The 56,005-nt window shown below is 69.9% G+C and carries 54 protein-coding genes, 1 tRNA gene and 1 pseudogene (1 of these 56 cut by a window edge); 23 read left to right on the forward strand and 33 right to left on the reverse strand.

Annotated elements, in window-relative coordinates:
* Positions 1-54: 54 nt before the first annotated feature.
* From FNH09_RS09755 to FNH09_RS09775, 5 genes and pseudogenes are all read right to left on the reverse strand, one after another.
* Entirely contained in the window at positions 55-1,329 is a 1,275-nt protein-coding gene (locus tag FNH09_RS09755) for an ATP-grasp domain-containing protein (protein ID WP_152886354.1), read from the reverse strand.
* Positions 1,326-2,648: a pyridoxal-phosphate dependent enzyme gene (locus tag FNH09_RS48365; RefSeq protein ID WP_420802748.1), complete on the reverse strand. Its 1,323-nt coding sequence runs from the start codon at positions 2,646-2,648 to the stop codon at positions 1,326-1,328. Before FNH09_RS48365 ends, FNH09_RS09755 begins: the two co-directional genes overlap by 4 nt.
* A pseudogene (locus tag FNH09_RS48370) lies at positions 2,637-3,590 on the reverse strand (ATP-grasp domain-containing protein); the annotation flags it as partial. The pseudogene FNH09_RS48370 and the gene FNH09_RS48365, both read right to left, overlap by 12 nt.
* A 78-nt stretch (positions 3,591-3,668) precedes the next feature.
* Positions 3,669-4,313: a serine O-acetyltransferase EpsC gene (gene epsC / locus FNH09_RS09770; RefSeq protein ID WP_152886355.1), complete on the reverse strand. Its 645-nt coding sequence runs from the start codon at positions 4,311-4,313 to the stop codon at positions 3,669-3,671.
* Between the two features lie 61 nt (positions 4,314-4,374).
* Positions 4,375-8,406, reverse strand: a complete 4,032-nt coding sequence (locus tag FNH09_RS09775) for an amino acid adenylation domain-containing protein (protein WP_238426583.1) — start codon at positions 8,404-8,406, stop codon at positions 4,375-4,377.
* A 1,117-nt stretch (positions 8,407-9,523) separates the two neighbouring features.
* On the opposite strand from FNH09_RS09775, the gene FNH09_RS09780 reads away from it, so the two are divergent.
* A complete protein-coding gene (locus tag FNH09_RS09780) occupies positions 9,524-9,850 on the forward strand; it encodes a WhiB family transcriptional regulator (RefSeq protein ID WP_152886357.1) in 327 nt (108 codons plus the stop codon).
* Positions 9,851-9,982: 132 nt separating this feature from the next.
* Here FNH09_RS09780 and FNH09_RS09785 read toward each other — a convergent pair whose 3' ends face one another.
* The 8 genes from FNH09_RS09785 to FNH09_RS09825 form a co-directional block, all read right to left on the reverse strand.
* Positions 9,983-10,405, reverse strand: a complete 423-nt coding sequence (locus tag FNH09_RS09785) for a hypothetical protein (RefSeq protein WP_338017522.1) — start codon at positions 10,403-10,405, stop codon at positions 9,983-9,985.
* Between the two features lie 200 nt (positions 10,406-10,605).
* Positions 10,606-10,899: a hypothetical protein gene (locus FNH09_RS09790; protein ID WP_238426584.1), complete on the reverse strand. Its 294-nt coding sequence runs from the start codon at positions 10,897-10,899 to the stop codon at positions 10,606-10,608.
* Positions 10,900-11,091: 192 nt separating this feature from the next.
* Positions 11,092-12,387, reverse strand: coding sequence for a protein-L-isoaspartate O-methyltransferase family protein (locus tag FNH09_RS09800; RefSeq protein WP_152886359.1), 1,296 nt, complete (start codon positions 12,385-12,387; stop codon positions 11,092-11,094).
* A complete protein-coding gene (locus tag FNH09_RS09805; protein ID WP_162468331.1) occupies positions 12,384-13,868 on the reverse strand; it encodes an NUDIX domain-containing protein in 1,485 nt (494 codons plus the stop codon). Before FNH09_RS09805 ends, FNH09_RS09800 begins: the two co-directional genes overlap by 4 nt.
* Positions 13,869-14,277: 409 nt before the next feature.
* Positions 14,278-14,664, reverse strand: coding sequence for a DUF6221 family protein (locus FNH09_RS09810; protein ID WP_152886361.1), 387 nt, complete (start codon positions 14,662-14,664; stop codon positions 14,278-14,280).
* 199 nt (positions 14,665-14,863) lie between these two features.
* Positions 14,864-15,178 (reverse strand): S1 domain-containing protein, encoded by a 315-nt coding sequence (locus FNH09_RS47595; RefSeq protein WP_152886362.1) that lies wholly within the window; start codon positions 15,176-15,178, stop codon positions 14,864-14,866.
* A gap of 150 nt (positions 15,179-15,328) precedes the next feature.
* Entirely contained in the window at positions 15,329-15,607 is a 279-nt protein-coding gene (locus FNH09_RS09820) for a hypothetical protein (protein WP_152886363.1), read from the reverse strand.
* Positions 15,608-15,840: 233 nt separating this feature from the next.
* A complete protein-coding gene (locus FNH09_RS09825; protein ID WP_152886364.1) occupies positions 15,841-16,371 on the reverse strand; it encodes a hypothetical protein in 531 nt (176 codons plus the stop codon).
* Positions 16,372-16,730: 359 nt separating this feature from the next.
* On the opposite strand from FNH09_RS09825, the gene FNH09_RS09830 reads away from it, so the two are divergent.
* Positions 16,731-17,303 (forward strand): GNAT family N-acetyltransferase, encoded by a 573-nt coding sequence (locus tag FNH09_RS09830; protein WP_152886400.1) that lies wholly within the window; start codon positions 16,731-16,733, stop codon positions 17,301-17,303.
* A gap of 685 nt (positions 17,304-17,988) precedes the next feature.
* On the opposite strand, the gene FNH09_RS09835 is transcribed toward FNH09_RS09830, so the two are convergent.
* Positions 17,989-18,061, reverse strand: a tRNA-OTHER gene (locus FNH09_RS09835).
* A gap of 219 nt (positions 18,062-18,280) precedes the next feature.
* Between FNH09_RS09835 and FNH09_RS09840 the strand changes: the two genes are divergently transcribed.
* From FNH09_RS09840 to FNH09_RS09865, 6 genes are all read left to right on the forward strand, one after another.
* Positions 18,281-18,577: a hypothetical protein gene (locus tag FNH09_RS09840; protein ID WP_152886365.1), complete on the forward strand. Its 297-nt coding sequence runs from the start codon at positions 18,281-18,283 to the stop codon at positions 18,575-18,577.
* Positions 18,578-18,774: 197 nt separating this feature from the next.
* Entirely contained in the window at positions 18,775-19,269 is a 495-nt protein-coding gene (locus tag FNH09_RS09845; RefSeq protein WP_152886401.1) for a YfbM family protein, read from the forward strand.
* A gap of 197 nt (positions 19,270-19,466) precedes the next feature.
* Entirely contained in the window at positions 19,467-20,093 is a 627-nt protein-coding gene (locus FNH09_RS09850) for a hypothetical protein (RefSeq protein ID WP_152886366.1), read from the forward strand.
* Positions 20,094-20,261: 168 nt separating this feature from the next.
* Positions 20,262-20,876, forward strand: coding sequence for a class I SAM-dependent methyltransferase (locus tag FNH09_RS09855; protein WP_152886367.1), 615 nt, complete (start codon positions 20,262-20,264; stop codon positions 20,874-20,876).
* A gap of 172 nt (positions 20,877-21,048) precedes the next feature.
* Positions 21,049-21,279 (forward strand): hypothetical protein, encoded by a 231-nt coding sequence (locus FNH09_RS09860; protein ID WP_338017526.1) that lies wholly within the window; start codon positions 21,049-21,051, stop codon positions 21,277-21,279.
* Entirely contained in the window at positions 21,276-21,686 is a 411-nt protein-coding gene (locus FNH09_RS09865; RefSeq protein ID WP_152886369.1) for a hypothetical protein, read from the forward strand. The genes FNH09_RS09860 and FNH09_RS09865 overlap by 4 nt, the downstream gene beginning before the upstream one ends.
* 96 nt (positions 21,687-21,782) lie before the next feature.
* Here FNH09_RS09865 and FNH09_RS09870 read toward each other — a convergent pair whose 3' ends face one another.
* Entirely contained in the window at positions 21,783-22,220 is a 438-nt protein-coding gene (locus FNH09_RS09870; protein WP_152886370.1) for a cytidine/deoxycytidylate deaminase family protein, read from the reverse strand.
* 363 nt (positions 22,221-22,583) lie between these two features.
* Between FNH09_RS09870 and FNH09_RS09875 the strand changes: the two genes are divergently transcribed.
* A complete protein-coding gene (locus tag FNH09_RS09875; protein ID WP_152886371.1) occupies positions 22,584-23,366 on the forward strand; it encodes an alpha/beta fold hydrolase in 783 nt (260 codons plus the stop codon).
* Positions 23,367-23,393: 27 nt separating this feature from the next.
* Here the strand turns inward: FNH09_RS09875 and FNH09_RS09880 are convergent, their stop codons facing one another.
* The 5 genes from FNH09_RS09880 to FNH09_RS09900 form a co-directional block, all read right to left on the reverse strand.
* Positions 23,394-24,158, reverse strand: coding sequence for an MBL fold metallo-hydrolase (locus FNH09_RS09880; RefSeq protein WP_152886402.1), 765 nt, complete (start codon positions 24,156-24,158; stop codon positions 23,394-23,396).
* Positions 24,159-24,367: 209 nt separating this feature from the next.
* Positions 24,368-24,856 (reverse strand): DinB family protein, encoded by a 489-nt coding sequence (locus tag FNH09_RS09885; protein WP_152886372.1) that lies wholly within the window; start codon positions 24,854-24,856, stop codon positions 24,368-24,370.
* Between the two features lie 174 nt (positions 24,857-25,030).
* Positions 25,031-25,420 (reverse strand): hypothetical protein, encoded by a 390-nt coding sequence (locus FNH09_RS09890; protein WP_152886373.1) that lies wholly within the window; start codon positions 25,418-25,420, stop codon positions 25,031-25,033.
* A gap of 119 nt (positions 25,421-25,539) precedes the next feature.
* A complete protein-coding gene (locus tag FNH09_RS09895) occupies positions 25,540-26,568 on the reverse strand; it encodes a helix-turn-helix domain-containing protein (RefSeq protein WP_338017523.1) in 1,029 nt (342 codons plus the stop codon).
* A 417-nt stretch (positions 26,569-26,985) separates the two neighbouring features.
* Entirely contained in the window at positions 26,986-27,453 is a 468-nt protein-coding gene (locus FNH09_RS09900; RefSeq protein WP_152886374.1) for a MarR family winged helix-turn-helix transcriptional regulator, read from the reverse strand.
* A gap of 321 nt (positions 27,454-27,774) precedes the next feature.
* On the opposite strand from FNH09_RS09900, the gene FNH09_RS09905 reads away from it, so the two are divergent.
* From FNH09_RS09905 to FNH09_RS09930, 6 genes are all read left to right on the forward strand, one after another.
* Positions 27,775-28,977 (forward strand): MFS transporter, encoded by a 1,203-nt coding sequence (locus FNH09_RS09905; protein WP_152886375.1) that lies wholly within the window; start codon positions 27,775-27,777, stop codon positions 28,975-28,977.
* 52 nt (positions 28,978-29,029) lie between these two features.
* Positions 29,030-29,461 (forward strand): GlcG/HbpS family heme-binding protein, encoded by a 432-nt coding sequence (locus FNH09_RS09910; protein WP_152886376.1) that lies wholly within the window; start codon positions 29,030-29,032, stop codon positions 29,459-29,461.
* Positions 29,458-29,805: a nuclear transport factor 2 family protein gene (locus FNH09_RS09915; RefSeq protein WP_162468332.1), complete on the forward strand. Its 348-nt coding sequence runs from the start codon at positions 29,458-29,460 to the stop codon at positions 29,803-29,805. The genes FNH09_RS09910 and FNH09_RS09915 overlap by 4 nt, the downstream gene beginning before the upstream one ends.
* A 17-nt stretch (positions 29,806-29,822) precedes the next feature.
* Positions 29,823-30,653, forward strand: coding sequence for an aldo/keto reductase (locus tag FNH09_RS09920; RefSeq protein ID WP_152886377.1), 831 nt, complete (start codon positions 29,823-29,825; stop codon positions 30,651-30,653).
* A gap of 276 nt (positions 30,654-30,929) precedes the next feature.
* Positions 30,930-31,940: an aldo/keto reductase gene (locus FNH09_RS09925; RefSeq protein ID WP_152886378.1), complete on the forward strand. Its 1,011-nt coding sequence runs from the start codon at positions 30,930-30,932 to the stop codon at positions 31,938-31,940.
* Between the two features lie 38 nt (positions 31,941-31,978).
* Positions 31,979-32,398 (forward strand): SRPBCC family protein, encoded by a 420-nt coding sequence (locus tag FNH09_RS09930; protein WP_152886379.1) that lies wholly within the window; start codon positions 31,979-31,981, stop codon positions 32,396-32,398.
* Positions 32,399-32,939: 541 nt separating this feature from the next.
* On the opposite strand, the gene FNH09_RS09935 is transcribed toward FNH09_RS09930, so the two are convergent.
* The 4 genes from FNH09_RS09935 to FNH09_RS09950 all read right to left on the reverse strand — a co-directional run bounded on the left by FNH09_RS09935 (position 32,940) and on the right by FNH09_RS09950 (position 35,862).
* A complete protein-coding gene (locus FNH09_RS09935) occupies positions 32,940-33,812 on the reverse strand; it encodes an alpha/beta fold hydrolase (RefSeq protein ID WP_162468333.1) in 873 nt (290 codons plus the stop codon).
* A gap of 128 nt (positions 33,813-33,940) precedes the next feature.
* Positions 33,941-34,261 carry a PfkB family carbohydrate kinase gene (locus tag FNH09_RS09940; RefSeq protein ID WP_152886381.1) on the reverse strand — a complete coding sequence of 107 codons (321 nt, stop codon included), beginning with the start codon at positions 34,259-34,261 and terminating at the stop codon, positions 33,941-33,943.
* A gap of 81 nt (positions 34,262-34,342) precedes the next feature.
* Positions 34,343-35,155 carry a MerR family transcriptional regulator gene (locus FNH09_RS09945; protein WP_152886382.1) on the reverse strand — a complete coding sequence of 271 codons (813 nt, stop codon included), beginning with the start codon at positions 35,153-35,155 and terminating at the stop codon, positions 34,343-34,345.
* Positions 35,156-35,280: 125 nt separating this feature from the next.
* The gene (locus FNH09_RS09950) at positions 35,281-35,862 is read right to left on the reverse strand and encodes a TetR/AcrR family transcriptional regulator (protein ID WP_152886383.1); all 582 of its coding nucleotides are present in this window, start codon (positions 35,860-35,862) and stop codon (positions 35,281-35,283) included.
* A gap of 125 nt (positions 35,863-35,987) precedes the next feature.
* Here FNH09_RS09950 and FNH09_RS09955 point away from each other — a divergent pair, with 125 nt between their 5' ends.
* Entirely contained in the window at positions 35,988-36,866 is an 879-nt protein-coding gene (locus FNH09_RS09955) for an SCO6745 family protein (protein ID WP_152886384.1), read from the forward strand.
* A 209-nt stretch (positions 36,867-37,075) separates the two neighbouring features.
* On the opposite strand, the gene FNH09_RS09960 is transcribed toward FNH09_RS09955, so the two are convergent.
* Entirely contained in the window at positions 37,076-37,837 is a 762-nt protein-coding gene (locus tag FNH09_RS09960; RefSeq protein ID WP_152886385.1) for a pirin family protein, read from the reverse strand.
* 114 nt (positions 37,838-37,951) lie between these two features.
* Here FNH09_RS09960 and FNH09_RS48375 point away from each other — a divergent pair, with 114 nt between their 5' ends.
* The 3 genes from FNH09_RS48375 to FNH09_RS09975 all read left to right on the forward strand — a co-directional run bounded on the left by FNH09_RS48375 (position 37,952) and on the right by FNH09_RS09975 (position 39,993).
* Positions 37,952-38,128: a hypothetical protein gene (locus FNH09_RS48375; protein WP_238426585.1), complete on the forward strand. Its 177-nt coding sequence runs from the start codon at positions 37,952-37,954 to the stop codon at positions 38,126-38,128.
* Between the two features lie 202 nt (positions 38,129-38,330).
* A complete protein-coding gene (locus tag FNH09_RS09970) occupies positions 38,331-38,948 on the forward strand; it encodes a YceI family protein (RefSeq protein WP_152886386.1) in 618 nt (205 codons plus the stop codon).
* Positions 38,949-39,063: 115 nt separating this feature from the next.
* Complete coding sequence (locus FNH09_RS09975) at positions 39,064-39,993, forward strand: AraC family transcriptional regulator (RefSeq protein ID WP_162468334.1); 930 nt, start codon at positions 39,064-39,066, stop codon at positions 39,991-39,993.
* A gap of 38 nt (positions 39,994-40,031) precedes the next feature.
* Here the strand turns inward: FNH09_RS09975 and FNH09_RS09980 are convergent, their stop codons facing one another.
* The 3 genes from FNH09_RS09980 to FNH09_RS09990 are packed head-to-tail and all read right to left on the reverse strand — an operon-like array spanning position 40,032 to position 43,785.
* A complete protein-coding gene (locus tag FNH09_RS09980) occupies positions 40,032-40,934 on the reverse strand; it encodes a dioxygenase family protein (protein ID WP_152886388.1) in 903 nt (300 codons plus the stop codon).
* The gene (locus FNH09_RS09985; RefSeq protein WP_152886389.1) at positions 40,931-41,986 is read right to left on the reverse strand and encodes a maleylacetate reductase; all 1,056 of its coding nucleotides are present in this window, start codon (positions 41,984-41,986) and stop codon (positions 40,931-40,933) included. Before FNH09_RS09985 ends, FNH09_RS09980 begins: the two co-directional genes overlap by 4 nt.
* Complete coding sequence (locus FNH09_RS09990; RefSeq protein WP_152886390.1) at positions 41,986-43,785, reverse strand: FAD-dependent oxidoreductase; 1,800 nt, start codon at positions 43,783-43,785, stop codon at positions 41,986-41,988. Before FNH09_RS09990 ends, FNH09_RS09985 begins: the two co-directional genes overlap by 1 nt.
* Before the next feature lie 232 nt (positions 43,786-44,017).
* Between FNH09_RS09990 and FNH09_RS09995 the strand changes: the two genes are divergently transcribed.
* Positions 44,018-45,361, forward strand: a complete 1,344-nt coding sequence (locus FNH09_RS09995; protein ID WP_152886391.1) for an endonuclease domain-containing protein — start codon at positions 44,018-44,020, stop codon at positions 45,359-45,361.
* Positions 45,362-45,516: 155 nt separating this feature from the next.
* The gene (locus FNH09_RS10000) at positions 45,517-46,740 is read left to right on the forward strand and encodes an RNA-guided endonuclease InsQ/TnpB family protein (RefSeq protein ID WP_152886392.1); all 1,224 of its coding nucleotides are present in this window, start codon (positions 45,517-45,519) and stop codon (positions 46,738-46,740) included.
* Between the two features lie 42 nt (positions 46,741-46,782).
* On the opposite strand, the gene FNH09_RS10005 is transcribed toward FNH09_RS10000, so the two are convergent.
* Complete coding sequence (locus FNH09_RS10005) at positions 46,783-47,802, reverse strand: aldo/keto reductase (protein WP_152886393.1); 1,020 nt, start codon at positions 47,800-47,802, stop codon at positions 46,783-46,785.
* Positions 47,803-47,867: 65 nt separating this feature from the next.
* The gene (locus FNH09_RS10010; protein WP_152886394.1) at positions 47,868-48,764 is read right to left on the reverse strand and encodes a helix-turn-helix transcriptional regulator; all 897 of its coding nucleotides are present in this window, start codon (positions 48,762-48,764) and stop codon (positions 47,868-47,870) included.
* Between the two features lie 266 nt (positions 48,765-49,030).
* On the opposite strand from FNH09_RS10010, the gene FNH09_RS10015 reads away from it, so the two are divergent.
* Complete coding sequence (locus FNH09_RS10015) at positions 49,031-50,065, forward strand: alcohol dehydrogenase catalytic domain-containing protein (RefSeq protein WP_162468335.1); 1,035 nt, start codon at positions 49,031-49,033, stop codon at positions 50,063-50,065.
* A gap of 91 nt (positions 50,066-50,156) precedes the next feature.
* Positions 50,157-51,617, forward strand: a complete 1,461-nt coding sequence (locus tag FNH09_RS10020) for an MFS transporter (RefSeq protein ID WP_152886395.1) — start codon at positions 50,157-50,159, stop codon at positions 51,615-51,617.
* Positions 51,618-51,804: 187 nt separating this feature from the next.
* Here the strand turns inward: FNH09_RS10020 and rph are convergent, their stop codons facing one another.
* From rph to FNH09_RS10035, 3 genes are all read right to left on the reverse strand, one after another.
* Positions 51,805-54,426 carry a rifamycin-inactivating phosphotransferase gene (gene rph, locus FNH09_RS10025; RefSeq protein ID WP_338017524.1) on the reverse strand — a complete coding sequence of 874 codons (2,622 nt, stop codon included), beginning with the start codon at positions 54,424-54,426 and terminating at the stop codon, positions 51,805-51,807.
* A 535-nt stretch (positions 54,427-54,961) separates the two neighbouring features.
* Complete coding sequence (locus tag FNH09_RS10030; protein ID WP_152886396.1) at positions 54,962-55,678, reverse strand: hypothetical protein; 717 nt, start codon at positions 55,676-55,678, stop codon at positions 54,962-54,964.
* 244 nt (positions 55,679-55,922) lie between these two features.
* Positions 55,923-56,005, reverse strand: partial view of a hypothetical protein gene (locus FNH09_RS10035; protein WP_152886397.1) — the 3' portion only. 223 nt of this gene lie beyond the right edge of the window; 83 of the gene's 306 nt are visible here — the last part of the coding sequence; the start codon falls outside the window, past its right edge; it ends in the stop codon at positions 55,923-55,925.

The raw sequence follows: 56,005 nt of genomic DNA on the forward strand, positions 1-56,005 counted from the left end.
CAGGCGCATGGGCGGTGCCTTTCTTCGGGGTGGGGGAGTGGTGACGGGCGGTGCTCATACGGGCGTTCCGAGGACCCCGGTGCGGCCGTCCGCTCGTACGGGCGTGCCGTCGACGACGACCTCGATGGCGGCGAGCACCTGCGCACAGCGGGTCCGCGCCTCCTCGGCTGTGACGCCGGAGACGATGACGTGACCGTGGCGGCTCTTGGAGTCGCGGACCGCCGGTACGGTGTCGCCCGGGCTCAGCCGAAGGCTCAGCTCGTCGACGTGGGTGAGCCGGGCGGCTGTCTCCAGGCCGCGGATCTCGTCCACGCGGCCCGGCGGGAAGGTGAAGAACCGCACGATGGCCGTCGCCGTCGGCGCGACGGGCTCGGCGGGCCGGCCCGCCAGGGCGGCGAAGACGGCCTGCTCGATGTCGAGTCCGGTGGCCAGCTCGACCAGGCGCGGGATGCGGTCGCCGCCGAGCCGGGCCTGCGACTCGACGATGCGCGGACCGCGCTCGGTCCAGATCACTTCGGTGTGCGCGGGGCCGAACCGGTAGTCGCACGCAGTGAGGAACCGTGTGGTGAGTTCCTCGACGGCACGCCGACGCTGCGCCGGCAGCGGCGCCGGGTGGACGTGCCCCACCTCCACGAACAGCGGCGGGGGTCCCAGCAGTTTCTCGGTGATGCCGACGATCTGGTGGCGGCCGTCCCTGCTCAGTGTCTCCACGCTGTACTCGGGACCGCGCAGATACTCCTCGACCAGGAACGGGCCGTCGTAGCCGTACTGGTCGACGAGCGCGGTCCAGGCCGTCAGGTCCTGCGGCTGCTGCCACAGGAACACGCCCCGGCTGCCGGCGAGCGCGGACGGTTTGACGACGGCCGGGTAGCCGATGCGCTCGACGGCGTCCGCCACCTCCTGCCGGGTCGGTGCGGCCTCGAAGGCCACCGGTGACAGCCCGCGCCGGGCGAGCAGGTCCCGCATGGCGTGCTTGTCGGCCAGCAGTTGGATCGCCGCGGCCGGGTTGAGTTCGCCGCCCAGGTCCTCGGCCGCCTCGTAGGCGGCGACCATCGTCTCCTCCCGGCCTATGTGGTAGATCAACGTCGCCCGGTGCTCTCGGGCCACCTCGTGCAGCGTGCGGCGCAGCACCCGCGGATCCCGGAAGTCGGCTGTCACGAACAGGTCCGCCCGTGCGCGTACGTCGTCGAGGTACTCCGGTGTCTCCAGGCGGGGGTCCCAGATCGCGCCGACCCAGAATCCCTCGGCCTGTGCCTTGCTCACGAACTGGCGGTAGGGCATCACCATCAGCAGGCGGGGCCGGTCGTCGGCCGGCGCGGGCGTCGTCACCGGGCGCCGCCCTCGGATGCGGATCCGGCCGCGACCGGCTCCGCGACCGGATCCGTCACCGGCTCGGCCTCACGGCCGAGGAGGCTCAGGTAGCGTTCGCCGGTGTCGGGCAGCAGGGTCACGATGCGCCGGCCCCGGTACTCCGGCCGGGAGGCCAGGACGCCGGAGGCGTGCACGACGGCGCCGGCGGACACACCGACCAACAGGCCGATGCGCTGCGCGAGGCGGCGGGTGGCGTCGAGAGCGTCCGCGTCGGAGACCGCGATCACCTCGTCGATGAGGTTGCGTTCCGTGGTCGGGGCGATGAAGCCGCCGTTGAAGCCGGGGATGGTGTGCGTGCCGGGTTCGCCGCCGGACAGCAGGGGCGAGCCCGCCGGTTCCACCGCCACGATCCGGACCGCGGGGTGGCTCTCGCGCAGGTAGCGTCCGGCCCCGCTGAGGGTGCCGCCGGTGCCCACTCCGCACACGAACACGTCGATCCGCCCGTCGGCGTCGCTCCAGATCTCCGGGCCGGTCGTCTCGTAGTGCGCCTGGGTGTTGTCCGGGTTCTCGTGCTGGCAGCAGAACCACGACCCGGGGGTCAGGCTGTGGAGTTCGGCGGCCCTGTCGACGGCTGCCTGGTAGCCACCGGTGTGCGGAGTGCGTACGACCTCGGCGCCGAGCGACCGCAGGATGGCCACTCGCTCCGGGGTGGCGTTGTCGGGGAGCACGATGACGCAGCGGTAGCCGCGGGCGGCGGCGAGGGCGGCCAGCGAGATGCCGGTATTGCCCGAGGTCGCCTCGATCACGGTGCCTTCACCGGGCGTGAGCAGCCCCTGCTTCTCGGCGCCGCGCAGCATCGACAGCGCGGCCCGGTCCTTGCTGCTGGACCAGGGGTTGAACAGCTCCAGCTTCGCCAGTACCTCGGCGTCGGCCGGGGCACCGGCCACGATGCGGTCCACCGGCAGCCGCAGCAGCGGCGTGCCGCCGATCAGTTCGACCAAGGAGTCCGCGACGGGGCGCCGGGTGACCGGCTCGGTGCGGATGCGGATCTCCTGTACGGCGGCCTCCGCGGTCCGTGCCGCGAGTTCGGCGCTCTCGGCCACCACGAGGACATGTCCGGCGCGGTCGCCGTTGCGGCGCAAATCCCGGATCACGGAGCCCGGTTCGGGCTTGACTACGACCTCCTCGACACCGGGCAGGGCGGCGGCCCGCTCGCGGCCGCCGACCGACACGACGCGGCCGGGCTGCGCGGTCAGATAGCGGATGGCCGCGCCGCCGACCGGCCGCTCGGGCAGCACCCGGGCCGGCAGCGGCTGCCCGAGGTACTGCCGGGCCACCAACTCCAGGGACTTGATGCCCAGAGCGCGGTCGACGAGGTGGGTGATCTTGCCGCCGGCGGGCCGGGGATTGATCTCGATGAGCTTGGGCCCGGACTCGGTCACCTTGATCTCGACATGGGCCATGCCCAGGTCGAAGCCGACCGCCCGCAGTGCTTCCACGGCCAGGTCGCCGCAGGCGCGCACCACCGGCTCGGGCAGGCTGGAGGGGAAGGTGTGGGCCAGCTCGACGAAGTAGCCCTGCCCGGTGAGCGACTTGTCGGTCACCCCGAGCACCTCGTACCGGTCCTTGTCGGCCAGCACCTCCACACTGACCTCGGGGCCGCTCAGATACTCCTCGACCAGCAGCTCGTGGTAGCGGGCCTGGCCGCGGGTGTTCTCCACCCGGGACCGGATCAGAGCGACGTGCTCGGCGGCCTGCGCCGAGGTCTCCACCAGCCGTACGTCGGCGCTGCTGGTCTCGTCGGCCGGCTTCACCACACACGGCAGGCCGATCTCCGTCGCGGCCGCCGCCGCCTCGGCCGGGGTCTGCACGGTGCGGAACGCCGGTATGGCGACGCCGAGTTCGGCGCAGCGGCGGCGCATCAGCGCCTTGTTGCGCGCGGTGGCGACGCCGTCGACGCTGACCGTGGGCAGTCCGAGGTGGACGGCCACCTGGGCGGCCACCACCACGTCGTACTCCGCCAGGGTCAGGAAGGCGTCGAAGGGATGCGCGGCCGCGGCCGCGTGCACGTGCGGCAGAAGCTCCTCGTAGATGTTCGTCTCGCAGTGGACGATCTCGTCGACGTAGGTGTCGAAGTAGGCGGGCCCACCCGGTACGGCCAGGTACCGGTCCAGGTCGCGGGTGAAGAAGGTGACGCGGCAGTCGAGTTCCTTGATGATTTGCAGGCCCTCGAAGCCGGAGCCGGAGAGGTTGCTCTCCACGACACCGACGTGAGTCATCTGTGCCTCCGATGGCGTGCCGGTACGGTGGCCGGCTGGAACGAGAACGATGGACGGGCGGCGGGGTGCGGTGAGCGGTCACCAGCAGCCGGAGGTGGCCAGTGCGCGCAGCAGCCGGTCGGCCTCCTCACGGTCCGCGGGTGACAGTGGTCGGTCTGCCTCCTCGCGGTCCGCCGGTGACAGAGGCCGCACGATCTCGGCCGTGGGGGCCATGACGCGGGCGCCGGACGGGACATCGCCCAGGACGAGCGAGCCTGCGCCGACCAGCGCGTCGTCGCCGATGGTGACCGGACCCAGCACGATGGCGTTGGTGCCGAGGACGACCCGGTCGCCGACGACCGGATGCCTGCGGGCACCGGGGTCGCGGTGCCCGTCCCGCCACCAGCCGACGGCGCCCAGGGTGACCTGGTGGAAGATCGTGACGTCCTCGCCGACCCGGGCGGTCTCCCCGATGACCACCGCGGCCCCGTGGTCGATGAACACGCGCCGGCCCAGGGTGGCGCCCGGATGGATCTCGATGCCGCCGGTCACCGCGCGGGCCAGGTAGGCCAGGATCCGGGCGAGCTGGCGGTGTCCGCGGGTGTACAGGGCATGTGCCAGCCGGTGGGTCCACAGCGCGGGCAGCGCGGGATGCAGCAGCGCCTCCGCACGGGTGCGGATCGAGGGGTCCCGCTCGACGATCACGGAGAGGTCTTCCCTCGCCCTGGTGATCACCTTGCGCATGCGGTCCTCCGTGAAGTCATGTCCTGGTCCTTCGTCGGCACGTCGAACTCGGACGCGGCTGTCAGTAGTTCGGGGATTTGACGAGGGTTCCGGCGCTGTTCGTGATCTCGGGTATGTAGACCCGCTCGGTCCAGACGTCCTGGGCCACCGGTTCGAGGGCGATCGACACGGCGCCCTCGTCGACCGAGAACGCGGTCCGTACCGCGCTGGTGATCGCGTCGACGAGGGCCGAGATCTGGTCGGCTTCGAGGACGTTCGGGAAATGCTTGATGCTGACGTGGGGCACTCCGATGGCCTTTCTGGGCAGTCGTGCGGCCTGGATCGCGGCGACGAGTTCGGCGATGCCGTTCGCGCGCAGCAGTTCGTAGTGGTCGGCCTTGAGCCGGTTGACGGTGGGGGGAGTGGCCGACAGCGGGGGCCCGGAGTCGAGGTAGGAGTCCAGGTCACCCTCGGCCCGCAACACCGTGATCGGCGCCGCGACGCTGCGTTCGGCCAGTTCGTGGGGGGCGTACTCGAAGAGGAAGGTCTGGCGCACCACGCCGACGATCCTGCGCACCAGGTCACGCTCCAGGTGCTCGAACCGGCCGCAGACGAACGCGATGAAGGACTCTTCGTCGTGGGTGGCGGCCAGACACGCCTCGACGGCCGACCTCTCGAGGTTTCCGGCGAAGACCGAATAGAGGATCGCGACGAAGGTGCTGTCGGTGAAGCTGACGGCGGCCCCGGCGGGCGTCGCGTCACGGCCTTCGACGGGCGGCTTGCCCGGCGCGATCAGGATCACCTCGTCGACCCGCTCGCCCGCGCGCTCCAGCCGATGGGCCGCCTCGAACGCCACCCGGGCCCCGAAGGAGTACCCCCACAGCGTGTACGGGCCGACCGGCTGGACCTGCCGCAGGAGTTCGATGTCCTTGGCGACCATCTCGTCGAACGTCGGATACGCGCTCTCGCCCGGGTTGATGCCGTACGCCTGCACCCCGAGGAACGGCCGCTCCAGTGCCAGCCGGCCGGCCAGCAACCGCAGGCTCATCGGATAGCCGCCCAGGCCGGGCCAGCAGAAGACCGGCCGCCCGCCGTCCCCGGCCCGCAGGCGCACCAGCCGGGGCAGTTCGGTCGCGGGCTCGCGGTCGACGCGCCGGGCCAGCTCCGCGATGGTCGGCGAGTCGAACAGCACCTGCAACGGCAGGGAACTGCCGAGCTCCCGGTTGATCCGGCCGACCAGGTTGACCGCGGTCAGTGAATGGCCCCCGGCGGCGAAGAAGTTGTCCCTGATCGAGACCCGCTCCTGGCGCAGCACGGTGCGCCACAGCGCGGCGATGGCCTCCTCGGTGGGCGTACGCGGTGGGACGACGGGTGCCTCGCCGTCGTCCACGGCGGCCTTGTCCAGCTCGCGCAGCGCCTGGTGGTCGATCTTGCCGTTCGGCGTGAGCGGGAAGGAGTCCAGCACGGTGACCCGGTTGGGCACCATGTACGGAGGCAGCGCCGCGGCGAGGTGGTCCTTGAGGATCTCGGCCGGCCCGCGCATGTGGACGGAGTCCTCCTTCATGCCTTCGCTGAGCCGCTGTTCGGCGCTGATGCGACCGCCGACGGCGAAGTAGGACGCCGCGTCCCGGCCGTGGCCGGCGATGTCCGCGATGCGCCGGGCGGACGGCAGCGGGTTGCCGGTCTCGGAGCTGTAGCCGGAGGACATCAGCCCCAGGTGGCGGCTGTTCATCTGAAGTCGTTGCAGTTCCCGGCCGAGGTCGACATACCGCTGCCAGGGCTGCGCCGCCCGACCGATGATGCTGACCCCGAAGCTCGCGCGGTCGTACACCTCCTGGTTGATGGCGATGACGTCGCGCTTGCGGACCAACTCAGCCGACACACGCACCAGTTCGCCGTCGTCATAGAGGTACTGGCCGCCCTCCAGGTCGGCGATCCGGTCGGGGTGGGCCTGCACATACAGGTCGACCGGGCTGTCGACGGCAGGGGCGGCAGCCGTCTCCACCTCGTAGGTGGCCAGGTAGTAGTCCTCGTCCGGGCAGCGCAGCACGTCCTTGACCCCGGGCACTCCCGGGCGGGCGTTGATGCGCAGTCCGTACCGGGGCAGGACGTGGTCGAACAGGCCGACCATGTGGCCGGCTTCGAACTGGAGGACTTCCTGGATGTTGTTGCGGTAGACCGGCTCGATGGCCGACCGGCGCCCGATGAAGTGGACGCGCAGCCTCGGCCGGCCGACGGGAGCGGGGCTGATCAGCACGAGTCGGTGGCTGATGGGGTGGTGGTAGTAGTAGCCCGGTTCCAGTCCCGCGATGCCGGACAGCTCCAGGTACAGCTGGGTGGCGTACAGCGAACCGGGGGAGGCGTACCCGTACTTGGCCAGCAGCCGTTCGCTGCTGGGGAACTGCCCGAAGTAGCGCAGCAGGGAGCCGAGTTCGGGCAGCGTCAGGGTGTCCGGGGTCCGGGGCGAGACCGGCGCCCTGTTCGGGCGGGCGAGCAGGTCCAGGACGTCGGTCCGGGTGACCGCGCCGCCTTCGTAGAAGCGGTACGTCTTGCGGGCGAACACCGTGCGTCGCTGCCGGGCCGTCGCCGAACGTCCGGGCAGCTCGACGACGGCTGCCCCCTCCTCGGCACGAACCCCCAGATTCGCCAACTGCGCCTTGAGCTGCACCCTGCTCTGCTTCGACTGGTGGTGGGCGCCGTGGTTGCCCTGGTCCATCAGCGCGGCCCGCTGGGGGTCGAGCTCGATGAAGGCGATGAGGTTGGCGCCGACCCGGGGGTCCTCCCGGACCAGCACGGCGGCGCGCTTGACCCAGTCGTGCTTCTCGACGGACACCTTGATCTCGTCCAGCTCGACCCGGAAACCGCGCAGCTTGACCTGGCTGTCGGTACGGCCGAGGAACTGTACGGTGCCGTCGTCGTTCCACCGGGCCAGATCGCCGGTGCGGTACAGGCGCGCGGAATCGGGATCGGTGGAGAACGGGTTGGCGATGAAGCGTTCGACGGTCAGCTCGGGATTGTTCAGGTACCCGCGGGCGAGTTGGCGTCCCGCGATGTGCAGTTCACCCGATGCGCCGGGCGCGACGGGCCGGCGTGCGGCGTCGAGGATGTGGAAGCTCATCCCGTGCACGGGCCGGCCGATGGAGATGTGGTCGGGGCCGCGGTGGACGGTGGCGCGGTCCACGGTGTGGGCCGACGCGTTGATCGTGCACTCGCTCGGGCCGTACAGGTTGACCAGTTCCAAGTCCGGCAGCGCGTCGAGCAGTTCGATGGCCAGGGTCCTGGTGAGCGCCTCGCCGCCGCTGAAGACGTGGGTGAGCGAAGTACAGTCGGCCAGCCGCCCCGTGTCGACGAGCGCCTGGAGAAGCGTCGGCACCCCCTGAAGGGTGGTGACCTCGTTCGCGACGATCAGGTCGATGAGCCCGCCGGGATCGGCGTAACGGCCCGGTTCGCTCACCACCACGCTGCTGCCGCAGGCCGGAGCGAGGATCTCCCACTGGGCGGCGTCGAAACTCAGCGGCGTCTTCTGCAACACCGTCCTGCGCTCGTCCAGACCCTGCTCGTCGGCCAGCCAGCGCATCTGACTGACGATGCTGCGGTGTTCGATGCCGATGCCTTTGGGCTTGCCCGTGCTCCCCGAGGTGTAGATGACGTAGGCGAGATCGTGGCCCCGCGTGGCCGTGGGGGCGTACGGGGGCCCAAATATCCTGCCTGGTCCGGCTTTTGCCGAGGATTGGGTGAGGGTCTGGGTCTGGGCGACGGTGACGATCCGCGTTCCCGGTGGCGTCATCGCGGCCAGTCGGGAGGCTAAGGACTCCTCCGTCACAATGACCTCGGTCCGCGAATCCGCGATCATGTAGCGGATCCGTTCGTCCGGGTACTCCGGTGACAGCGGCAGGTAGGGGGCACCCGAGTGCAGGACGCCCCAGACGCTCACCACGAGGTCGACGGACGGCTCCACAAAGATGCCGACGGGGACATCTGCCGGCACCCCGAGTCGCCGCAGGTGGCTGGCAACGTTCTCGCTGCGCTCACTGAGCTGCTGAAACGTCAGCCGCTGAGTGCCGCAGGAGACGGCCGTCCGGTCGGGCTGGGCGACGGTGGCCGCGCGCAGCATGTCTGACAGGGAAAATTCCTCGGACCCCGTTAGTTTCGCCATCATCCTTCGAACCTAGAATTCGTCAAGTTGAGTCGACGCGCGTAACTGGCCAGCGAAATCAGGCATGAGAAAAGCGCGATCGATGATGGGCTTCATCAAGGCTGGAAGCAGCCGGAAGACCTGAGTCTTCCGTACGAGCGGCCACCGAAAGACGTGCCGAAACCGTGCGGTTCCAGGCCGGCGCTCAGGGCCTTTCCGGACATCGGAGCCACGGGGTCAGCGCTCGCTCAAAGGACCGTACCGACATGCCTTTTACGCCTCCCCCGAATCCATCCGTACGGCTGCGACGACCCTGCACCTTCCCCCCTGGGAGGTGTTGCTCTGGTCGGAACAAGTCAATCGTCTGCGTGGTGAATCGGAACGTACACGACGGAGATGACCGACGCGACATCGAGAAATGGGTCGCCCTGCCCCCTGTGGGCGCATTTGTCTCCGCCGCACTCTCGGCCATCCCGGCCCGGCTGATGCGTTGCGAGATGCAAATAGGGAGACGGCGCTCCGGTTTTCTGCTACTAACGTGGCGCTGGCGCAGAAGGTAGGGCACTTCATTCCGTCGATATCGCAGCAGCCTGATCCGGGGAGGCCGAAGAGAATCGGCCAGGAGGCTCGGGGGAGCGTGCATGGTTCCGGCCGTCTGCGGCAGTGAATGCGCCGTACAGCTATTTCTGAGTGGCTGTCGGCGGACGACGGCGGGGCCGTAAAAGAGCGTTCACGAAGCTGCAACGGATGGCGCTACCGGATTACTTGGCACCGTTTCATCGGGGGCTTCGGCGTATCCGTGGGACGTCGAGCTCGCGGCTGCGCGGGCTCCAGGCGTACTGGCTGCCGGCGACGGCCGCACTCGCGCCGGTCCTGGCAACCGCGAGGCTGACCGCCGTGCCTGCGCGCCCCTTTCCGCCCTGCCGGCGGCCTCTGAAAATGGGCGTACTGAGCCACGTGATGTCAACGGGACTGTCAGTCAACGGGATTGTCCAGGCCCCCGGCGGTGCACCGCTGCTGTGCGGTTGGCGTACCGTCAACGCATTGCATGTGTAGGCGGGTCGGCTGCGCGAGCCGGGGGAGGACGGTACCGGAGATGACTACGAGCGAGGTCGACTGGACAGCACGGGCAGTGTGCCGCTCCGCCGATCCCGACGAGCTCTTCGTCGAAGGCGCAGCGCAGAACAGGGCGAAGGCGGTCTGCAGCGCTTGCCCGGTACGCACGGAGTGTCTTGCTCACGCCCTGGACAACCGTATCGAGCACGGTGTCTGGGGAGGCATGACGGAACGTGAGAGGCGCAGCCTCCTGCGGCGACGTCCGACCGTGACCTCCTGGCGAGGCCTGCTGGAGGCCGCACGCGCGGAACACAGGCGCAACAGCGGACAGTGCGAAACCGAACACCGGCTCGACGAGACCGGGTAGTCGTCGTCATCCGTGCCGCCGGTCCAGGCGGCGCGGATGGCGTCCACTGGCCTGCGGATCTCCGCCATGCGGCCCTTCGCGGCGGTGGCCGTCGCGCGCCCTTACTTGCAGAAGGCGAGCCCTCCGGCCCGGTCAGGCGGGGGTGAAAGCCTCCTCGGGGGCGTCGTCGAGGACGAATCCGTTGTCGAGGCGGACACGGACCGTGACGCGGAGCATCTGTCGCTGGTAGGCGACCCATGGCTCTTCCAGGGCCTCCACCTGCTCCTCCAATTGCTTTCTGCTCGCCGGCGGCATCTGGTGGCCGAAGTCTTCGAGGAGCGACTTGAGGCGCAGGTACTCACGCACCTCCTGGCTCTGCTGCCGGTGATGCTCGTCCACACGCTCGACAGTGCCCTCGATGCCGGCAGCCAGGGCCACGGAAGCGGCGAAGACACCCGCCTCCTCCGGGAGTTCCCCGGCCGGCGTCACCGACCCGGCCAACCGCAGATCCATCGCCAGCCGCACCCGTTCGCCCACGTTCAGCGTCATCGATCCTTCGTCCTCCTCGTCGGTCACCGGCGATCCGGTACGTGGGGCATGGACAGGCGTACCGGAGAGGGCAAGATCATCCCACCCTCGACGGCACGATCTCCCGGACGGCCCGCGATTTCGCCCCGCAGCCGACGCCTTCACCCGGTTGACCGGCGCCCGGGACCGGGGCCTCGGACGTCGACAAGATCCTCGCCGCAGTTCCGCAGAGGGGGACGGCGGTGGTCTCAGGTCCCTCCTGTCGACGAGAGGGCTGTGTGGTGCCCGGCACGCAGCCGGGTCGGCGTCCGTCGGCCGCGCTCGATCAGCTCGGGATCGCTGTGGGCGGTGCCGTAGGCGATCCCGCTCACCGCGTCGAGGGCCATGTCGATGGTCATCCGGGCCTCCTCGGTTGCGGTCAGACGTCTGCCGTATCCGGACAGGAATGCTTCGAACAGGTCGGGGCGGCCGTCCCAGGCGTCGGAGAGGCGGACCAGATCGCGCACGGCAGGCCCCGGCTCACCGCGTTCGAAGTCGATCACGACCAGGACGTCTTCGGCCCCGTGGCGGTCTCGCGGCGCAGGATCAGATGGACGTCCACCGGCTCGGTGTGCCGCTGTCCGCCGCTCATCGTGCACCGCCCGGACGCCCGGCGAGCAGGACCGTGCACAGGGCCTCCGCTGCCCGCGGTCCGTCGACCGCGGGCGGATCCGGGACGGACGTGGGTGGGCAGGTCACGTGGATGCTCCCTCGTGGAGTGGGCGGGGGAGGGGAAGGTGCCAGGACAGACGACCGCACGCCGATACGGCCCGCTGGCGACCGTCCGGCTCGAAGAGGAGACGGTAGCGGCCGGGACTGCCGGCCGCCCGCCATCGGATGGCCAGGTCCTGGAGTTCCTTCCAGATGTCGCGCGGACCGTGGACGGTGACGTCCCAGCGAGAGCGCCCGACCGGCTCCACCCGGAGCCACGACCCGCAGCCGGGGGCGCCGATGGAGAGGGGCTCGGCGCCGAAGTCGCGCACCAGCCCGCCGAGGAGGTGGTCCGCTGCCAGCCACAGGCCGCGGTCGGTGTCCGCGGGCGGCGCCAGCATGCTTCGCTGGGTCCAGCTGCCCTGCTCGTCGGCGATGCGCTGCCTGAACTCCTCGTCGAGCCGGATCCGTTGCATGCCGTGCCCCGCCCGGTGGGCGAACTCCACAGCCCGCAGCTCCGCCGTGACCTGCCCGTCGGCGGTGCGCTCGACGACGGCGAGGGCGGGCCACGACGGGGACGCGCTGGTGATGTGCGCCAGCAGCCGGCCCCCGGGGGCAAGCTGCTCGACGAGCGCCGCCGGCACGCGCTGCATCGCGTACGACACGAAGATGCGGTCGAACGGCGCCCGCGCCGGACACCCCTCGTCCCCGGACCCGCACACCACGCCCGGCCGCAGGCCCAGGTCGGCCAGCCGGACGGCGGCCGCGTCGGTGAGGTGCCGGTCCCGGTCGAGGGTGACCACCCCCTGGTCACCGCAGATCCGACAGGCCACCGCGGCGGTCACCCCCGCGCCCGTCCCGACGTCCAGCACCCGTTGACCTGCGCGCAGCTCCAACTCCTGCAACAGCGAGGCGGTCAGGCCCACCACCGTCGACATCGACGTGATCGACGCCCCCGACCGCGTCCCGCGCCCCCGGCCAAGCAGCGCCTCCCCGTCGTGCTGGACGAGCACACTGGCCCCGCCGTACAGCAGCCCGAGCAGCTCGGGGCGGTCCTGTGGCACCGACCAGTCCAACAGCTCCCACCGCGGCGGCTCCTCACCCGGGGCGCCGCGTCGTACGTACGCCTGCGGCATCAGCACCTCGCGGGGCAGCGTCAGCAGCGCGTCGCGCACCGGCCCGGGCCGCAGCCCGTCGTTCCGTTCCAGCTCGGCGACCATCGCCGCCCGCGCGGCGGCCGGATCCACCTCGGCGCCCGAAGGCGGGTCGTCGTCGGCCGGCCGTCCCGCTCGGCCCGGTGTCCGGCCGGCCGTGGGCGGACTCGCGTCCAGGGTGCTCATCGCTCGTCCCAGCCCATCTGCGAGTACAGGCGCCCGGCGAGCACCCCGTCGATCGCCTGACGGGTGTAGGGCACGACGGCGGCCGGGAGATCCTTGGGATTCCACCATCGCCACTCCACGCACCGGTCGGGCTCCAGTACGGCCGGGGTGCCGGTCCACGAGCGCGCCCGGAAGACGAGGCTGATACGCGGACGGGCCGTCGGCGAGTCCACGAGGTGGACGAGGTGTACGAGTTCCACGTCGCCCGGGTCGATGATCAGCCCGGCCTCCTCCCGGGCCTCCCTGAGCAGGCAGTTGATCGCCTCCTCCCGCTCGCAGTGCCCGGCCAGGAAGTGCCAAGTGCTGCCCGCGTACGCCGAGTCGGGGTGGCGCAGGCCGAGGAGGATCCGGCCGTGGTTGTCCTCCAGGTAGAGGTGGACCCCGATGATGTGGAGCTCGGTCCCCTCCGGCGCCTCGTCGCGCAGCAGCCGCGTCGTGGCGGGCGGGCCGTCGGCGGGGGCATGCTCGGCCGCGTGCCGGCGGATCAGGTCAGCGAGACCGGGACTGAGGCGCAGTTGCTCCAGTGCGTCCGGGGCGAACCACCGCAGCAGCACCCCCTCTCGTAGATCCACCGTCTCCGGATCACCGTTCCAGCGGCCCTCGAAGACCTGGATCGGCACCGCGAAGCCGTCGGTACTCGTCGCTTCCTCCAGGGCGTACGGCGTCAGGGCGTCGACCTTCAGACCCGGGACCTCTTCGGCGAGCTCCCGCCGCAGGGTCGCCTCCAGACTGGTGTCCTGCATCGTGCGGCCGCCCCCGAGGAGAGCGAACCTGTCGGGGGCCCAGATGCCTGCACGCTGGTCCCGCAGGTGCAGCAGGTATCTGCCGTGGCCGTCGTGGATCAGAGCGGAGGCGTTGACGGGCTCCGGCCGCCCGTCGAGGCCCTGGGCCCGGGCGTCCAGGAGCTTGGCGTGCAAGGTCGGGGACCTGACGTCGGCGAGGTCGAGCCACCGGGCGTCGGTGACCTCCGCGTGCCGCAACCTGAGCTGCGGATGCCGCTCGGGCACGAGGTGGAAGACGAAGCGGAAGTCAAAATGCCGGTGTTCGCCTTCACCTCTGGCGGGGTCGGCGTGGATGTCGTGGACGTCGATGTCGATCGGAGCGCCGAGGAACTGCGGAGTCAGGCACAGGTCGCCCGCCCTGATGCCGGTCTCCTCGCACACTTCGCGCAGGGCCGCGGCCAGGAGGGTCCGGTCGTCCTCGACGTGGCCGCCCGGGGCGAGGAGCAGTCCCGTGACCTTGTGGCCGATGTGCAGGACGCGCTGTTCACGGTCGACGACCGCCGCGCTGCACGTGACGTGGCCGGGGAGCGTGGCACGGTCGGTCGGGTCGGCGGGGCCGTCCAGCAGGGACAGCAGCCCGGCGAGGGACTCCCGCTCGTGCGGATGCCGGGCCAGGTAGGCCTCGGTGGTCGTGCGGATGTGGGAACGGGTGAGCGGCACGTCATCACCTCGGGATTGTGTCGTCAACGCCGTACCTGCTCACGCCGGGCCGCCGTTCGATTCCGGGAGGCTGCTGCAAGGGGGCAGGGGCGAGACGCATGGCGTGTCCTCCGTCTGGGCAGCGGTGTGGCACTGATGCTCTGAAAACGCGGCCCACCAGGTCCCGTCACGGTCCGATCGAAGGGCAATCGATGAACGGGAGTTCTATTCTCGCGGGCAGGGCGCTCGGACTCAGGGCGCTCCGAGGTGGACTTCGCGGCCGAGGCGGTCGCCGGAGGACCGCGCAGCCGCGGTTACCCCGCGCGGCGACCCATGAACTTGGTCGGCGTTGGCGCACTTGGTGTCCCGGCTTGGGAAACTGCGAGCATTCGGGAGGTGGTTCGGATGGACGTCCCTCGGTTCCGCGGTTCTACCTGTAACGCTCGGGGAAGTCGCGGTGGTCCTGGTAAGGGAGCGCGAGGTCGAGCAGATCGTCGCACGGCCAGAGGTCGCCGTCGAACTGGCAGTCATCACGGTTGGCCCAGGGACGCTCGGGGTCGCCTTCGGCGGAACTCAGCGCATGACGGTTCAACACGCGTCGCTTGGCCTCGACTTCGCGCAGCACGCGAGCGGGGTCATGCCGGGCCACGTGCCGCGCGACGGCGGGATGGAAACCTGCGAGGCTGACCTGGCAGAAATCGACGGTGTCCCCAGAGGCGACCCACTCTCCGCAACACCCGGCCCCGTCGCAGCGTCGGGCCAGGTCGGCCTCTTCGTCCAAGCGAGCATTGAGGAACACCACCAGGTCGTTGTCCATGAGGGCATCCTCGACCATCGACCGGGCGCCGGCACTTGGTTTGCGGCGGTCGCTCGCCTTCGGGGCTCGGACCACAGCACTTCCAACTGTCGTAGTGGAGTGGTGGAGCGCGTGCAGGGGAGTTCACCTGCGTTCCCGGCGGCTGCTGATCCCGCACCCTGGCGCGGTAGTCGTGCAGAGCTACGGCCACCAGGGGTAGTCAGCCTGGCAGATGCCATTCGTCGAGGCGGATCTTCACCTGGAGGTTGTGGTCCGCGTGCCAGATCACCTCACCGACGACGGTGGCACCCAAGGCAGGCAGTTCCATGGGATGAGGCATAGCGGTGATCTCGGCAAGGCCGACTGCATTCGGCACGCCGTCGAGGAGGAGGAAGACGCCGAACGGTCGTCGGCCGATGACGCGTCCGCTGACGCGAGACCCAAGGGGTAGTGCGGAGACGGTTGCCGGCCAGCTCTGCTCTCTGTCATCCGGGGTCGGCATCAGGGAGCGGTCCGGCCAACTGAACTCGGGCATTGGCCAATCATGGCTGGAGCGGCGGGTGTTGTCGACAGGAGGTCGCCGGTCGTGACGGCGACTACCCGCTTCGGCCCCGTCGTCTGGACGGCCCTGAGCGGCGCCGAATGAGACGGATGCCGGCGTCCGGCCGGTGCGGGTGCGGTCGGCCTACAGGCCGCGAAGTGCGTCGTAAAAGTTCCCGTAGACGCTCCAGCAGGTGACGCTGCCGTCGTCGTTCAGGCTGCCCATGTACCAGTCTTCGTCGTTGACGGCTTTCACCAGACAGAGGTCATGGAATCCCAAGACGATCTCGGGACGGAGCCGCCCGCTTTGTACCGGCCAGCCCGTTACGACGCGAGCCGTGTGGAGGGGACGGGCCTCCCGGTCGCCGGAGACCCTGCGGATCTCCTCCAGGGTCCAACCTGGCGGTAGCTGACTGCTTGCCATCCAAGCATGATGACAGCCGCACTCGACCGGGTGCGGCACTGGGCCTGGTGGAGGCTCTCTGCCATCGTCCGGGGAGGGCTTCGAGCGGTCGCGGTGCCATGCGTCTGGCACGGCCCCGGACGCGACGAAGGGCCGGCCTGGGAGGCTGACCTCCCGAGCCGGCCCTTCGGCCGGTGCCCCCGGCCGGATTCGAACCTGCGGCACTTGCGACACCGGCACGCAGGGGGCCGCTGTCACCACTCGTCGTGGTCGTTGATCACCAGGAAGCTGCCCGCGACACCATCGTCACCGAACATGCTCCCGGGGTCGGTACGGGGCACACTGCCAGAGGTCTCGCCGTGGGGACCCACGATGGCGACCGGAGAGCCGCTACAGCTGAAGCCTCGGAAGACCGCGACGGTCTGCCGGCTGTCATTGAAAATGCTGAAGCCGCCGGAGCTGGCCGCAGTGATGCAGCCATCGGCGAAGGCGGAGTACGTACGTTCGTTGAAGTAGATCCTTCCGCCGTCCTTGCGACCGTGGTCGCGTCCGCCCTCGTCGTGGCCCTCGTTCCTCTCCCCGCCCGTGTTCCTGTCGCCCGAGGGAGCCGAGACTGGAGCGGCTCGGTGCACAGGCTGGGCTGCTCGGTGTACAGGTCGGGACACTCGGTGGACGGACTGGGAGGCCGGGGTGGATGCCACGGTCGGGGCATAGGTGATGCCGGCGGCTACAAGGGCGGTCGCGCCTATTCCGGTGCCGACCACGGCAAAGGTGAGCGGGGGCATGTCATTTCTCTCTGTCGGACGGACGTCGGCCGGGCAACCGAACTGCGATGAACGTACCGACAGCTCTCATGACTGGCATTTCGGACGTATCCCTGGTGTGATGCCATGAGCCCAATCGGGTACCAGCGGTTCAGGAGCCGTTGCATCGCCCAAGGCCACGGACCAAGATCGGACGCGCTCACCGGCGGACGGGGATCTCGTGGACGATCGCGCACAGCGCGGCTGGGACGACGATGTTTGCGGGTTCCACGGGCTGCCCTTTGGACTTGGCCCACGCCGTGCCATCACGAGCGCGAGTAGATCGTCCGATCATTCGGAGCCGCGTCGGCCATGGCCTTCCACCCGGCAGGATGAATGCCATGGACTATCGAAATGCCGTTGCGGCCGATGCTCCGGCCATGGCTGAACTTTTCGCGGCCAATGACTATGACGCGCTTACGGAGCAGGAGCGTGCGAAGCAAGGCTTCGTGCAAGGGGGCCTCGATGCCGACACGCTGCGCTCGATGGCTGAGAACGGGAGCCTGCTCGTCGCGGATGATGACGGGTGCCTGGCCGGCCTGCTCGGGCTGGCCTCCTCGGAGGACATGCCCAGTCCGCCCCCGCCTGTCCAGGCACTGCTGGATGCGCAGGATTCCCTGGAGTGGCAAGGACGACCGCTCCGTTCCGCATCCTTCCTCTTGTACGGGCCCGTGGTGGTCGCCGCCGCCTACCGTGGGAAGGGAGTGGCCCGGGGACTGTTCACTGCGGCACTTCAGGCAGCCTCAGGACGAGCCGATGTGATGGTCGCCTTCATCGAACTGGCCAATCAGGCGTCCTGGAGTGTTCACGTGGACGGTTTCGGCATGGTCCCCCTGGGAGAGTTCACCCTCGGCGATCGTGCCTACGGTGTCGTAGGCGCATCCACCCGACCGGGAGCGACGCCTGGCACCTGAGCAACCCACCACTATCCCCAGCTCCCAACTTCCGCGACGACTTGAGGACGCCGAGGGGTGCAGCGGGCGTCACGTCGAACCTGTACCTTCACGATCTTCGGTACACCGGCAACACCCTGGTGTCGACCGTCGGCGCCGGCACCCGGGAGTTGATGACCCGCATGTTTCAGAGCAGTTCACGCGCCACGCTGTTCCATCAGCGCATGACCGGTGACCGTGACCGGGACATCGCCGGTCGGCTCGGAACCGTGATCCGTCGGGCGGTCGGGAGGGAGATCCTGACCAGGGTCTGTTGTGCAGGTGCAGCTCACGAGCAGCCATTGGGGCAACGCCTGCGCGGGCCGCTCCATTCGCCACCTGCACCGCAAGAGGGGGGGGTGCCATTGGGCTGCCGACGGTTTCAAGGGGTCGGCATCCCGCCCAGGAGCACGACCGCCACCAGGAACACTGGGATAGCCAAGGCCACGGCCAACCCGGCAACGCAGCCCCATACGGTCAGGCGCATGCTGGTTCTCGCGTAGTCATCATTCTTCGGCACGCTCATATCCAACAGTGAGAGACGCCGACTCTGTAGCCGGGGGATGTGTGCTCCGCGTGGGCTCTAGTGGCACGTATGTGGCACGGCCCCGGACGCGACGAAGGGCCGGCTTGGGGGCGAACCCTCATGAGCCGGCCCTTCGGCCTGTGCCCCCGGCAGGATTCGAACCTGCGGCACGCGCTTGAGGAGTTCGATCCCGTCCGCTCCGGCTGCGGTTGGCGACTGGTGCGACAGACGGGCGGAATCGCCACCGGGCGCTCTCGGCGCCTGTCCTTCGTGGTGGACGCGCTCGTGGCGCTGCTGTGGTGCCGAACAGATGGCCTTGATCGCTCTTCCCCGGCACGTCGCGATTTTGTAGGGTCCGATCATTCGAGACTGGGTCTGGGGGCGTGTGGCCGTTCTTGTGGCTCGAAGTCGTGTCCTTCGTGTGCTCCGAGGCGTGGGCTCGTTCCTGAAGGAATCCCTGGTGGAGCTCGTCGGGGAAGTGGTGCTGAAGGTCATTGCCTGCCTTACTGTGGGAGGTCTGGCTCTGGCGTTCGTCTGGGGTTGGGAGCGCAGCCCGCTCGTCACCGGGGGTTTAGGTGGTGCCCTGCTGGCCTTCCTCGGTTACGGAGGCTGGGAGTTGGTTCGTCCCGCCAGGCCAGGGCGGCGCGGACGACTGGCGGGCGTGGCGGCCGCCACGTTTGCCGTGGCAGCCCTCTTGGTCGCCTACGCCTGGTCCTGCAAGTGCTCCTGATGGTCTCAAGCGCGCGGTCGGCTTCCGGGGGTTCCAGCGCGCACCCCTCTTCCATGGGCGTGGGCGGACACAAGCTGTTCAACCGGGATCGGCTCCGGGGCCGGGGTGGAGTCCGGTGCACCACGCTGAATGGGGTGGAAAGCGATACGGGCGCGGCGGCCGTTGTCAGCAGCCTCGCCTAGTCTCCGGCCGTGAGCATGATCGGTGAGTACCTACGTGTCACGGCTGCTGAGCTTGGCCGAGCGATCCAGAACCCCGACTGGGCGTTGGACTTCGTTGAAGAGGTGCAGGACGCCGAGGAGGAGACCAATCCCGCGCCGGCCGAGGCGCGTCACTTCAGCACGTACAAGACCTGGGACATGCTTCGCTTTCTGCTGGCGCGTGCCGAGTTCCCGGTGAACGTGATCCACGGTGAGGAGCCGTTCGCCGAGGACGAGGACTGGGGATACGGGCCCCCGAGATACCTGCGGCCCGAGCGGGTCCGGCTTGCGGGGAAGGCTCTGCGGTCCACCAGTTACACCCGGCTCGTCACGGGGGTGGATCCGGCTGAGCTGACCAGCGCCGAGGTGTACCCCCTTGGATGGGGTGAGCCTGGCGCGCTGGAGTGGGGCCGTCATTGGTACGACGGGCTCACACAGTTCTTCGAGGCTGCCGCCGAAGCGAATGACGCGGTGATCGTCTGGCTGGACTGACGGGCCAGGACAGCGTGAAGACCGGAGCTTGAGGAGCTCAGGTGATCTATCGGTAATGGTGGAGTTGACCTGCGCTACAGCGACCCAGGAGCTTTCCGCCTGCGGAGTTCAGATCCGCTGTTCCCCGTGGTTTCCCGCACGATCTGGCACGCGTCCGGCACGGTCGGGGCGCCTGTGGGCCACGTTAGTCTCCGATCATGGCTTTGCGACCTGATGAGTTCTACGACCACGCACGCGCGGCCGCGGACGGTGAGCTTCGGCTTCCGTTGGCGCGGATGACCAGCTGGGAGATAAGCCCGTTCGAACCTGAAGGACTTCGCGTTGCGCCGCTGCGTCCGCCCGTTCTGCCTGAGCCGGACCGGCACGGCGAGGATCCGGCGAACTGCGACCCGTGCCGCGCCCGAAACGAAGGCATCTGGTTCGACGAACGCTGGCGACTGACCCGGATCATGGGCGTCGGCGTGCCTTTGGTACTGATGCTGTTCTCCCGAGATCACTACGACATGGCGGATCTGCCCGACGACATGGCTGCCGAACTCGGGGTGCTCACCACTCACATCGTCCGCCATGTGCAGGCCATACCGCATGTCTCCCGAGCCCACGTCTACCGGATCGGGGACGGAGCCGCGCACCTGCACATCTGGTTCTTCGCTCGGCCCGAGGGCCAGGCCCAGCTCTATGGGTCATGGATGCCCGTCTGGGACGACCTTCTGCCGGAGTACCCGGCGGATGTGGCCGATGCGGACGCGGTGGCCGTCGCTGACGCATTGGTCACCTCGTACGGAGGTCGTCGCCAGGCCACCGACGACGAGATGCCCGTCTGAGCCTTCCGAACGATCTCATTCGCCGCTGTACTGAACACCGGTCTAGCTGACCCGTGACACCGATGAGGCCCACAGCTCTGACCAGTTCAGATGCTGTGGGCTTCTGTCATTGCAGGTCGGGGGGCCGGGATCACTTGGCAGGCCCTGACCGGTCTCTACGATGATCCGATGCCCCAGCCCGTCGCAGAGCCGTACTGGAACACCAACGTCGCCCGGCACCCGGGCATCCTCCGGGCTGTTCCGGAGGGGTGCGGCGATGCGCTGGACGTGGGCTGTGGGGACGGGCTGCTGGCCCGGAAGCTTGCCGGGCGGGCGAAACACGTCACCGGGATCGACAAGTCGGCGGAGATGATCGCGCGCGCACGCGAGTTGGCTGCCGGACACCTGCAACTCGCTTTCGTCGAGGGTGATTTCCTCACCGCAGAACTTCCCGGTGCGCAGTACGACTTCGTCTGCTCGGTGACCACGGTCCATCACATGGATTTCGAGGCGGCTCTTCTCCGGATGCGAGAGCTGCTGCGGCCCGGTGGCACGCTGGTGGTGGTCGGTCTGGCCCGCGAGGCGACTGTGACGGAGTGGGCGGCGTTGATCGCGGCTGCCCCGATCGTGCGGATCACGAAGGTGCTGCGTCGCGCAGGTGGCCCACAGGGCATGCCGGTCGCCGACCCGCAGATGAGTTACGGGCAGGTGCGGGCCGTTGCCCGGCGGCTGCTGCCCGGCGTGCGCTACCGCAGGCATGTGCTGCGTCGATACTCGCTGACCTGGGAGAAACCCGCCCGCTGATCCGGCGTCGGTGGCGGTCTTCCCAGCTGGAGCCGCACCCTGGCGTCCGAGATGGGCGGATGGCGTCTCAGGCCCCCAAGCCCCCAAGCCCTCAAGCCGTCGAGTGGGCAGGAGAATGCTCGTGTAGCTCTGCTGACTGTTCGATCGGTGTGGCAAGGGAGTTTCGTTGGACGTGGTGCGCGTCATGGAGTCGCTGGCCGAGCAGGGGGTCACGGTGCTCTTCAAAGCGGACGCCGAGCGCATGCGTGAGGGCGTTCGGCCATGGTCGTTCGTCGCGAGCGGCTCCCCGTTCCACGAGGACCTCCTGGTGCGAACGGACGCTGCCTCGGTGGAAGCGTGCTTGGAGGCCGGCCTTCCCCGGTTGCGCGCGTTCGGCCTGGTCATCCCGGAAACCTCGGCATGAGCAGGGATCAAATGGTGATCCAGCTCCCCGAGGGGTCCTGGTGGGACTGGGACGTGGTGGAGTGGAACGCCGGCCTGCTGCGCCTGGGCTCCGGGTATGACATTTCGTACGCCCATCACCTGGAGCTGGTCTTCGCCGACCCGGTCCTGGTCAGATGTCCGTCCTTCTTCCACGATCCGGTCTTCCGCGCACCGACGCCGGTCGAGATGCAGTCGGTTGCCGACCAGGTCGGAGAGACGCCGCCGGTCGTTGTCGCCTTCGACGCGGATGCCGGCGGCCCGGGTCCGGCTCCCTGTCTGATTGCTGCCGGGCGGGTCGACGTCGTCCGGGGCACTGTCTTCCGTTACTGGCGCGAGCCGGCCGCCGGCGAACGTCTCGCTCCTTGGGTGCAGCCTCCCGTCCCTTGATGAGCCGACCTGCACGGGGCCTGACGGCATACAGCGACAGACCCCGCCGCGCGTATCTGCGGCGCCGCAATATTCGCCGTGTAATCGCCTGGGGCGTCAGCTCGGGCTGAGTGGTGTGCTTTCGTCAGTGTCGAGCTGGTGGTCTGCCCAGATGTAGCTTTCGGGAAGCAGGTTGCTGACGGGAATCGTCCGTAGGCCCTCGTTTGTCGCGACGATGACTTTCAGCGCTGGGAAGTAGTCAAGAAGGACCTGGCGGCAGCGGCCGCACGGGGGCACGACGCCTCGGTCGCGGTCACCCACGGCGACGACGGCGTCCAGTTCGTAGACGCCCTGAGCCGCAGCCGTGCCGATCAGGACCAGCTCTGCGCAGGGGCCTCCGGTGAAGTGGTACGCGTTCACCGCGGTGATGATCCGGCCGTCCCGGGCGCGGGCCGCAGCCGCCATGGTGTGGTTGTCGCCCCGGCAGCGGGTGGCCGCGACGTGTGCCGCTGCCCGGATCAGCTCGTGGTCGACACGGTCGGTCTGCATGGCCATCTTCTCTGCCTTCATCCGGTTTCAGGTGACATGAGCCCTGTACACGACGGCGTGCTCTCACCGGCATACCTAGCACAGCGCCTCCCGACCTGCGCAGAGTGCTGTCGCCGGGGCCGTCCTCGGAGTGCATGGTCTGCTTCTCGGCCGCATGCCAGGCAACTGGCTCGACGGGAAGGTGCGCCAGCCAAGACTCTGGGGAGGGGGCGCTCTGCTGGTGATCGTCAGCCTGAACGCGTATTCACCATCGCTCTTCGTCGTGGGAATAGGCCTCGTCCTGCTGGGACATGTTGTGAAGCCCAGGTGATGAACGGAGGTCGTAGGCCTCCACGGCCGGCAGGAGTGGTGCGTTGATAGGTTGGCTGGATGGAGTGTGCGGTGGGCGAGGTGCCGGTGGCCTACGTCGAGTACGGCGAAGGCAGGCCGGTGCTGGTGCTGCATGGAGCGGGGGTCGACCACCGCGAGGCCGTGGCCTGCTTCGAACCGGCTCTGGCGGTGCGTGACGGCTACCGGCGAATCTATCCGGATCTCCCCGGAATGGGGCGCACGCCGGGACCTGCGTCCCTGCGCAGCGCCAACGACGTCCTCGACGTGCTGCTCGGCTTCGCCGATGAGGTCTCAGGGGCCGACGACATCCTTGTCGTCGGCCACTCGGCCGGTGCCTACTATGCCCAAGGGATCGCAGCTCGACGGCCCGACCGGGTCTCTGGTCTGGCCCTGGTGTGTCCACTGTTCACAGCGGCCCGCGAGGTCCCGGCCCATCACGCGGTGGTCGCGGCAGACGATTTGGGCAGTGAGGAGTTCCGCCGCTATTTCGTGGTGCAGTCGGCGGCGATGCTCGACCGGTATGAGCGGTTCGTAGCCCCGGCGATCCCCCTGGTCGACCAGGCCGCCATGGAGCGGATCGGCGAGCGATGGGAACTCGAAGCGACCGAGGGACCGGCGTACCCGGGTCCGACACTCGTCGTGGCCGGAAGGCAGGACTCCGTCGTCGGGTACGTGGCGGCCGCGGACCTGCTCGACCACTACCCGCGGGCCACCCTGGCAGTGCTGGACGGCGCCGGCCACGCGCTTCCCCACGAGCAGCCGGAGGTCCTGGCAGGACTGATGGACGACTGGCTGGCCAGGGCGGCCCTCGCGGCTGCGTAGGAGTGCGAGGACGCCGAACTTCGTCGTTCATCGGGATGAGTGATGGGCCTGCTCCAGGTTCGACTGGTGGGGGCCGGAGAGCCAGTCTTGATCAAGACGCGCGTCGACCGGTTCCGCCGCTCGTCGCAGCGCGTCGACGTACGCATGATCGGCGGCGAGGCGGGCCGCCACCTCGGAACCCTCGGCCACGGCCCCGTGGCCGGGGACCACGACATCCACGTGCCGGGCGGCCTCACCCAGCCGGTCGAGTGCCTTCTCGTAGGCTCCCACCTGATCGTCCTGGCGAAAGTCGAAGAGCGGGATCAGGACGTCGGAGAGCATGTCGCCGGCGAGCAGGACGCCACGGTCTGCGAGGAGCACCGCGGCGTGGCCGACAGCGTGCGCCTGATGCTCGATGACCTCGCCCGGCACCGGTCCGCCGTCCGCGGGCAGCGCGGTGGCGAGCGCGACCAGGTCGAGGGGGACATCCGAGGCGCTCTCCGCGGCCATCGCCTGCGCCCGCTCCCGGGCTCGACCGGCGAGGTGGGCGGCGGCGGGGGTGGCGTAACGCGGCACGTCGCCGAACCGGGGATGCCAGAGCAGATGGTCCCAGTGGGGATGGGTGGAGAACCCGGCGACCACCGGAATGCCGAGCCGCTCCACATCGTCGGCGAGTTGGTTCAATTCGGAGCCATTGATGCCGGGATCGATCAGGATCAAGCCGTCCTCCCCGCGCACCACGATGGAATTGCTCCAGACCCACTCGCTCTGCCGGACCCAGACGCCGTCGGCCACCTGATTCAGCTTGCCCATGTCCACTCCCGTCGGCTGGTTACGGTGCTGAGACTGGGATCCGCAGCCGAATTCATCGGTCTCGGCGCGCGGTGGGCGCGAGGGTGTGGTTGAGGCGAAGCTCCGCGCACGCCGGTTCGCGCTGACGGCAGTGGTGGCATGGGCGGTAAGGGGAGGCGTTCTGACGGTCGGTGGGTGATCGCGTCGGGGACCGGTCTTCGATACGGCGGTCAGCGAGGTCCGAGTCCTGTTCGTCCGTCGAGGAGTTCGCGGACGGTGTCCAGATGGCCGGCGTGACGCGCGGTTTCCTCGATCATGTGCAGGACGATCCCGCGCAGGTCGGTGACTTCGTCCCCCAGCGGACCGGGGTGACGGCCCTGCGGGGGTGCCGACAGTGGCGTACGGGCGATCACGGCGTCGGAGCGTCGGCACTGGTCGTCGTAGAAGGCGAAAACCACCTCCGGCGGTCGGGGTGTCGTCAGCGCGGCATGGTCGTCGGGCCAGTCCAACGGCTCGGCCGCCCCGGTGGCGATCTCCTGGAACCAGTGCCGTTCCGCATACCCCAGGTGTTCTATGAGCCCCAGAGGAGTCCAGCCGGAGGGCAGGACCGACGTGGTCAGGGCTTTCGTGTCGAGGCCATCGACAATGGCCAGCACGCTGGCTCGCTGCGCCGAGAGGAACGCCGACAGCGCCTTCTTCTCCATGTCGTCTGTGTCCATGCGGTCATGGTTCCAGCAGCCACTGACAAGCAGGGTGTGCGCGCCCGTGGGAGGGCGCGGGCGCGGTGCCGGACCTTCTGCGTACGGGCGCAGCACTCCGGCGTCGGCCCTGCGGCGCCCGGCCGCATCGAAGAGGCGGCCGGGCACCCCTGGCTGCCGGGAGTGCGCCTTGGATCAGTAGGCGACGAGGCCCCGGACTTGTGAGGTGTTGAAGACGAGCCAGAACTTGGTGCCGTCCTTCACGTCTGTGGCCGCAAGGCCCCAGGTGTTGGCAGAGACGGTGCGCATGCTGTTGCAGTAATAGCCGCCGCTCGACGGCTCGAAGCAGGTCTGCACCTTCACCGTCGTGGTGATCTTCACGTTGATGTCGTTGCAGTACGACGTCGTGTAGCGGTAGTTGGGGTCACTCGCGGGCCAGTGCCAGTTGTCGTCAGTGCCGGTGATCGTCTTGGCGCTGTCGTAGCAGGATGTGGCCGCGGACGCCGGTGACGCGGGGGCGAGGAGAAGTACCCCGGCCACGGCGGAGGTTGCCGCGCTGATCGCGATCATCTTTCGTCTGTTCATGATTCTCCCCCTGTTGACGAATACACGCGGTGTCTCCGCGCCGGGAAACTGCACGCGCCCAGCGTCGCGGGGCGGAGTGCGGGCCACAACGCTGTCCAATCCTGATGCGAAAGGCCTGCTCACATGGGAGGCGCGGCGGATCGGAGGGTGCCAGGGCGTGTGTCGGGGGTGCTGTTGTGCTCCAGCAGACGCAGTCCCAGGGTGGTTGCGGTGTACAGGGTGCGCGGTCCGTCCGGCACCGAGGTCGCCAGGCCGGCCTCGCAGAGCACGTTCAGGTGATAGCTGGTGATGCTGACCGACTTGCCGACGCGACGGGCCAGTTCGCCGCACGAGTCACCGGCGGCCGCCGCCCGCAGCACGGCTGCCCTGGTGGCGCCCAGCAGGGCAGCGAGGGCGTCGCGGCCGGGGCCCTCCTGCGAAGTGCCCCACCACTGAGGGGTGTGGTGGACCGGGTAGACCACGACAGGGGGCAGCGCCGGGTCGATCCAGGTGACGGGCAGGCGCCAGCAGAACGCGGAGGGGATCAACAGCAGACCGCGGCCGTCGAGATGCACGTCGCGATCCTGCGGATAGTCGGCTTCCAGCACCGGAGCCTGCCAGCGGAGGCAGGGGCGGAGGCTGTCGAGCACGGCGGAGACACCTCCCCGCATGAACGCCCTGGCCCGCAGCGCCTGGTCGGCGGCCACCAGAGCCTCGACGCGCGGCCAGTACGGCCCGAGCACGTGTGTGTAGTAACCGTCCAGGGCCTGGCCGAGCAGGGCCAGGCCCGCACGTTCGCCCCGGACGAGCGGACCCGCCCATCGGGGTAAGGGGCCCAGTGCTGTGAGCTCGCGCGTCAGGCGGTCCCGCGGTGTCGACAGGACGGCCTCCAGGCCTGCCTCGATGCCGTGCTGGCCGGCCAGGGGAGTGAGCAGATCCGGGAAGTCACCCTTCGGGGGTGCAAGGGTGCGGACCACGCCTCCGAGCCAGGGCGGGAGGGTCCGTATCCGAGCGCGGGCATCGACGCGCCATCGGTCGAACACCGCGCGGCCCTCGCGGTTGCCGAGCAGGTTGGCGCTCAGCACCAGTTCCCATAACGGATCCGGATGGGCTGCGACACGGGTCCTGCCGAGGTCGGCGGCAGTGAAGTGAAAGCGCAGCACGCCCACGCGGTTCCCCCTTGATCGAATCGATCGAAATGGCGCGGAGCGTCACTCGTCCACGCCGAGTTCGACCCTCGACCGGTGACGGTGACGGTGACGGTGACGGTGACGGTGGCTTGGCGAGCAGGTGGGCAACGGAGCGAGACGCGCCGTACCCGTGCCGGATCATTTGGTGCACCGGTCCCCGAGACTGTATGCCCCCTGTCTCGCACGCCACTCGGGCGCAGTCAGGACGTGCTGGTAGTCCGCGGTGGCAGGGGCGGCCCGGGGGAGGGGGTGTTGCCGCCAGGGTCCTTGATTCCGAGGCGGTGGAGCCGTTGCGGGAGATGTGCCGCGGGCGCCCTTCGGGGAGGTGAGGGCGTCCGGCCTGTGTTCCGATCGCTACCGGCTACCGGCTACCGGCTACCGGCTACCGGCTACCGGCTACGGCTTCGACGCCGGGGCGTTCGTGGCCTCGACGGCTTCGACCAGTGAGGCGAGCTCCGGGTTCTTCGCCGCCTCGTCGAGTGCCTCCCGCAGGGCCGCGTCGTTGGTCGGCCGGGCCTGTTCGAGCAGTGCCAGGCCGGACGCGGTGACGTCGGTGTAGATGCCGCGGCGGTCGGTGGGGCACAGATACCGGGACAGCAGGCCCCGGTCCTCCAGTCGGGAGACCAGGCGGGTGGTGGCGCTCTGGCTGAGCACGACCGCGTCGGCGACCTGCTTCATCTGGAGGTGTCCGCCCTCGCGGTCGTGCTGACGGCTGAGGACGTCGAGGAGCGAGTACTCGCGGACGCTGAGCTCGTGCCCGGCTTGGAGAGCGCGCTCGATACGTGTCTCGATCTTGCCGTGCAGGAGGGAGAGCGCGCCCCATCCGCTGGCGAGGGCGGTGAGGGCGGGGTCTGTGGCGGTCATCAGTCCGAGTCTCCTTCCGGGGGACAGGATCCAGGATAGGCGCGAAAAAAATTACCGGCCAGGGCTGATAGGGGGCGGACGCAAGTATCCCGCTGCTGTCGCGCCCCTGCTCCGCCGGTGCCGCCGCACCGCTGTCGCCTGTGTCTGTCGCGGTGCTTGTGCGCGGGTTGCGGCCCGCGAGCTCCACCGGCCCGCGAGCTCCACTCCGAGACCACAGTCATACCGCACGAGGGTTAGCCGCGCTTGCACTTATAGCGCGTCTGCAACTATTGTCTGAGCGTCTAAAGAGCTCGCTCAAGCAACTGTTGGAAGGCCGAGTCCATGCCTCTCGCACTCCTAGCCCTGGCCATCGGCGCCTTCGGAATCGGCACCACCGAATTCGTGATCATGGGGCTGCTGCCCGACATCGCCGCCACCTACGGCGTCTCCATCCCCACAGCGGGCCTGCTGGTCACCGGCTACGCGCTCGGCGTCGTGGTCGGCGCGCCGCTGCTGACGGTGCTCGGCAACAAGGTGAGCCGTAAGCGGATGCTCATGCTGCTGATGGGCCTGTTCGTGCTCGGCAACATACTGTCCGCGCTCGCCCCCAGCTTCGGCATGATGCTGGTCGGCCGCGTGATCACCTCGCTCGCCCACGGCTCGTTCTTCGGCCTCGGGTCCGTCGTCGCCGCCGACCTCGTCGCCCCGGACAAGAAGGCCGGCGCCATCGCCACCATGTTCACCGGCCTGACGGTCGCCAACATCGTGGGCGTGCCGCTGGGCACCTTCGTCGGGCAGGCGGTCGGCTGGCGCACCACCTTCGCGATCGTCGCCGCGCTCGGGGTGATCGGACTGCTCGGCATCGTCAAGCTCGTGCCCGCGATGCCGCGCCCGGAGGGCGCCCACCTGCGCCGGGAGCTCACCGCCTTCCGCAACCCGCAGGTCCTGCTCGCCATGGCGATGACCGTGCTCGGTTTCGGCGGTGTCTTCGCAGCGATCACCTACATCGCGCCGATGATGACCCATGTCGCCGGCTACTCCGACGGCGCCGTCACCTGGCTCCTGGTCCTCTTCGGCATCGGCATGTTCCTCGGCAACCTGCTGGGCGGCCGCTTCGCCGACCGGGCCCTGATGCCCATGCTGTACGTCACCCTCGGCGGGCTCGCGGTCGTGCTGGCGCTGTTCACGGTGTTCGCGCACGACAAGATCCTCGCCGCGCTCGCCATCCTGCTCGTCGGCGCGCTCGGCTTCGCCACCGTGCCGCCGCTCCAGAAGCGGGTGCTCGACCAGGCGCATGGCGCCCCCACGCTGGCCTCCGCCGTCAACATCGGCGCCTTCAACCTGGGCAACGCGCTGGCCGCCTGGCTCGGCGGACTCGTGATCGCCGCGGGCTTCGGCTACACGTCCCCGAACTGGGTCGGCGCCGTCCTCGCCGCCGCCGCACTGGGCCTGGCCCTGTGGTCCGCGGCCCTGGAGCGCCGCGCCCCCACGGCTGTACCGGCCGTCGCCGCCGACGGCCCGGCCCGTACCCCCGTACGCCACTGACCTCCCTGACCCCCCTCCCTTCCACCGTCCCGCATCACCGAGGAGCAGCGCCATGAGCACCACCGCCCCCGCCACCGTCACCCCGCTGACGACCACCGACGCCGAAGTCCTGATCACCGCCGCCCGCCGTGCCGCCGAGGCGGCAGGGGTCGCCGTCAGCGTCACCGTCCTGGACGCCGGCGGCCACCTGCTCGCCTTCCGCCGCGACGACCGGGCGGTGCTGATCTCCGGCGAGACCAGCACCCGCAAGGCGTACACAGCGCTCCAGCTCGACGCCCCGACCGCCGACCTGGTCGAGCTGGTCAAGCCCGACGGACCCTTCCACTCCCTGCCGACCGCGCTCGACCGCCCGCTGCTGTTCATCGCCGGCGGCATCCCCGTCCACCGCGACGGCCGGCTCGTCGGCGCCGTCGGCGTGGGCGGCGGCGCGCCCGAGCAGGACCACGCCTTCGCCACCACCGCACTCGAGGAGCTCTCCCGGTGACCCGCACCCCGCAGGAGGTCTTCGCCGACCACGGCACCCGCCTCGGCACCGGCGATCTCGACCTGATCAGCCGCAACTACACCGAGGACGCGGTCTTCGTCACTCCTGACGGCGTGCTGACCGGCCGTCGGGGTGTCCAGGAGGGCATCGGTCGGCTGCTGGCCGACCTCCCCGACGCCGAGTGGCAGCTGACCCCCAGCTTCGCCGCGGACGTCCTGTTCCTGGAGTGGTCCGCGACCAGCGGCACCCACCAGGTCATCGACGGCGTCGACACTTTCGTCTTCCGCGACGGCCTGATCAGCGCCCAGACCGTCCGCTACACCCTCACCCCCCGCACCCCGTGAAGGAAGATCCGCACACCATGGCATCCGCCACCATCCCCACCGTCGCCCTGAACAACGGCGTCGAGATCCCCCAGCTCGGCTTCGGCGTCTTCCAGGTCCCCGACGACGCGACCGCCGCCGCCGTCACCGCCGCCCTCGAAACCGGCTACCGCAGCATCGACACCGCCGCCATCTACGGCAACGAAACCGGCGTCGGCCGTGCGCTGGCCGCCTCCGGGTTGCCCCGCGACGAGCTGTTCGTCACCACGAAGCTGTGGAACGCCGACCAGGGGTACGACGCCACCCTGCGCGCCTTCGACGCGAGCCTCGCCAAGCTCGGCCTCGACCACGTGGACCTCTATCTGATCCATTGGCCGGCGCCCGCCCGCGACCTGTACCGGGACTCCTGGCGCGCCCTGGAGCGGCTCGCCGGGGAGGGGCGCATCCGCGCCGCCGGCGTCTCGAACTTCCAGCCCGGCCACCTGCTGCGGCTGATGAGCGACTCCGCGCTGGTTCCGGCCGTCAACCAGATCGAGCTGCACCCCGGCCTCCAGCAGACCGAGCTGCGCACCTTCCACGCCGAGCACGGAATCGCGACCGAGGCATGGAGCCCGCTGGCCCAGGGTGCCGTCCTCGACGACCGCTCCGTCGGTGACCTGGCCGCCCGCTACGGCAAATCCCCCGCCCAGATCGTCCTGCGCTGGCACCTCCAGCTGGGCAACGTCGTCATCCCCAAGTCGGTGACCCCGGCCCGGATCCGCGAGAACTTCGACGTCTTCGACTTCGCCCTCACGGAAGAGGAGATGGGCGCCGTGGCCGCGCTCGACCGCGGTCTGCGCACCGGCCCGCACCCCGACGAGCTCAACTGAGCCGACGCATCCTCCCCTCCCCGCGGGGCTCCGTTCCGGGCAGACGCCCCGGAGCGGAGCCCCGTTTCTCGTCCGCCCGGCCCTTGGGTCTCCGGGTCCGGATGGCCTCGCCGTGATCGCGGGCGGCGCGGACACACGGGCAGGACCCCATTTGCAATAGCCCGCGTATGCAAGTATTGTTTTCGCATGTAAGGGGCGCATGCATGCAAATGCGGAGCTCGCGCCCACCCTGCACGGCAACACCACCCCCCCACACGTACAAGCAAAGGCACTGTCATGTCGCTCAAGAAGATCCTCCCCGGCCGCCTCGGCTTCGGCACCGCACCGCTCGGCAACATGTTCCGCGCGATCCCCGACGACGAGGCCCGCGCCACCGTCGAAGCGGCCTGGGACCACGGCATCCGCTTCTACGACACCGCCCCCTTCTACGGCGCCGGCCTCGCCGAGACCCGCCTCGGCGAAGTCCTGTCGACCAAGCCCCGCGACTCCTTCGTCCTGTCCACCAAGGTCGGCCGCGTCATCCTCGACGAGCACGAGAGTGCCGCCCGCGACCTCGGCGAGAAGGGCGGCCTGTTCGAGCACGGCAACCCCAACAAGATCGTCCACGAATGGACCGCAGAGGCCACCGAGCGCTCCGTCGAGGACAGCCTCCGGCGCCTGGGCACCGACCGCCTCGACATCGTCTGGGTCCACGACATCGCCCAGGACTTCCACGGCGACCTGTGGCTCAAGAAGTTCGAGGAAGCCCGCACCGGCGCCTTCCGCGTCCTGTCCCGGCTGCGTGACGAGGGCGTCATCAAGGCCTGGGGTCTCGGCGTCAACCGCACCGAGCCCATCGAGCTGACCCTCGCCCTCGACGAGCCCCGCCCCGATGGCTTCCTGCTCGCCGGCCGCTACACCCTCCTCGACCACGAGCACGCCCTCCAGCGCCTGCTGCCCATGGCCCAGGAGCAGGGCGTCGACATGGTCGTCGGCGGCCCCTACAGCTCGGGCATCCTCGCCGGCGGCACGCACTTCGAGTACCAGCAGGCCCCGGCCGAGATCGTCGAGCGGGTCGCCAGGCTGAAGGCCCTGGCCGAGAAGCACGGCGTGAGCATCAAGGCCGCCGCGCTGCAGTTCTCCCTCGCCCACCCGGCGGCCGCCGCCGTCATCCCCGGCGCCACCCGCCCCAGCCGCATCGCCGAGGACACCGCGGCCCTGAACGAGACCGTCCCGGCCGCGTTCTGGACCGAACTGCGCGCCGCCGGCCTGGTCAGCCCCGCCGCCCCGCTCCCGAACAACGCCTGACCCCCACCCCCCCACTCCCCTCCCCAGGAGAGAAGACCATGGCCTCCACCTCCGTCTCCCGCGTCGTCCCCGCCTCCCCCCAGCGGGTCTGGGACCTCATCGGCGGCTTCGACGCCCTCCCCGACTGGCTCCCCTACATCCCCGAGAGCACCGCGCTCGAAGGCGGCCGGGTCCGCCGCCTGGCCAACCCGGACGGCGACGTCATCATCGAGCGTCTCGTCGCCTTCGACGAGGTGGAGCGGCACTACAGCTACGCCATCCTCCAGGCTCCGTTCCCGGTCACGGGGTACCTCTCCACCCTCCGCGTCCACTCGATCGCCGGCCGGGACGACGTCGCCGAGGTCCAGTGGTCCGGCCGCTTCACCCCCGACGGCATCACCGACGCCGAGGCCGAGGACCTGTTCGCGGGCATCTACCGCGACGGCCTCGACGCCCTCCACCAGGCACTGTCCGCCTGACCCAGGGCCGACCCGCGCACAGCCGCGACGCCGACCGCACAGCACGGCCCGGACACGCACGTCGCGTGCCCGGGCCGCGGTTCGTCCGGCGCCCGCTGCGCTGCCGTCGCCGACGGCCAGGCGCGGCTAGGGAGCGACTTTTCGGCGTTCCAGGCAGGGCTGGTTGCTGGTGTTATGACCTGGTGCATCTGAATGGTGACTGAAAATTTGCCAGTTCTTGGCGTCAAGTTATGCCGAAGTGCCGGAATTGCTCACCTTGCCGTGAGTGCGGTGAGTGTTGAGTGCCGCGATCTGCGACAGCACGCCCGTGCAGCAGGAGGCAGAGCGTCGTGCCCAGGGAGACGAGTCCGCCGACGTGGAGAGCACCCAGGGGCGTGGATCCCCGCAGGATCAGCCCATGTACGGCCCGTACCCGGCCCCGGTTGGCGCGGGCCGGGTGAAATGGATCGGTGCGAAGCCCGTCAGGGCCGGCAGGAGGACGGCGGCCGGGAGTTGCGCACGGGCGACGAGCGCAAGGCATTGCTGAGCCTGGTGGGCCCGGTCAGGAGATGGATGCGGGTCGCCGGGCGGGCGTTGCCTCGTCGGCGGCGAGGCAGCCTTCGAGGAACGAGAGGGCGCGCAGGTGGTAGGAGCGGGCGGCCCAGCCGAGGCTGATGTTGTGCCCGGCATCCGGCTGGCGGTCGACGACCAGGCGTGGGGCGGCGGTGAAGTACGCGGCCAGGTCGGTGAGTGTCGTCTCGTCGTGCCGCCACCATGCCTCGTGCTCGGCGAAGGTCAGCCGTACGGGCACCCGGACCCGGGGCGCGGTGGCCCGGAAGAGCTCGGGCCAGCGGTCGAGCTCCGCGCGTTCGTACGCGGGCATGGGCTCCACGAGGGAGCGGCTGGTGGCGAAGGTGTCCGGCGGGTAGAGACGCAGCGGTCCCCAGTTCATCCGGAGCCGGCCACGGGTGTGAGAGCCGGGAGTCTCGTGGGGGCTGAGGGCGTACTCGTGACCGCAGCCCGAGATGTCCAGCCCCAGCAGGTCCGGCAGACCGCTCTGCGCGGCGGTGGTCAGTGCCACCTTGCCGCCGTAGGAGTGGGCGAGCAGGAACAGACCGGCGCCCGTGTCCCATCGGCTGGAGAAGTCGTGCAGAGCGGCGCGCAGTGTTGCGGCCTGGTCCGCCAGGCCCTGCCCGCGCGGGAGTCCGGCGGCTGAATGCCCGTACCCGGGCCGGTCCACGGCCAGGACGGTGTAGCCGAGACGCGCTCCGAGCGTCAGCAGGGACAGCTGGGGGCGGGCCCGGCCGTCGAAGTAGGCCGCGTTCATGCCACCGCCGTGGACGGCGACCACCACGGCACGGGGGGTCGTGCCCTCGGGCTCGCTGAGCAGGGCGGACAGGGTCACCCCCGCGGCCTCCAGGGTGATCCTGCGCACGCCGCGAGAGTCCTCGGGAGCGGGTGTGGGCAACGTCGTACTCCTTCGCGGTGACGGACGGGCTCAGGGGATCGGATGCGACTCGGACACGGGGGCTGTGTCCGCGCCGTACGCCTTCTCGACGCTCGTCAGGAGGTCGGCGGAGGTGACCTTGTAGGTCTGTGTGCCGACCACCTACCCACGCCGGTGGGATCGGCCACCGGGTCCGTGGGCACCGCCTCGACGTGCTGCCAGGATTCTCCCTTTCGTGCGATGTCCGCGCCTGCGGAACCGCGTGTGATCACCCGGGTCCCGGTGCGGTCCAGGAGCTGCTCGCGCGTCCAGCCGGTGTGTTCGGGCAGCAGCGCCGCCTCGTACCCGTCGGTGAAGCGGAAGTGGGCGCCCTCCACCAGATGGCGGACCCGCGCACTGTCGAGCCGGGAGAGCCCCGGGGCGATGTTGTCGGCCACGCCGTGGTCGGCGGCTGAGCGGGGGTTGCGTGCGTCGCGTCGGTGAGCTCGGCCAGGAGGGCTTGGCCGGTCTTTGTCCTGTCAGGCCCGGTGTACCGGTTCCTGGAGTTCGGTCACCCACTCGTCGTGGTTGTCGGGGCATTCCAGGTTGATCTCCCGGGGGTAGCCGGCCGAGCGGTAGCCGTTGGCGTCGATCCAGCGGCCGAGGGTCTGGACGGTGGGCAGCACGGTCTCCATCGAGCCGCGGTGCATGATCGTCGCCGCCTGCTCGACGGGCGGCAGGTCCACGATCCGCAGCCCGTCGTCCTCGCGGAGGGGCGCGGAGACCTCGACGCCCGCGTGGACGAGGATCCCGCCGTCCGGGGCGTCCTCGTAGTAGGCGACCCCTGGCCCGGAGGGGGCGATGCCCGCCGACCCCAGACGCCGGAACAGCTCGTCGTAGAGCGGCTGGATGACCGGACCGATGGTGTCGAAATCCGGTGCGACTCCGGTCAGTTCGGCCAGCCGTACGCTCGGCAGGCTCTTGAGTACGACATCGTTGCTGGGCATCTGCCCCTCGCTCTCGATCGAGCGGAGCCTCGCCTCGACCTGGACCAGCCGGGCCGCCGCGGCCGTCATCGCCGCCTCCAGCTCGGCGCGCCGCAACGTGAGCATGGCGCGCAGCTCCTCGGTGGTCACCTTCTCGTCCAGGATCGCCCGGACCTGCTGGAGGGTGAAGCCGAGGTCCTTGAGCGCGACGACACGGTTGAGACGGGCCATCTGGGCGGCCGTGTAGTGGCGGTAGCCGGTGGCGGGGTCGACGTGGGCCGGGCGCAGCAGGCCGGTCGCGTCGTAGTGACGCAGCATCCGGACCGAGACGCGGCCGTGCCGGGCGAAGTCTCCGATGGTGAACATGATGTCTCCGAGTTGACTGCCTGACACGGTGTGAGGGTCAAGAACGCTGCCCGGACGCCCGGATCCCCGGTAGCTGCCCGGGGAGGGCTTGTGCGGGGTGGACGGTTTGTGGAGGCAGCGGCCGGCTACGGAACGTCCGCGACGCGCTGGTCATTGACGAGTGCGCGAAAGGTTTCGGCGGGGTCGTCGTCCAGTTGCGGGAGGCTGCCGTTGAGCCGGAGAGTGGCGAAGCCGTGGGCCAGCGACCAGGCGGCCAGCGCGGCGCGCCGGCCATCGGGGCCGCGCCTGGCGGCAGGGAGGTCCTCGACGCCCGAGTGCAGCGCGCGGGAGGCGAGCTCCTTGGCGGCGGTGAGTTCCGGGTCGTCGCCGTGGAGCAGCTGGGGCTGGAACATCACCGCGAAGTGGGCTGGGTGACTCAGCGCGAACTCCACGTACCGCACGCCCATTTCGCGCAGCCGGTGCGAGGTGCCGGCCGGCACCGTGGCCAGAGCGGCAGCCAGCAGCTCGAAGCCCTCCGTGGCGATCGCGGTCAGCAGCCCGGCTCTGTCCTTGAAGTGGTGGGCGGGGGCGGCGTGCGAGACCTCGGCGCGGCGGGCGAGGTCGCGGAGGCTGATCGCGCCGACGCCGTCGCTCGCGATGACCTCCAGCGTGGCGGAGAGGATGGCTCGGCGCAGATCTCCGTGGTGGTAAGTGCGTGTTGCGGCCATGGAGGGCAGGTTATCCCATATCTAGTCGACGACAAGTAGTCATTGACAAGATGGCGGGGGCGGAGCAATCTAGTCGACGTCAAGTTCCTGTTGGATGCGCGACAGCGGCAGCGAGGGAAAGCGACATGAAGCACGGCCTGAGCACGGTCCGACAGCTGTGGCAGTTACTGGAGCCGATCCATGCCACGCTCTACTACGCACCGGAGGCCTTCGAGGAGGCCGCGGTGCTCGGCTACGCCACCGACGAGCGCTGGCCGAGCTACTTCGCCTACCGTGCCGCACCGCTCGGCCCGGCCGGTCCGCACCTGGTGAACGCCCTCTTCTACAGCTTCAGGCCGCAGATGGTGCAGCACTACACCACAGAAGCCTGGCGGACCGCCGCGCCCGAGCAGGTCCTGCGGGCCCGCAGGACGGGAGTGGACCGCGCACTGCGCAGGCTCCTCGGCGACCGGATCGGCTTGCCGGAGCTGAGCGAGGTCGCGGACCTGGCCCGTCGCGCCGCCGAGGCCGCGGACACCGCGGGCCGCCCCCTGGCCGCCGCCAACTCCGCGCTGCCCTGGCCCGACGAGCCGCACCTGGCGCTCTGGCAGGCCGCCACCATCCTGCGCGAGCACCGCGGCGACGGCCACATCGCCGCCCTCCAGGCCCACGGCCTCGGTCCCGCAGAGTCCCTGGTCTCGCACGCCGCCGTCGGCGCCGCACCGCGGGAGGTGTTCGGCAGCAGGCAATGGACCGACGAGGAGTGGAGCGCCGCCCGCGAACGCCTCGCCGCCCGCGGCCTGGTGCGAGCCGACGGCACGGCCACCGACGAGGGACTCCGGGTCCGTACCGAGGTCGAGAAGCTCACCGGCGAGCTCGCGGCCGCACCCTGGGACGCGCTCACGCCCGGCGAAACGGCCCGGTTGGCCGAACTGCTCGTGCCGCCGGTGCTGGACATCGTCGGCACCGGGCTCCTCCCGCAGCAGAGCACGCTCGGCATCGGACTGAAGTTCGACTACGAGTGACTGGCGATGCGTGCCGCATCCCGCGCGTCCTCCCGAGTCCTGGCCGGCGTCGTGCCGGCCGGGACGTCGGCCGGGCCGGCGGACGGCACGATCCACGGGGACGCCGGGCGCGTGCGTCCGGTCGACCTGGCTGCGGCCGTGTGGTGTGCAGCCGGCCCGGCGGGTAGTCCAGGAGGCCGGACCACCCGACCGGAGCGCGTGTCGGCGCGTCAGCTGGTGGGGACGGCGGCGTTCATCTCCCACATGAGCACTTCGGCGCCGTCGGGGCCCGCGGTGATGCGCTGGCCCTCCGCGCCGGTGATCCGGACCGTGTCGCCGGTGGTCAGCGCTCCCGCACCCTCCAGTTCGGCACTGCCGCGGGCCACGAAGAGGTGGACGAAGGGTGCGGTGACGAGCTGGAGCGTCTCGTCGGGGCGGATGCGGGCGACGTGCAGGGCGGCGTGCTTCTGACGGATGCCGATCGCGCGCTGGTGGGCGTGCTGCGGCATGCCCGAGGCGAGGGTGGTCCAGTCACCGCGGGCCAGTTCGTCGTTGACGTCGAGCTGCTCGTAGCCGGGCTTGATGCCGGCCTCGTCGGGGATCACCCACATCTGGATGAAGTGGACGGGGTTCTGGTGGGCGGGCTCACCGGTGAGGGTCCAAGAGTCGTTCTTCTCGCTGTGCAGGATGCCGGTCCCGGCGCTCATCCGCTGGGCGAGGCCGGGGTAGATCACCCCGTTGTGGCCTTCGGAGTCCTGGTGGACGAGGCCGCCGTCGAGGACCCAGGTGATGATCTCCATGTCCCGGTGGGGGTGGGTGTCGAAGCCGGTGCCCGGCGCGACGACGTCGTCGTTGGAGACCAGCAGCAGTCCGAAGTGGGTGTTCTTGGGATCCCAGTGGCGGGAGAACGAGAAGGAGTGCCGGGAGTCGAGCCAGCCGGCGCGAGTGTGGAACCGCTCATCGGCGCGTCGGACGTCGAGGAGAGAGGCCATGGGATGTCCTTGCTGTTCGTGCGGCCGGGGAGGCTGCTCTCGGCTTGTAGTTGAAAGTTATACAACATTGCGCCTCCGGTCATTCCCGTCCCGAACGACGGCGGCCTGCACCATGTGGCGATCTCGGTCGATCCGGACCGCCGGCGCCATCTGTGCGACACCCTCGCCCGGGCCGGTGTGGACCACGCGGTGCGCGGCGAGGCGTCGGTGCGCTTCCCGGATCCCGATGGCGCCCGCATCGAACTCGTCGCCGATCCGCTCGATGGGATGTACGGCGACAAGGTGCCGTGATCTGCGTGCTCAAGGCTGTCCTGCCCCCGTGATGCGCGCCTGCTCCGGTCGCCGATCGTCGCGTGAGGGCCGCTTCGCGGCCGCCGGGCAGGGCTGTCGACTGCCGTGGGAATGGGTCGGCGCTCGACGGTGTTAGCGTGGTTGAACATTCAACGAACCGGGTCCCTGTGGCCCGAGTGACCTCCCTGGGAGCAGACACATCATGGGCCTCTTCGGACGTAAGACCAGTGCCGTGAAGACCGCCACCGCCTCGACGGCGGCCACCGCCGCGAACCCCCACCTGGCCGCAGTGACGGGTGAGTACACCATCGACCCGGCGCACTCCACGCTCGGCTTCGTCGCCCGGCACGCCATGGTCACGAACGTCAAGGGCAAGTTCAACGACTTCACCGGCAGCCTGCGTCTGGACGGCCGCAACCCGGCCGCCTCCACCGCGACCATCGACATCACGATGGACAGCATCGACACGGGGTCCGCCGATCGCGACGGTCACCTCAAGAGCGCCGACTTCTTCAAGACCGACGAGTTCCCGGTGATGACCTTCCGCTCCACGAAGGCCGAAGCGCTGGGCGGTGACGACTTCAGGATCACCGGAGACCTGACCATCCTCGGTGTGACCAGGCAGCTGAGCATCGACCTGGAGTTCAGCGGCGCCGCGAAGGACCCGTTCGGCAACGAGCGTGTCGGGTTCGAAGGCAAGGCCGAGATCCTGCGTTCCGAGTGGGGCCTGACCTGGAACGCCGCCCTGGAGACCGGAGGCGTGCTGGTCTCGGACAAGATCAAGCTGCACTTCGACATCTCGGCTATCAAGAACGCCTGACGCATGCCGGGTCCGGTCGCAGGCCTGCGCGGCTTGTTGTCCCTGCGACCGCCCGCCAATATGGTTGAAGCATCAAATAGCGATGCAGTCTTCCGAGGACATGAGGGCCGGGCGCATGGCAGAACCGGTGAGCTTCAGCACGCTGAACCTTCCCGAGGCCCAGCGTGTCGCCCTGTGGGAGCGGCACAATGCCGCAGCGCTGATCGGCCTGCGGTGCCGCTCCCTGGGGGAAGTGCCGCTGGACGCCACGGAGATCAATCTTCAGCTGCCCCGGATCCATGTCGCGCGGGTCATCGGGAGCCCGCACATCGTCGAGCGCCCTTCGGCGGTGATCCGACGTACGCCGTCCGAGGCGATCGCCTGCTACCTGAATCTGGCGGACGAGGCGTTCTTCTATCACGACGACGGGGTCCAACTGCTCCGCGCGGGACAGCTGATCGTCTGTGACGCCGACCGGCCCTTCGTCCGAGGCTTCTCCAGGGGCCTGGAGGAGCTGGCGGTCAAGATCCCCCGTTCGGTGTGGCAGGACATCGGGGGACCGGCGACGCTGGACCGGCCGCTCGTCCTCGACGTGAGCGAAGGCTCCGTCCATGGAAAGACATTTGCGCGGCTGGCCGGCCAGGCACTGCGTCCCGGGGGTGGCGGCGCCGTCGACGAGGACACCATGCTCGAACTGCTCGGCAGTGCCGTGACCGGCCGCTTGCCCGCGCTCGCCTCGGTCCACCTCGCGGTCGCCAAGGTGTACATCGACCGGCATCTGGGGGAGGCCGGCCTGTCCGCGCGGAGCATCGCCCGCGGCGTGGGCATCAGCGAGCGGCATCTGTCACGGGTGTTCTCCGCGAGCGGTACGAGCGTGCCCCAGCACCTGCTGGGCCGTCGGCTCGACCTGGCCCACGCCCTGCTGGCCGGGGGAGAGGAGACGACGGTCGCCGACACCGCGGTCCGCTGCGGCTTCGGCTCGGTCACCCACTTCTCCCACCGGTTCAGGGAGCGCTACGGCGTGCGGGCATCGGATGTCCTGCGCGAGGCTCGTACACAGGCGTGACCCCGGCCCCGCGGAGTGAGCGGGGCCAGGGCTGTTCCTCAGGTGCCGTCCGGTGCCAGCATGATGTCGAAGCGCACCCGGGACCAGGACCGGCCATGGAGATCGCGCCCGTCGGGCGTCGCCGTGCCGGGCGGCTGCGTGTCGAAGCTCTTGACGAGGGATTCCTTCACCCCGAACACGGCGTCGCGGTCCAGCAGCTCGTCACCGTCCACGAAGATATGGGTCACCAGGGTGCGCAGAGCGGGTGCGGTGACCATGAAGTGCAGGTGCGACGCCCGCATGGGCGAGCGGCCCGTGGCCGCGAGCAGTGCTCCGACCGGGCCGTCGTGCGGGATCGGGTACGGCGTCGGGGTCAGCGCCCAGAAGCGGTAGCCGCCGTCGGCGTCGGTGAACAGGTGCGCCCGGGCCGCGAGCCGGTCGTCGCCGTACTGCGTGTCGTAGAAGCCGTCCTCGTCGGCCTCCCACACCTCGATCCGTGCCCCGGCCACGGGTTTTCCGTCGGCGTCGGTGACGGTGCCCTCCACCCAGCAGGGCTCTCCGGCGGCGCCGAAGGAGAGGTCGCCGCCCTGGGCGATCTCGGGGCTGTTGTCGACGAAGAACGGTCCGAAGACGGTGGCCTCGGTGGCGCCGCCGTACGCCTCGTTGTTCACGGCGACGGTCTGCATGGACACCCCGAGGACGTCGGAGAGCAGGATGAACTCCTGACGCCGTTCGTCGGTGATGTGCCCGGCCCGGGTGAGGAAGTCGATCCCCTCGCTCCACTCCGCCTCGGTCAGCCGCACCTCCCGCACGAACGCGTGCAGGTGGTGGACCAGGGACTGCATGACCTGCCGCAGCCTGGGATCGGTGCAGGCCTCGAAGGACCGCAGCACTTGGCGGACGACGTCGGCTTCACGTTCCTGCTGCTGAACCGGGACGGCTGCGTCGGGTGTGTGCGTCATCGGGGGTCGGCTCCTTCCCAGGCGGCCTCGATCAGTGCGGTGACGGCCTGAGGGGTTACGGGCCGCGGGTTGCCCTCCGGAGCGGCGGCGACGACGGCCTCGGCCGCCCGCGCGATGCCGTCCGACGGCATCCCGAGGTCCCGCAGGGAGCGGGGCGCCCGCAGTCGGCCGCGCAGCCGGGCCAGTCCCTCGTCGGCGGTGGGGGCGTCGAGGGCGACGGCGAGGCGCCGCTCGGCCTCCGGGACGAAGGGGGCGTTGAAGGCGAGGACGTGCGGCAGGACGACGGCGTGCGTCTGCGCGTGCGGCAGGTTGAACATGCCGCCCAGGACGTGGCAGATCTTGTGGTGCAGTCCGGACCCGGCGGAGGCGAAGGCAGCGGCCGCCAGATAGGCGCCGTAGAGCGCCTGCTCCCGGCCCTCCAGTCCGTCCGGCCGCGCCACCACCTGCGGCAGCCCGACGCGCAGTGCCCGAGCACCTTCCAGTGCCAGGGCCTGGTCGAGTGGGTCGGTCCGCGGGGCCCACAGCGAGTCCACGCAATGCGCCAGCGCGTTCAGACCGGAGGCGACACTCAGCTCCACGGGCAGGCCGAGCGTCAGCGCCGCGTCGTAGACGATGGCCCGCGGCAGCACCTTCGGGTCGGTGCCGGTGGTCTTGACGGATCCCTCGGTCAGCCCCCACATCGGGGTCGCCTCGGAGCCGGCGTAGGTGGTGGGGACGGCGACGATCGGCAGTGCACTGCTCAGCGCGACCGCCTTGGCGAGCCCGGTCGCGGAGCCGCCGCCGATACTGACCACGACGTCGGCCTCGTGGGCCGCGGCCACGGTCCGCGCCCGTTCCGCGGTGTCGACGGGGACGTGCATGGTGACATCGTCATGGTGGACGGCGACCGGCAGGCCCGCGGTGATGCGCTCGGCGAGGTCCTTCTGCGACGGAGCCGCGATGACCATCACCCGCTCGCCGCCGAGCAGACCGATCTCGGCGGCGAGGCTCTCCGCCGCCGCGCCGGCGGCGAAGCGCACCCGCTGAGGCAGGATGTCGTGGACGAATCGCATCAGTGCTCCTCCCTTCCCAGGACCGACAGCAGCACGCGCCGCAGCTGCGTCTCGGGATCGTCGGGCAGACTCATCGCCCGCCACGCTATGTGCTTGTCGGGCCGCACGAGCAGCACGCCGCTCTCGTCGGTCTCGCGCACCCGGGCCCAGTCGTAATAGAGGTCGCCGACATCGTGGCCCGGGCCGATGACGACCGCGGTGAGGGGAACGCCCAGTTCGTCGCCGACCTTCCGGGCGGCCTGTTCCCACGCCTCGCCGGCGATGCCGGTCAGCAGCGTCCAGCGGCCGTAGGGTGCCAGGTCCATCAGGGCGTGGCGGTGCGTGCTGTCGCCGACCCAGGCGTGCGGCAGGTGCGCGCCGGGGACGGTGGACATCTCGTAGTACAGGTCGGCGTCGCGTGCCGGGGCGGGCAGCTCGCTTCCGTCGGAGACGACGGCCGCGGAGGCGTAGTGCTGGCCGAGTTCGACGCCGTGCGCGTTGAACTCGTAGTTCTTCAGCTCCATCGCGCGCACCAGCGCGGCCCTCTTGGCGGCACCGGCCGGGGTGTTGGCCTTGCGCTCCTCGATCGCGGCCGCCATCTCGGCCTCGGTCCTGGCGTCGAGTACGCCGAGCGCCGCGAAGATGTCGACGAACTCCCGGCTGGACTTGTTGGCCCGCTTCACGATCCGCTCCGCGACCGGTGCGCGTTCGGCGCTGTAGGTGTCCAGGAGCGAGGGGGCCGCGTGCCCCTTGAGGACGGCGGCGATCTTCCAGGCGAGGTTGTAGGAGTCCTGGACGGAGGTGTTGGAGCCCAGGCCGTTGCTCGGCGGGTGGCGGTGCACGGCGTCACCCGCGCAGAACACCCGCCCCTGGTGCAGCCGGGTCGCGTACATCTCGTTGTTGCCCCACAGGCTGGTGCCGGTGATCTCCACCTCCAGATCCGGGACACCGAGCAGGTTGCGCACGATCTGCACGGCGGCGGCCTCGTCGACGACCGGGGGTTCCTCGGCGATGTCGTAGCCCCACACGATCAGCCACTCGTTCCACGGCCGCACCATGCGTACGAGTCCGGCGCCGATGCCGCCGACGTTCGAACCGGGCTGGATGACCCAGTACAGCACCGAGGGCCGGTGGGCCACGAGACGGCCGATGTCGGCCTTGAACGTGATGTTCATCGACCCGGCGATGTCCATGGCGCCCTCGAAGGGCAGTCCGATGTCCGCGGCGACCTTGGAGCGGGCACCGTCCGCGCCGATCAGGTACTTGGCGCGGATGTCGTACTCCTGCCCGGTGAGCCGGTCCAGCACGCGCACGGTGACGCCGTCCGCGTCCTGGCTGTGCGAGAGGTACTCGGTGGAGAACCGGGTCTGGGCGCCGCGCTGTGCCGCGTTGCGGACCAGGATCGGCTCCAGGTACGTCTGCGGGATGTCGACGGTGAGGCAGGGGGAGGCGAGCCGGTAGTCGCCCTCGCGGTCGGGCCGGGTGCCCCAGGTGTGGATCCGGCCGATCTCCTCGCCCGCGATGCTGGTGCAGAACACGGTGTCGCCGACCAGGGAGTGTTCGGTGGCGTCGGCGAGCACCTGCGCCTCTATGCCGAGGTCGCGGAAGACCTCCATCGCGCGCTGGTTGGTGATGTGGGCGCGCGGGGTGTTCGCCGTCCACCGGTACTTGGTGATCATGACGGTGTCGACGCCGAGCGTCGCCAGCAGCAGTGCGGCGCTGGCTCCCGCGGGACCTGAACCGACGACCACGACGTCCGTGGTCACGGTCGAGCCGGCGGGCGGCTCCGTCTCGGGCGTCCCATCGCTGAATGCGGGCATCGTGGTACGGCCTTTCGTGAATCCGGCGGCGTTGTCGGAGAGGCAAGTGTGGAAGCGGACAGGTCCGCGCGGAACAGACCGCTCCGAGGTTGGCGGGTCCGCCAACATGTGGCGGAAATACGAAAGAGGCCGTGGCAGAGGCGGTGCGCCCGCCGCTTCGTCGCTCCGGGGGCGTCGTGGTGTGCCACGGTGAAGATCGGAGGAGGAGCGCGTGGGCCGTTAACCTGTCGGTATGTCAGAGCGTGTCATGCCCGGTTGCACGGACGGCCTGATGCCCCTGGGCGCCGCGGACGCTCTGTGGGCCGATCTGACGGCGGACAGCGCTGTGCCGACGGCTTCCGGGGCATTCACCCGTTCTCCTGCCCATGCCCGGGTGGGGTACGTACTGCTCGGCGCCCATGTGGTGGCGACGGTGAGGGCGGGCGGCGGCCGGTGGAGTGTCGCGGAGGCCGAGGTGCGCCGGGCAGCCGCGGAGCTGAACGCGGTGGGGATGGACCGGCAGGACCTGGTTCGCGTCGGCCCGTTCCGTGGGGCGTCCAGGCAGGAGGGCGGCGAGGGGTCGCCGCTGCGTTGGCGTCGGCGCATCGCGGAGCAACTTCAGGAGTCGGGCGGTCCCGAGCGGGCAGCACGACGTGACGTGGGCCGGCCGTCCCATCTGGCGGGGATCGACTGGCGACGGATACTCGTGGAGCGGACCCACGCCGGGACACAGCGGACGTGGTGGCTGCCGCGCGCCGTGGTCCGGTTGCTCGACGCCGCCGAGCACGCCGAAACCCAGTGGGTGCACGCCGTAGGGACCCGCCGGGCAAGCCCCGCCACCACCGAGTCGGCTTCCCGGCTTCGGCAGCCCTCGGCTGTCGACGGTCGGCAGAAGACCAGCCCCGAACAGCCCACCACCGCACTGCGCCCGTACGACGCGGAGCTGGAAGGCCGGCTCTATTCGGTGCTCAGCAGGCAACCCGGCACCTCCCGCCAGGTGGCCGGGTGGGCGTGCGCCGTCTGCCGCACCGCGCCCGCCGCAGTCCTCGACCACTGCCACGAACACGGCTACGTCCGCGCCCCCCTCTGCCAGTCCTGCAACACCCAGGAACGCCCCGACCACCTCTACAGCAACGACATTCGTGTGGCGAACCGCTACACACGCCTCTTCGACACCGACACCGACGCCTGGCTCGGCCACTGGCACCGCTGCCCCGGCTGCCGCGCCCGCACCACCCTGCCCCTGCCCCACCTCGCGGCATGGACCGCCCACACGGCCTGCCGATCGCTGCGCCCGACCCACCCCGCCGCCCGCGGGCGCAAGCCGTGCGGTGTCCTGCGCGTGTCCTGGACGGGTAGTCAGAACACGCCCCGTTCCTGCCTGCTCACGGTCACCGTCGACTTCTGCCCCTCCGGCGAGCATCGCGTCCTGGCGCAAGTCCCTTACCGTGAAGCCGTCGAACGGTTTCGTGTGTGGTTGGCAGAGACGGCTCCCGCCGTGGCCGCCGCGGCCGGCCCGGACCGCCTGGACGACCTGCCCGCCCAGCCCCGACCGGTCGTCGCGGACACCGACGGCGAGGGCCTGTCACTGTTCTGAGCGGGGACCAGGGTCCCGCGACTCCGGCATCACCTCTCAGTTGACCGGCTGGGCCCGGCGCAAGCCCCGTCCTTCAGGGCGGGGTGAGCCGGAACGGTCCGCAGGGCGAGGCTGTCCTGGCCGGTGTTGTCAGTGCCGGGCAGTAGGTTGATCTCATGCAGCTCCGGTACAACTTCCGTGTGTACCCCGAGCCCGCGCAGCGTGATGCGCTGGCCAGGGCGTTCGGGTGTGCCCGCGTGGTCTTCAACGACGGTCTTCGGGCCCGTCGGGAAGCACATGCGGCGGGGCTGCCGTATATCAAGGACACCGACCTTCAAAAGCAGGTCATCACTGCGGCCAAGCGCACCGGGGAGCGTGTGTGGCTGTCCGAGGTGTCGTCGGTGGTGCTGGTGCAGTCCCTGCGGGACCTGCATACCGCCTACCGTAGCTTCTTCTCCAGTGTCACCGGCAGGCGCAAGGGCCCGAGGGTTGCGCCGCCCCGGTTCAAGTCCAAGCGGGACAGCCGGCAGTCGATCCGGCTCACCGCCAACGGGTTCTGTCTGCGCGGCAACGGCCGCCTGTACGTGGCGAAGGTCGGGGACCTGCGGGTGCGCTGGTCGCGCCGGCTTCCGGCCGTGCCTACCTCGGTGACGGTCACGATGGACGCGGCCGGCCGGTACTGGGCATCGTTCGTCGTGGACACCGATCCGGAGTTCCTGCCCGAGACCCACGCCGAGACCGGTGTCGATCTCGGCCTGTCCGCGTTCGCGGTCCTCTCCGACGGACAGAAGATCGCTTCCCCTCGCTTCCTGCGCCGCGCCGAGAAGAAGCTCAAGCGGTTGCAGAAGGACTTGAGCCGTAAGGCGAAGGGGTCGAAGAACCGGGCCAAGGCCCGCGTCAGGGTCGCGCGTCAGCACGCCCGTGCGGCGGACCGGCGCCGGGACTGGCACCACAAGACATCCACGAAGATCATCCGTGAGACCCAAGCGGTGTATGTGGAGGACCTTGCGGTGTCCGGTCTCGCGCGCACCCGGCTCGCCAAGTCCGTGCACGACGCTGGATGGTCCGCGTTCGTGAACATGCTGGAGTACAAGGCCGCCAGGCACGGCCGGCACTTCGGCAGGATCGGACGCTTCGAGCCCACCTCTCAGGTGTGCTCGGCCTGCGGGATCAAGGACGGCCCCAAGCCCCTGCACGTGCGCGAGTGGACCTGTCAGGAGTGCGGGACCGTCCACGACCGCGACGTCAACGCCGCACGCAACATCCTGGCCGCCGGACGGGCGGACAGGCTAAACGCCTGTGGAGCGCCGGTAAGACGGGCACACGTGCCCGCACAGCGCGGTGAAGCAGGAAGCCACCAGAAGGGCCAGACGGCCCAGGCTGGAATCCCCGTCCTTTAGGGCGGGGAGCACGTCAAGGCCTCCGATACGGTCACCCCCGTATCAACGGCGCCGCTGGTCGGCGCGCAGCTCGAAGTCGCCGTAGCTGTTGTCGGCAGGGTTGACGGTCACCCCGGGGGCCACGATCTCGTCGATGCGGTCGAGTACGTCGGCCGAGAGCGTGACCTCGGCGGCGGGAAGGAACGCTTCGAGCTGTTCCATGGTCCGTGGCCCGATGATCGCCGAGGTGACGCCGGGGTGGTTGATCACGAAGGCGACGGCCAGCTCGATCAGGGAGAGCCCCGCCTTCTCGGCGAGCAGCGCGAGCTGTTCGACCGCGTCGAGCTTGCGCTGATTGGCCGGGCTGCTCATGTCGAAGCGGGCCTGCGGGCGTGCCGCGGAGGCCGGCCCGGCGGAGGCGTCCCTGCGGTAGCGGCCCGAGAGCCAGCCACCGGCGAGAGGGCTGTAGGTCAGCGTGCCCATGCCGTGGCGGCGCACGGTGGGCAGGACGTCCTCCTCGATCCCGCGTACCAGGATCGAGTACGGCGGCTGCTCGGTCACGAACCGCTCCAGGTGGCGCTCGCGCGAGACCCACTGGGCTTCGACGATCTGGGCGCCGGAGTAGGACGAGGAGCCGATGTAACGGATCTTGCCCTGGTGCACCAGGTCGGAGAGGGCTCCGAGGGTTTCGGCGACGTCGGTGTCCGGGCTCGGGCGGTGGACCTGGTAGAGGTCGATGTAGTCCGTGTCCAGGCGCCTGAGTGAGTTCTCCACCTCGCGGATGATCCAGCGCCGCGAGCCTCCCCGGGCGTTGGGGTCGTTCTGGCTCATCGGCATGAAGAACTTGGTCGCCAGCACCACGTCCTCGCGTCGGTCCTTGAGCGCCTTGCCGACGATGTCCTCCGAGACCCCGCCGGAGTACACGTCCGCGGTGTCGAGGAAGTTGATGCCTGCGTCGAGGGCGCGGTGGATGATCCGTACCGAGTCGGCTTCGTCCTCGTTGCCCCAGGGGCCGAACATCATCGCGCCGAGACAGAGCGGGCTGACCTGGACGCCGGTGCGTCCGAGCGGTCGGTACTGCATGAAGGGGTTCTCCTTGTCGCGTGGCAGTCGTTGCGAATCAGGCGTCGTGCCAGGGGAGTTGCGTGTCAGTCGTGGTGCGAGGGGACGACCGTGCCGGTGCCGGCCCAACTGGCGAGGAGGCCGAGGGCCTGCCGTTCCGGCGAGTCGGGTTCGGGGGTGTAGAAGTTCAGGCGCAGGCCGGGATCGGCCGGCAGCTCCATCGCCTCGTAGGGCAGCGCGAGATCGCCGACCAGCGGGTGGTGGAGGCGCTTCACCCCGGAGCGATGGATCTTCACGTCGTGGTGGGCCCAACGGCGTGCGAACTCCTCGCTCTTGGTCGTGAGCTCTCCGATCAGGTCGGTCAGCGCCTTGTCATGAGGTGCTCGGCCCGTCTCGGAGCGCAGGAAGGCGACGCTGTCGTCGGCGCCCTTGTCCCAGTCGGCCCAGAAATCCCGACCGGCGGGGTCCAGGAACAGGAAGCGCGCGGTGTTGACCGGCCCGCGCTGGGCGAACAGCGGGGAGTCGAAGACCGGTGCGTACAGCGCCCGGCCCAGCGCGTTGGCGGCGAGGACGTCGAACCGTGCGTTGCGTACGTACGCCGGCACGTCGGTCATCGAATCGAGCAGCCGCAGGATCGTCGGCCGCACCCGGGAGGCGGTCACCTTGGGACGCCGGCCTGCCGGAGTCGACGCACGGGCCAGGTCGTAGAGGTGAGCGCGCTCCGCCTCGTCGAGTTGCAGTGCGTGGGCGAGAGCGTCGAGCACGGAGTCCGACGCGCCGCTGAGATTTCCGCGTTCGAGCCGGACGTAGTAGTCCACGCTCATTCCCGCGAGCAGGGCCACCTCCTCGCGCCGCAGGCCCGGGACGCGACGGTTTCCGCCGTAGACCGGCAGCCCGGCCTGCTGCGGGGTGATGCGCGCCCGCCGGGTGCTCAGGAACTCGCGAACCTCCGCGCCCAGGTTCGTCCTGCCGAAGTCAGCCATGATCAGGCACGGGTACGGCGTTCCCGTTGTGTCGTCGGGCTGCTGAGGTGCGGAAATCCGGTGGCACGGGTGACTCCTCGTGATCGGCGTGAATCTTGTGCCGGCTCCTTCACGGTAGATCGGCCGGCCAGGGCCTGCGAGGTACTGCCATTACCTGGAAGAGGAGTGACTCCCACCTGCCTACCGGGGCGCGGTCTGCTGGAGGAGGCCCGGGAACGGCAGTCCGGACCCGGGCCCGAAAACCTCTTCCGACCTGAAGGAACACCGTGCGCGCAGCACTCATGTACGCAGCCGGCGACGTCCGCGTCGGGCACGTCGCCGACCCCGTCGTCAAGGAACCCACCGACGCGCTGGTCCGCATCACCGCGGCCTGCATCTGCGGCAGCGACCTGCATCCCTATCACTCCATGTCCGCCTCCGGCGGCCCGGTCCGCATGGGGCACGAGTTCATCGGAGTCGTCGAGGAAACCGGCAACCAGGTCGCCTCGGTGAAGAAGGGCGACCTGGTCGTCGCCCCGTTCGCGTACTCGGACGGCACGTGCGAGTACTGCCGGGCCGGACTTCAGACCTCGTGTGTGCACGGCGGCTTCTGGGCGAGGAACGGCATCGACGGCGGCCAGGGAGAGGCGGCCCGCGTGCCGCTGGCCGACGGCACCCTCGTCAAGCTCCCCGTCGGCGCCGACGACGCGCTCATCCCCTCCCTGCTCACCCTCTCCGACGTGCTGGGCACCGGCCACCACGCGGCCGTCCGCGGCGGCGTGCGACAGGGCAGCACGGTCACCGTGATCGGGGACGGCGCGGTCGGCCTGCTCGCCGTCCTCGCATCGAAGCGGCTGGGAGCCGAGCAGATCGTCCTCATGGGCCGGCACACCGCCCGCACCGACCTCGGCCGCGCCTTCGGCGCCACCGACGTGGTCGCCGAACGTGAGGCGGACGGCATCGAGAAGGTGCGCGAGCTCACCGGCGGCGGCAGCCCGATCGTCATCGAAGCGGTCGGGCACCGGCCCGCCTACGAGCAGGCCTACGGAGTGGTCCGCCCCGGCGGCACCATCAGCCGCGTGGGCGCGCCGCAGTACGAGGACGCCCCGATCGGCTTCGGCAGCCTCTTCGGCCACAACATCACCCTGACCGGAGGCCCCGCCCCGGCCCGCGCCTACATCGACGAGCTCCTGCCCGACGTGCTGGAGGGCCGAATCGAACCAGGACGGGTCTTCGACCGCGCCGTCGGCCTCGACGCCGTCCCGGACGGCTACCGAGCCATGGACGCCCGCGAGGCACTGAAGGTGCTGGTGCGGCCGTGAACAACAGGTCCGAGACCAACCAGGCGGCCGACCCGGTGAGCCAGGCGTTCGTCAGCACCGACCTGCACCACCTGATGAGGTCGGCGACCCGATGACCACCACGGCACGGCGTGCGTCGACGGCTGCCGGGCAGCGAACCGACGGGGGACCCGCCCGCGCGAGCCTGATCCTCGCGATCATCTGCATCAGCTACTTCATGGTCATCCTCGACAACTCGATCGTCTTCACCGGGCTGCCGCAGATCCGCTCCGACATGGGATTCTCCGAGACCGGCCTGTCCTGGATCACCAACGCCTACGTCCTGGTCTTCGGCGGGCTGCTCCTGCTCGGGGCCCGAGCGGGAGACCTGTGCGGACACCGCAGGATGTTCCTGTCCTCCCTGGTCGTCTTCTCCCTGACATCGCTCCTGGTGGGAGCCGCCCAGAGCCAGTGGTGGCTGATCGGCGCCCGGGCGCTCCAGGGCGTCGGAGCCGCAGTGCTGGCGCCCTCCGCGCTGTCCCTGCTCACGCGCAGCTTCGCGGAGGGCCGGGCCCGTGATCGGGCGATGGCCGCCTACAGCGCGGTGGCCGGCCTCGGTGCCGCTCTCGGCCTGGTCGTCGGAGGCCTGGTCGCCGATCTGGTCTCGTGGCGGGCCGGGTTCTTCCTCAACGTCCCGATCGGCGTCGTGATGATGGTGATGGCGGTGCGGTTCCTGCCCGAGACCGAGCGCCGGCGCGGCCGCTTCGACATCGCCGGGGCGCTGCTCGCCACTGTGGGATCCACCGCGCTGGTCCTGGGCATCGTCGACGCGGCCGACCTCGGCTGGACCGCACCCCTCACTCTGACCCCGCTGTCGGCCGGAGTGGTGATGCTGGGACTGTTTGTTCGCGTGGAGCGTCGGGCGGCGCAGCCGATCGTCCCGCTGCGGCTGTTCGCCGGCCGGGAACGCAGCGGCGCCTACCTCACCCGGATGCTCTACATGGGCGCGATGATGGGCTTTTTCTTCTTCACCGCCCAGTTCGTGCAGAGCGTCTACCACTGGACACCGTTGCAGGCGGGTCTCGCGTTCCTGCCGATGACGCTGGTCAACTTCGTGGTCGCCGTCCAGGTACCGAAGCTGCTGGAGAGGTTCGCCAGGCCGCGGGTGCTCCTCGCCGGGGTCGTGCTGACCACGCTGGGCATGGTGTGGCTCAGCCGCCTGGACCTGCACACCCCCTACCCGACCGGAGTGGCGCTGCCGATGGTGTTGATCGGCGCCGGTCAGGGGCTGGCTCTGGCCCCGCTGACCTCCAGCGGCGTGGACGGCGTCGCTCCCGCGGACGCGGGGGCCGGGGCGGGCCTGGTCAACACCGTCCATCAGATCGGCAGCGCGCTGAGCCTGAGCATCCTGACCGCCGTGGCCGCCGCCGTCTCCACCGACGATGCGGCCGCCGACATCGCAGCCCGATCGGGTGCGGCCCTGACCGGCTCCGCCACTCTGCTGGCCCTGGCCGTCGTGGCCGTCCTCACGCTCATCGTGCCCATGCGGGCCCCCCGCAACGCGAGATCCCGGTACCGCAGACCCGCACTCTGAACCACGGCGTCGGGATGCCCGCCGCTGGGTCCGGATTCTTCTGGGCCGGCCGGCCAACCGGGAGCTGCTCGCTGCCCAGTTGGCCGGCCACGGCGTCAGTCCGTCGCGCTCAGCCGCGAGGAGGAGCTCGCCCGGGAGGAGGCGGGCACCCGTGAACGGCTGCAACTCGTCTGCTGCCGTGTGCCGTTCAGGACAGAATTTCGATGTACCCGTCCGAACCGTGCACGCGGATGCGCTGCCCGTCCCGGATCAGCCGGGTGGCCCCCTCCACACCCACCACGGCCGGCAGGCCGTACTCGCGGGCGATGACCGCCCCGTGGGTCATCAGACCGCCCACCTCCGTCACCAGGCCCGCGACGGCGACGAACAGCGGTGACCAGCTGGGGTCCGTGAAGGGAGTGACCAGGATGTCACCGGCTTCGAGATCGGCGTCCGCCATGTCGAGGATGACGCGCGCCCTGCCTTCGACCGTTCCGGCGGAGACGGGCAGGCCGACCAGGGCGCCGTCCGGCACGTCGTCGCGCCGATAGGCCCCGCTGACGGCCTCACCGTCCGAGGTCAGCACCCGGGGCGGCGTGAGCGCCTGGTACGAGCGGAACTCCTCCTTGCGCCGCCGCACGAGTCGGTCGTCCACCTGGTTCGTGCGTACGACGTCGTGGAACTCCTCGAACGTGAGGTAGAAGACGTCCTCCTGCTCGGCGAGCACACCGGCCTGCACGAGCCGCACGGCCTCCTCCAGCAGGGCCCGCTTGTAGAGGAAGGTGCGGCGGACGATGCCGTACTTCGGGTACTCCCGGTATCCGGCGAACGCCCTGACCTGGTCGATCATCCGCTTGGTCGCATCGGCCCTCCGGTCCCCGTCCGGCATTGCCCGCAGACGCGCCAGCACCTCCTGCTCCTTGCGCGCGGCCCTCTGCCGTCCCTCCTCGAACCGGCGCTCGGCCGCGCCCGGTTCGAAGTTCCTGACGTTGTCGAGGATCACGGGGACGAGCGTGGTGGGGTGCTCGCTCCACCGCGGCCTCGTGATGTCGATCTCGCCGACGCAGCGCATGCCGTACCGGTCGAGATACCCCTCGATGGCGTCGCGGGCCTCCGTCCCGCCCGTGAGCTTCACCAGGTCGTCCAGGAAGCCCTCGTCCTCGACGCGAACGCCCCGCAGGAACGCCACCACCTCGGTGTGCGGACGGATCACGTCGGCGACGTCGAGCAGTTCCAGTCCCATCTCCGACGTGATGTTGTCCGGTGCGGACAGCGTCAGCGTGTCAGCCGCGTTCTTCTCGCCCAGCCACTCCCACAGTTTGTCGTTGAGCCACCAGGTGGCCTCCATCCCTGCCATGATCGCCTGCATGTTCAGCGGATCGCCGAGGACCCGCTTGTGCTCCTCGAAGGCCTTCAGCAGGAAGTCGAACAGCGCCGGTCCGGTCTTCGACCGGATGTCGCGTTCCAGGGCCGCGACGGACGCCCGGCTGCGTTCGATCAGCTCGGGGACGATCGCCGGATCGGCCTCGGGCGGGGTGGACACCTCGCCGGCCGGCGGTGCGCCGGGGCCCGCCTCCAGGGGTGAGGGGACGAAGTCCTCGTGGCCGAGGACCGTCTCCAGGGCGTCCCGCACCAGCGGATCTCCCCGGCCCATGACGTCCAGCAGGGCGGCGCGGCTCGCGGGGGAGGCCAGCCGCGGAGCGACGTCGACGAACAGCCTCCCGCCGGCCTCGTGCATCGCCACCATGGCCGTCAGCCGCCACATGGACAGGCCCAGCGGCTTCATGGCGTCGGTCATCATCTGCTGATGGCCGACGGAGACGTAGAGGTGATCCTCCTGGTCGGTGCGCTCGGGGACAGGGAAAAGCGTCGTGATCGGCCGGCTCTGCACGATCCGGAAACCGTCGTCGGCCAGACACCATTCGATGTCCTGGGGACGCCCGAAGTGCGCCTCGATCCGCCGTCCGAGCCGTACGAGCCGTACGACCTGCTCATCCGTCAGCGCCGGCCGCTCCTGCCGCTGTGCCTCGATGGTCACCTCTCGCGTACCGCCGGCCGGAAGGGCCTGCACGGCAAGCTGCTTGGCCGAGACCGTCCTGGCCACGACCTCGCCGTCGCGCACCTTGAAGACGTCAGGGTTCACCAGGCCCGACACCAGGGCCTCGCCGAGGCCGAAGCCGGCGTCCACGGTGGCGACCTTCCGGTTGCCCGTGACAGGGTCGGCCGTGAACAGGATCCCGGACGCCTCGGGGAAGACCATCCGCTGCACGACCACGGCCATGTGGACCGTATGGTCGTCGATGCCGTTGCGCCGGCGGTAGGTCACGGCCCGCTCCGTGAACAGCGAGGCCCAGCACCGGCTGACGTGCCGGAGAATCTCCGCCGGCCCCACGACGTTCAGGTACGTGTCCTGCTGCCCGGCGAAGGAGGCCGTGGGCAGGTCCTCCGCCGTCGCGCTGGAGCGGACGGCGTACGAGGACGCTTCACCGAACCGGGCGAGTGCGCCGGTGATCTCCGCCGCGAGATCACCGGGTACCGGGATCTCCTCGATGGCCCGGCGGATCCGCGCGCTCAGCGTGCGGACCGTCTCCCGGTCGTCCGGGGCCACGCGGGACAACTCGTCGATCAGCCCGTCGATCGACGGCGCCTCCGCCATGATCCGCCGAAAGCCGTCGGTCGTCACGCAGAAGCCGTCCGGCACGACAACGCCCTCGATCCGCGCCAGCCCGCCCAACTGCGCGCCCTTGCCGCCGACGACCGCGACCTGCGTCTCGTCGACCTCGCCGAGATCCGACACGTACGGCCCGTACTGCCTGTACTGCTCGGTCACCGCGACACCTCCGGGGCAGCCGTGTTCCGCCGCACCGCGATGGCCGATCGCATCACCGGCGCCTCCCACTTCGTCGAAGCCGTTGTCGAGCACGTCCTCATCCCTGAATTGCCTTCCCGCTGACGACTCGTCCGGCCGCTCCGCCACCCGGGCGGCGCGCACGCCGTCCCGCGCGGATCGCGGCACAGGCCGACGATTGTGCGCTGCGACCGGGGCCTTGCGGCAAGCCCACCAGTGCGCTATAAGTTGAGATAGGCAAGGAGAGGGCTCTCCTTGCCTTTGCCATGTGCGGACCGAACGGACCGGCAGGTCTCGCGCGGGTTTCTCGCGCCGCGTGTGAGGCGTACGGCCGCGAGTACACGTCGTCGTGAACACCGCGCGCCGCCGCCGGTGCAGCCCCGCGGTCCGGGCTGACCATCGGCCCGCCGTCGGAGGGATGGGCAGTGCATCCGACGGTCACTGATCCACCTTGGGACCGATGGCCTTTCGTAGGTTGCGGTCGGGCCCGGGTGAGGGCTCCTGCCGGCCTCTGCGGTTACTGGGAGTTGTATGCCTTGAGGCTCACTGCCGGGCCGTTGGAGTTTCGGGTCACCGCAGCGGCTGCTTTCCCGGTCACGTGGACGACCGCGGAGCCGTGGGCCGGTACGCGCGTCAGGTCGCCGATCGGGGTGACCTCGACGGCTTGCTGGGTGACGCCTTTGGGCGGCTGGTCCCAGAGGATGTAGGCGATTCGCACGGAGACGGGGAAGTCGTCCTCGTTGGTGACTTCGACTGCCGAGAATCGTTCGAACTTGGTGATCTTGCGTCCGTGGCTGTCCAGTGCCTGCGTCGTCACTTCGTGCATGCCGGCGGGAATGTCGGCACTCGTCGTGCTCCGGACCGTCACACGGACATCGGCCACGTCGTGCTTACCCAGACCTGCGAAGCGCAGAATGTCCGTACTCGTTCCGTACGGCGTGACCAGCTTCCCTTGATCGCTGCCGTAGATTGTGCTCACTTTCACCTGGGGCAGCACGTGGTGGCGCTTGTCCAGTGCCTCGAACGACAGCACCGGGACCACGGAAGCGGGGGAGGCGTTCGTGATCTGCAGGATCTGATTGATGGTCTCGTCCATGCCGGAGTCGCCCACGTAGTGGAACGACAGCATCTTGGACAGCGATGGCCTCTCGTCGGAATGCTCGGAACCGCTTGCGCTTTGGGCTTTCTCGCTGTCTGCGGCCGACCGGCAAGCGGACAGAAATATTCCGCTCACGGTCAACACCAAACTCGCGGCTGCCAGTCTTCGCCAACCCGTCTTCACGGCTGGTCCCCTCCCGGTAGATCACTTTTGACGGCACGGTATACGACCGTGGCCCGTGATCTTGCGGGTGCTCCAGGGCGCGGCCGTGCTGCCGATCCGCGGACATCGAGTGACGGCAGGCCGGCGCGTACGAGCGTCGCAAGGCCACCGACCGGGTGCCGCGGTGGTGGCGTGAGGGATCACAGGCGTTGGTCGGTCAGAGATGGCGGATCCGGAGGGTGGCCACGTCTCCATTGATGGACAGGTAGTACCCGTCCACCACATTTCCGTTCCCGTCTT

This window comes from Streptomyces adustus, from assembly GCF_009377175.1.
Taxonomy (GTDB): Bacteria; Actinomycetota; Actinomycetes; order Streptomycetales; family Streptomycetaceae; genus Streptomyces; species Streptomyces adustus.

Excerpts from the sequence above, each read along its gene's own strand:
- epsC (WP_152886355.1), bottom strand. The coding sequence starts at position 4,313 with ATGCGCAAGGTGATCACCAGGGCGAGGGAAGACCTCTCCGTGATCGTC.
- FNH09_RS09775 (WP_238426583.1), bottom strand. The coding sequence starts at position 8,406 with ATGCTGCGCGCGGCCACCGTCGCCCAGCCCGACCGGACGGCCGTCTCC.
- FNH09_RS09780 (WP_152886357.1), top strand. The coding sequence starts at position 9,524 with ATGACTACGAGCGAGGTCGACTGGACAGCACGGGCAGTGTGCCGCTCC.
- FNH09_RS09800 (WP_152886359.1), bottom strand. The coding sequence starts at position 12,387 with ATGAGCACCCTGGACGCGAGTCCGCCCACGGCCGGCCGGACACCGGGC.
- FNH09_RS09810 (WP_152886361.1), bottom strand. The coding sequence starts at position 14,664 with ATGGACAACGACCTGGTGGTGTTCCTCAATGCTCGCTTGGACGAAGAG.
- FNH09_RS47595 (WP_152886362.1), bottom strand. The coding sequence starts at position 15,178 with ATGCCCGAGTTCAGTTGGCCGGACCGCTCCCTGATGCCGACCCCGGAT.
- FNH09_RS09820 (WP_152886363.1), bottom strand. The coding sequence starts at position 15,607 with ATGGCAAGCAGTCAGCTACCGCCAGGTTGGACCCTGGAGGAGATCCGC.
- FNH09_RS09825 (WP_152886364.1), bottom strand. The coding sequence starts at position 16,371 with ATGCCCCCGCTCACCTTTGCCGTGGTCGGCACCGGAATAGGCGCGACC.
- FNH09_RS09830 (WP_152886400.1), top strand. The coding sequence starts at position 16,731 with ATGGACTATCGAAATGCCGTTGCGGCCGATGCTCCGGCCATGGCTGAA.
- FNH09_RS09845 (WP_152886401.1), top strand. The coding sequence starts at position 18,775 with ATGATCGGTGAGTACCTACGTGTCACGGCTGCTGAGCTTGGCCGAGCG.
- FNH09_RS09850 (WP_152886366.1), top strand. The coding sequence starts at position 19,467 with ATGGCTTTGCGACCTGATGAGTTCTACGACCACGCACGCGCGGCCGCG.
- FNH09_RS09855 (WP_152886367.1), top strand. The coding sequence starts at position 20,262 with ATGCCCCAGCCCGTCGCAGAGCCGTACTGGAACACCAACGTCGCCCGG.
- FNH09_RS09865 (WP_152886369.1), top strand. The coding sequence starts at position 21,276 with ATGAGCAGGGATCAAATGGTGATCCAGCTCCCCGAGGGGTCCTGGTGG.
- FNH09_RS09870 (WP_152886370.1), bottom strand. The coding sequence starts at position 22,220 with ATGGCCATGCAGACCGACCGTGTCGACCACGAGCTGATCCGGGCAGCG.
- FNH09_RS09875 (WP_152886371.1), top strand. The coding sequence starts at position 22,584 with ATGGAGTGTGCGGTGGGCGAGGTGCCGGTGGCCTACGTCGAGTACGGC.
- FNH09_RS09880 (WP_152886402.1), bottom strand. The coding sequence starts at position 24,158 with ATGGGCAAGCTGAATCAGGTGGCCGACGGCGTCTGGGTCCGGCAGAGC.
- FNH09_RS09885 (WP_152886372.1), bottom strand. The coding sequence starts at position 24,856 with ATGGACACAGACGACATGGAGAAGAAGGCGCTGTCGGCGTTCCTCTCG.
- FNH09_RS09890 (WP_152886373.1), bottom strand. The coding sequence starts at position 25,420 with ATGAACAGACGAAAGATGATCGCGATCAGCGCGGCAACCTCCGCCGTG.
- FNH09_RS09900 (WP_152886374.1), bottom strand. The coding sequence starts at position 27,453 with ATGACCGCCACAGACCCCGCCCTCACCGCCCTCGCCAGCGGATGGGGC.
- FNH09_RS09905 (WP_152886375.1), top strand. The coding sequence starts at position 27,775 with ATGCCTCTCGCACTCCTAGCCCTGGCCATCGGCGCCTTCGGAATCGGC.
- FNH09_RS09910 (WP_152886376.1), top strand. The coding sequence starts at position 29,030 with ATGAGCACCACCGCCCCCGCCACCGTCACCCCGCTGACGACCACCGAC.
- FNH09_RS09920 (WP_152886377.1), top strand. The coding sequence starts at position 29,823 with ATGGCATCCGCCACCATCCCCACCGTCGCCCTGAACAACGGCGTCGAG.
- FNH09_RS09925 (WP_152886378.1), top strand. The coding sequence starts at position 30,930 with ATGTCGCTCAAGAAGATCCTCCCCGGCCGCCTCGGCTTCGGCACCGCA.
- FNH09_RS09930 (WP_152886379.1), top strand. The coding sequence starts at position 31,979 with ATGGCCTCCACCTCCGTCTCCCGCGTCGTCCCCGCCTCCCCCCAGCGG.
- FNH09_RS09945 (WP_152886382.1), bottom strand. The coding sequence starts at position 35,155 with ATGTTCACCATCGGAGACTTCGCCCGGCACGGCCGCGTCTCGGTCCGG.
- FNH09_RS09950 (WP_152886383.1), bottom strand. The coding sequence starts at position 35,862 with ATGGCCGCAACACGCACTTACCACCACGGAGATCTGCGCCGAGCCATC.
- FNH09_RS09955 (WP_152886384.1), top strand. The coding sequence starts at position 35,988 with ATGAAGCACGGCCTGAGCACGGTCCGACAGCTGTGGCAGTTACTGGAG.
- FNH09_RS09960 (WP_152886385.1), bottom strand. The coding sequence starts at position 37,837 with ATGGCCTCTCTCCTCGACGTCCGACGCGCCGATGAGCGGTTCCACACT.
- FNH09_RS09970 (WP_152886386.1), top strand. The coding sequence starts at position 38,331 with ATGGGCCTCTTCGGACGTAAGACCAGTGCCGTGAAGACCGCCACCGCC.
- FNH09_RS09975 (WP_162468334.1), top strand. The coding sequence starts at position 39,064 with ATGGCAGAACCGGTGAGCTTCAGCACGCTGAACCTTCCCGAGGCCCAG.
- FNH09_RS09980 (WP_152886388.1), bottom strand. The coding sequence starts at position 40,934 with ATGACGCACACACCCGACGCAGCCGTCCCGGTTCAGCAGCAGGAACGT.
- FNH09_RS09985 (WP_152886389.1), bottom strand. The coding sequence starts at position 41,986 with ATGCGATTCGTCCACGACATCCTGCCTCAGCGGGTGCGCTTCGCCGCC.
- FNH09_RS09990 (WP_152886390.1), bottom strand. The coding sequence starts at position 43,785 with ATGCCCGCATTCAGCGATGGGACGCCCGAGACGGAGCCGCCCGCCGGC.
- FNH09_RS09995 (WP_152886391.1), top strand. The coding sequence starts at position 44,018 with ATGTCAGAGCGTGTCATGCCCGGTTGCACGGACGGCCTGATGCCCCTG.
- FNH09_RS10000 (WP_152886392.1), top strand. The coding sequence starts at position 45,517 with ATGCAGCTCCGGTACAACTTCCGTGTGTACCCCGAGCCCGCGCAGCGT.
- FNH09_RS10005 (WP_152886393.1), bottom strand. The coding sequence starts at position 47,802 with ATGCAGTACCGACCGCTCGGACGCACCGGCGTCCAGGTCAGCCCGCTC.
- FNH09_RS10010 (WP_152886394.1), bottom strand. The coding sequence starts at position 48,764 with ATGGCTGACTTCGGCAGGACGAACCTGGGCGCGGAGGTTCGCGAGTTC.
- FNH09_RS10020 (WP_152886395.1), top strand. The coding sequence starts at position 50,157 with ATGACCACCACGGCACGGCGTGCGTCGACGGCTGCCGGGCAGCGAACC.